Source organism: Aeromonas sp. 2692-1, from assembly GCF_013085505.1.
Taxonomy (GTDB): Bacteria; Pseudomonadota; Gammaproteobacteria; order Enterobacterales; family Aeromonadaceae; genus Aeromonas; species Aeromonas hydrophila.
In genome coordinates this window covers 552,501-608,116 of sequence record NZ_CP038513.1, presented here as the reverse complement: position 1 = coordinate 608,116, position 55,616 = coordinate 552,501, and the positions used below count along the sequence as shown (strand labels likewise).

The window sequence follows — 55,616 nt, the reverse complement described above, 5'->3', positions numbered from 1 at the left end:
TTCCCGCACCTGGGATGTGCTCAACGTAGCGGGCAACGTCGCCAAGTAACGCACGGCATGACGGCGTGGCTGATGTGCGCCATCTCCCCCCATGCCGCCAGCACGGTAAAGGGGAATGTCGTTCATGAACGGCGCCCATAAAAAAACCGGAGCCAGTGGCTCCGGTTTTTCATTGCGTTGCTGCGAGTCAGCCGCGGCCGAGACGATTGTCCGGGTAGTTCTTGGCCAGCACTTCGCGGGCATGCTGGGCCAGGGTCGGCATCTTCAGGCTGTCGTAGGAGTTGATCATGATCTCCAGCGCCTTCTCGGTTTCGGCCGTGTCGGGATAGGTCTCGACGATCAGCTTGGCGCGGTTGGCGGCGGCGATCAGCGCATCGCGCTTCACATAGTACTCGGCCACGCTCAGGTCGTAACGGGCAAGCCGGTTCTTCAGACCGATCATGCGGGCACGAGCATCGGCGGCATAGACGCTGTTGGGATAGTTCTGCAACAGGGTCTTGAAATCCTGGAAGGCCTGCCGGGCATAGGAGGGGTCTTTGTCGTCCCGATTGATGCCCAGGAAGTCCTGGAAGAAGTTGTAATCGCCGGCCATGTTGGTCAGACCGCGCATGTAGAATACGTAGTCGATATTTTTATGCGCCGGATTGAGGCGGATAAAACGGTCGATATTGGCGATCGCCTGGGCAGTATCATCCTGCTTGTAGTAGGCGTAAATGAGGTCGAGCTGAACCTGGTTGGAGTAGGCGCCGAAAGGATAGCGCGAGTCCAAAGCTTCCAGTAACTCGATAGCATTCAGGTAGTTACCGGCATCCAGCTTGAGGCGTGCTTTCTGGTACAGGGTCTCCGGCGGTTCGTCCGGTACCTTGGGTTTGGTGCTGGAACAGCCTGTGATCAAGGTAGCGACCAAGGCGAGCGACATCAGCAGGTGAGACTTCTTTCCCATCAACAACATCCGGTCCATTTCCACGAAATTGGCAAAGTATCCGTTATGCTTGGCTAAAAGAAAAGCTAGAATACCCGGATTATTTCGAATTGATACCCCCCGCTCAAGAGACCATACATGAGCCAGCATATTGAACTGACAGGCGAATTCCAGGATCACCAATTCGGGCAGCGACTCGACCAGGCCCTGGCCGAATTGTTTCCAGACTACTCCCGCACCCGCATCAAGGAGTGGATTTTACAGGACAGAGTGACCCTGGATGGTCAGGTTGCCAATACCCCGCGCGAGAAAGTGCTGGCCGGGCAGAAGGTACATGTGGATGTCGAGCTGGCGGATGATACCCGTTGGGATGCCCAGAACATCGAGCTCAACATCGTCTATGAAGATGAACACATTCTGGTGATCGACAAGCCGGCCGGTCTGGTGGTCCACCCGGGCGCCGGCACGCCGGATGGCACCATTCTCAACGCCCTGTTGCACCGCTATCCCGCCATCGCCGAGGTGCCCCGCGCCGGTATCGTGCACCGTCTGGATAAAGACACCACGGGTCTGATGGTGGTCGCCAAGACCATTCCGGCCCAGACCCACCTGGTGGAAGCGCTGCAAGCGCGCCAGATCACCCGTGAGTACGAAGCCATTGCCATCGGTCACATGACCGCCGGCGGTACCGTCGATGCCCCCATCGGCCGTCACCCGACCCAGCGTACCCACATGGCCGTGGTGCCCAATGGGCGCGAGTCCGTCACCCACTACCGGGTGCACGAGAAGTTCCGTGGCCACACCCGTCTGCGACTGCGACTGGAAACCGGTCGTACCCACCAGATCCGTGTCCACATGGCCCACATCAAGCACCCGCTGGTGGGGGATCCCGCTTACGGTGGCCGTCTGCGTCTGCTGCGCAACGCCACCCCCGAGCTGACCGAGGCCCTGCGTGGCTTCCATCGTCAGGCTCTGCACGCCACCATGCTTAAGCTGGCGCACCCCATCACGGGTGAAGTGATGGAATGGCACTCCCCCACGCCGCAGGACATGCTGGACCTGATGGAAGTGCTGCGAGCTGATACCCTGGCCAATCCAGACGATCTGGTTTGGAACTGATGAAGAGGGCGGCTCTGCGACGATTCCTGCCGTAACCCGCCCTGCATGACCTGATATGGGGCCCCTTGACTGGTTGCAGCCAAGGGGCCCCGTTTTATATGAAGGAAAGGAGCCACAGATGAAATGGATCGAACCCGACTGGCCGGCACCGGCCAAGGTCAGCGCCCTGTCGACCACCCGTGACGGCGGGATCAGCGAGGGGGTCTTTGCCGGCCTCAACCTGGGGGCCCACGTGGGGGACGAGCCGGTACGGGTCGAGGCCAACCGGACCCGGCTGCAGCAGGCGGCGGGGATCCCCGGCACTCTCAACTGGCTCAATCAGGTGCACGGTACCGCGGTGCATCCCGTCAGCCGCGACTACGGCTGTGCGCCGGATGCGGATGCCGCCTGCGCCCGTGAGGCGGGTCAGGCCTGCATCGTGATGACTGCCGACTGCCTGCCGGTGCTGTTCTGTGATCGTGCCGGCACCGTGGTGGCAGCGGCTCACGCCGGCTGGCGCGGGCTGCAGGGAGGGGTATTGGAGGCGAGTATCGCCGCTATGGGCTGCGAGCCTGGTGAGATCCTGGCCTGGCTGGGCCCGGCCATCGGCCCCACTGCGTTTGAAGTGGGTGGCGAGGTGCGCGAGGCCTTTATGGCCGAGCAGGCCGAGGCTGCGGCTGCGTTCGTCCCTTCGCCCAACGAAGGGAAATGGCTGGCGGATATCTACCAGCTGGCCCGGCTGCGCCTAGCACGCGCCGGTGTCACCGCCGTCTATGGCGGCGAACATTGCACCTTCAGCGACAGCGAACAGTTCTACTCTTATCGTCGCAACGGCCAGACCGGTCGCATGGCCTCGATTATCTGGCTGGCGTCCTGACGACGCTCCCCGCCCAGCATCTTGCCGGGCGGGGATCCTGCCTGCTTCCCGCTTTGAAGAAAAAATAACCAGCCTCGCCCCTTGAAATAGTCCGTACGGGCCTCATCTTTCATCTCAGAAAGTTATGTTGTTTGCCGCGCAAGCGGCGTCTGTCTTGAAAGGGGGAGTGCAATGCGCCTCGATCGCCTGACCAGCAAATTCCAGATTGCTATTTCCGATGCCCAGTCTTTGGCACTGGGTCGTGACCACCAATTCATCGAACCCGTTCACCTGATGACCGCCCTGGTCAATCAGGATGGCGGCTCCATCCGTCCGCTGCTCACCCTGACCGGGATGGACATCAATTCTCTGCGCTCGCGCCTCGGCGAGGAGCTGGATCGCCTGCCGCGCGTCAGCGGCGTGGAAGGGGACGTGCAGCTCTCCAACGGCCTCGGCCGGCTGCTCAACGTCTGCGACAAGCTGGCTCAGCAGCGCAAGGATCAGTTCATCTCATCCGAACTGTTCGTGCTGGCGGCCCTCGACGAGAAGGGGACGCTGGGCGAGCTGCTGCGTGCCCAGGGGCTGACCAAGGAGAAACTCGAAGCGGCCATCGACAAGGTGCGTGGCGGCAAGAAGGTGGAAGATGCCAACGCCGAGGAGAATCGCCAGGCGCTGGAGAAATACACCATCGATCTGACCGAGCGGGCCGAGATCGGCAAGCTCGACCCGGTGATCGGCCGGGATGACGAGATCCGCCGCACCATCCAGGTGCTGCAACGCCGTACCAAGAACAACCCTGTGCTGATCGGTGCCCCCGGCGTCGGCAAGACCGCCATCGTCGAAGGGCTGGCCCAGCGCATCATCAATGGCGAGGTGCCGGAGGGGCTCAAGAACAAACGGGTGCTGTCGCTCGACATGGGGGCGCTGGTGGCCGGTGCCAAGTATCGCGGCGAGTTCGAGGAGCGGCTCAAGGCCGTGCTCAACGATCTGGCCAAGGAGGAGGGCAACGTCATCCTCTTCATCGACGAGCTGCACACCATGGTTGGCGCCGGCAAGGGTGAAGGCGCCATGGATGCGGGCAACATGCTCAAACCGGCGCTGGCCCGTGGCGACCTGCACTGCGTCGGTGCCACCACCCTGGACGAGTACCGCCAGTACATCGAAAAGGATGCCGCGCTGGAGCGCCGCTTCCAGAAGGTGCTGGTGGAGGAGCCGAGCGTGGAGGACACCATCGCGATCCTGCGCGGCCTGAAGGAGCGTTACGAACTGCACCACCACGTGCAGATCACCGACCCCGCCATCGTGGCGGCGGCTCAGCTGTCGCACCGCTACATCGCGGATCGCCAGCTGCCGGACAAGGCCATTGACCTCATCGACGAGGCGGCGGCCAGCATCCGGCTGCAGATCGACTCCAAGCCCGAGTCCCTCGACCGGCTCGAGCGGCGCATCATCCAGCTCAAGCTGGAGCAGCAGGCGCTGATGAAGGAGGACGATGACGCCAGTCGCAAGCGGCTCGAGCTGATCAATCAGGAAATCAGCGAAAAAGATCGCGAATACAACGAGCTGGATGAGGTGTGGAAGGCCGAGAAGGCCGCCCTCGCCGGCACCCAGCACATCAAGGCGGCCCTCGAGCAGGCCCGTCAGGATCTTGACGTGGCGCGCCGCGCAGGCGACCTGGGCCGGATGTCCGAGCTGCAATACGGCCGCATTCCAGAGCTGGAGAAACAGCTGGATCTCGCCACCCAGGCCGAGATGCAGGAGACCAGCCTGCTGCGCAACCGGGTCACCGACGTGGAGATCGCCGACGTCTTGGCCCGCTGGACCGGCATTCCTGTGGCCCGCATGCTGGAAGGGGAGCGCGACAAGCTGCTGCGGATGGAAGATCAGCTGCACAGCCGGGTGATTGGCCAGGAGGAGGCGGTCGAGGCGGTTTCCAACGCCATTCGCCGCTCCCGCGCCGGGCTGTCCGATCCGAACCGCCCCATCGGCTCCTTCCTGTTCCTGGGGCCCACCGGGGTGGGCAAGACCGAGCTGTGCAAGGCGCTGGCCGAGTTCCTGTTCGATACCCAGGACGCCATGGTGCGGATCGATATGTCGGAGTTCATGGAGAAACACAGCGTGGCCCGTCTGGTGGGGGCGCCTCCCGGATACGTGGGTTACGAGGAGGGCGGTTATCTGACCGAGGCGGTACGCCGTCGCCCCTACTCGGTGATCCTGCTGGATGAAGTGGAGAAGGCACACCCGGATGTGTTCAACATCCTGCTGCAGGTGCTGGATGATGGCCGCCTGACCGATGGTCAGGGTCGTACCGTCGATTTTCGCAACTCGGTGGTGATCATGACCTCCAACCTCGGGTCGGATCTCATTCAGGAGCACCACTCCGAGAAGGATTACGACGAGATGAAGGGCATGCTGATGGAGGTGCTGACCCGCAGCTTCCGGCCGGAGTTCATCAACCGGATCGACGAGACCGTGGTGTTCCACCCGCTCGGCGAGGAGCACATCAAGTCCATCGCCCGCATCCAGCTCAAGAGCCTGATGGGTCGTCTCGAGGCCCAGGGTTACGAGGTGGAGGTGAGCGAGGCGCTGCTCGAGAAGCTGGTGCACGCCGGGTTCGATCCCGTCTACGGGGCGCGTCCCCTCAAGCGGGCGATCCAGCACAAGGTGGAGAACCCACTGGCGCAAGCGTTGCTTTCCGGCCGTATCGTGCCAGGCAAAAAGCTGGTGCTGGGGGCCGACAGCAATGGCCTCACCATGACCCAGTAACGGGATTGTCGATGAAAAACGCAGGCCTCGTGCCTGCGTTTTGTTTTCTGAGGGATTGAGATGCTGAAGTTTTCCGTGCTGGTGGATGACGACGTTCATCTGCCTGGCTGTCTGCCCGAGCGAGGGTTGGCGTTGCTGCTGGAGTGTGACGGCCTCAGGGTGCTGTTCGACAGCGGCCGTGGCCGGGCGCTGTGCCACAACGCCGCCGTGATGGGGATCGATCTCGCCTCGCTCACCCATGTGGTGCTCTCCCACGGTCATTATGACCATGTGGGCGGGGTCGGCTCGCTGCCCGTCTATCCAAGACCCATCCCGCTCATCGCCTGTCCGGACGTGTTCTGCGAGCGGGGCTACTTCCTGTCGCTACCCTTCTGGCGGCGCAACCTCTATCGCCTGTCGGGGTCGCTGGCTCGGGAGTTGCTGTCGGCCAAGGGTTTGCTCCCCCACTGCTCGGCCGAGCCGGTATGGCTATCGGATCGTCTGGTGTTCCTCGGCAGCATTGTGCGGCGCGACCGGGCTGCGCCTTCGCTGCTCGGCTACATAGTGCGGGGTGGGCGGGTGGAGAAAGACCTCATCAGCGACGACTCGGCGCTGACCTACAAGAGCGAGCAGGGGCTGATTGTCTTTATCGGCTGCGGCCACGCCGGGGTCGAGAACATCATAGCGCGGGCCAAGGAGGTGTGTGGTGACGAGCGGATCCACGCCGTCATCGGCGGCCTGCATCTTAAGTTTTCCGGCCCACAGCGGGCGGTGGCGCTCGCTGCCTATCTGCAGGAAGAGGCGGTAGAGCAGTTGTTTGCCTGCCACTGCACCGGCAGCAGAAAGGCGGGGTTGCCGCGCCAGCGCCAGATCGGGGCGGGTTTTGAGCACAGTTTTTCGGCATAAAAAAAACGGCAATCCGAAGATTGCCGGGAGGAATGTAGTGAAGCGACCTGACGTGGGTTGAGCGGGTCGCAGGGGCAAGCCCCCGATTGCGAAGCGCGGCCACTGCTGGCCTCGCGTCTTACAGCCTGCCGGGGATGCGCTCGCTCAACCCCGACGGCCACCTGCCTGTTGTCCTGCCGGCGCGATGACGCCGGCATGGCCTTCATTCGTTACAGCATGCCTTGCACGGCGGCTTTCATCTCGGCCGGCCAGACGCCGACCTGGACCTGGCCGATGTGCTCTTTTTGCAGCAGCAACATGGCCAGACGGGATTGGCCGATGCCGCCGCCGATGGTTTGCGGCATCCGTGCGGCCAGCAGATCCTGGTGCCAGTCGTACTGCAGGCGATCTTCGTCGCCGGTGATGGCCAGCTGGCGGCGCAGCGCCTCGGCGTCGACCCGGATCCCCATGGAGGAGATCTCGAAACTGTCCTGCAGCACCGGGTTCCACACCAGGATGTCACCGTTCAGACCGGCCAGTCCCAGCTCGCTGTGGCTGCTCCAGTCGTCGTAGTCCGGGGCACGCACGTCGTGGCGCTCGCCGTGGGAGAGGGCACCGCCGATACCGATCAGGAACACGGCCCCCAGCTCCTTGGCGATGGCCCGCTCGCGCCCCTTGGCATCGAGGTCCGGGTAGCGGGTCAGCAGCTCTTCGCTGTGCAGGAACTGGATCTCGGCCGGCAGGAAGGGGGTCAGTTCATGCTCGGCACAGACCGCGCGCTCGGTGGCCTTGATGGCAGCCCAGATACCGCGCACGGTTTCCTGCAGGTAGGCCAGGTCACGGCGCTCGCTCGGCATCACCTTCTCCCAGTCCCACTGATCCACGTAGACGGAGTGGATGGGGGTGAGGCGATCCTCGTCCGGACGCAGCGCCTTCATGTGGGTGTAGATGCCTTCGCCCGGGCCGAAACCGAAGCGACCCAGGGTCTGGCGCTTCCATTTGGCCAGTGAGTGCACCACTTCGTAGCTGTGCTCAGGCAGGGTCTTCACCTTGACCTGCACTGCATTCTCGTGGCCAGAGAGGTTGTCTTGAGTGCCATCACCGACCCGGCTCAGGATGGGGGCTTGCACCTCCATCAGACCCAGCTGCTGGGCGAGTTGGCGGGAGAACATCTCTTTGACGAAGCTGATCTGTTGCTGGCTGCGAATGTAGTGCTGTTTCATGCTGAATACCTGTCTTGAACCCGTTGGATGTGAGGATTCTTCAACAGATCGCCAACCAAATTCAATATTCGATAATATAAATAGGCTTTGTGTATTTTTTTCTTCAAAATACGCCGGTAATTAATGATGAATCATCAAAGGGAGTGCAAAAAAGTGCCGGAAAATTATCGGATCGATAATCTCGATCAGGCCATCCTCACCGCCCTGATGGAGAATGCGCGCATTCCCTATGCCGAGCTTGCCAAACAACTGCTGGTCAGCCCGGGCACCATCCATGTGCGGGTAGAGAAGATGAAGCAGGCGGGCATCATCGAGGGAACGCGGGTGCAAGTGAACCCCAAGAAGCTGGGCTACGACGTCTGCTGCTTCATCGGCATCAACCTCAAGAGTGCCAAGGATTACCCCTCGGCGCTGGCCAAGCTGCAGGCGCTGGACGAAGTGGTGGAGGCCTACTACACCACCGGCCACTACAGCATCTTCATGAAGGTGATGACCCGCTCCATTGACGAGTTGCAGACGGTGCTTATCCACAAGATCCAGACCATCGACGAGATCCAGTCCACCGAGACGTTAATCTCGCTGCAAAACCCGATCTTGCGGGATGTGAAGCCTTAAGGGCTGAGGGACGCGGGAGTTCCATTTCACAGGCGAAACCCTGATTTCACTGCAGAGCCCGATCTTGCGAGACGTGCAGCCCCGACGGTCGGGATCAGGGTTCGATATAGGGGATGCCGTAGTGGTCGTAGATGGCCTTGAGCCGGCCGTCGCGCTTCATTCGCAGCAGTTCGGCGTCGTAGGCCGCCATCAGGGCCGGGGTAGTGGCATCGGCCCTGGCCTTGGTCCAGATGGTGTAGTAAGGGCTGGCCTTGAGCGGTTTGGGCAGGTAATCGAGTTTGCCCTCCAGCCCCTCCTCCTTGATCTGGGCGAAGGCGGTGACCAGCGGCATGGGCACCACGTCGATGCGCCCGGCGATCAGCTTGCGCAGTTGCAGCTGGTTGATGGGGATCTCCTGGAAGTGATAGGCCGGGTCGGCGAGGGCGGCGGTCAGCTCCGGGGTATAGGAGAAATCCTTGGTGATGCCGATGCGCCAGGGTTTGAGGTCCGCCAGCGTGTCGTAGCGGATCTTCAGCAGGTCGGCCTTGCGCACGAAAAAGTGCCAGCTGTGGCGCAGGTGGGCCTGCTGGGGGTAGAGCAGATAGCGCTCCCGCTCCGGCTTGTAGGAGTGGGTCATCACCAGGTCGTAGACCCCGGTTTCGGCGTTGCGGGTCAGCCGGGCGCCGGAGTCGGTCAGCTCGATGCGGATGGGAATGCGCAGCTTGCCGAAGATGGTGCTGACCACGTCCACGTCCAGACCATGGGGAACACCCTGTGCATCCAGAAACTTCAGCGGCGGCTCCAGGGTGCCACCGATGATCAACTCTTTGGCCTGCAGCCAGAGGGGGAACAACAGGCAGAGCAGAATGAATCTTCGCAAACCACATCTCCTGCACGGAATAGGGAATCGCTCGCGGGCATAATTCAAGTATATTGGCCCCTACCTGCAACAGAGGCGACCGCCGATGGCAAACCCTGAAATAGAAAGCGAGCTGGACGGCATCGACAGAGTGTCGGTCTGCCTCTATCGCCTTGGCTTGAGTCTGGCAGCCTTGCTGCTGCTGTGTCGAGGGGCAAGCCTGCTGCTCGGGCAGGATTTTTTGGCGCCGGCGAGCTGGCTGGTGGCGCTGGCCGTGGCCAGCGGGGTATGCGGGTTATGCTTGCATGTCTATGACAAGCGCATTCGCTTTGTGCTGCAGGGGCTGGGCTGGGGCGCCCTGCTGCTCAGTGCGAGCGGGGCGCCGGATGTGCTGGTGCTGGGGGCGGCGTTGGCCACGTTGGCGGGGCTGGCCTTCAAGGAGCAGTTCTGCTTCGCCATTCCGGGGATCAGGGCGGTCCCTCTGTTGCTGCCCCTGTTGTGGCTGCTGGAGCTGGCCGGTATCGGCTGGGCCGCCGCCCTGGTGGCGCTGGTGTGCGGGTTGCTGCTCTGCCTGCTCTCCCTGGCCAAGTGGCGCATGCCGCTGCACTTCGATATCGGCGACAAGGGGCGCTACCAGATTTAGGTGGGCAGGCAGCCCTTCATCTGGGTGTTGAGAGCCTGCATGACCTGCCGGCGGCTGATGATGCCGACAACCCGGTTTCCCTCCAGCACCGGATAGACCTTGGGTCTGGCCTCGGTCATCTGGCGGGCCAGATCCAGTATGCTGTCATCCGGGCTGACCGAGAGCGGTGTCCGGCTCATCAGATCCTCGACCCGGGTGCGGGTATCGCAGTGATAGCTGCCGGTGAGCAGGCTCGGGATGCAATCCTGCTCGGAGAGAAAACCGATCAGCCGCTGCTGCGGGTCCAGCACCGGCAGGCCGCTGAGACCTGAGTCATGCAGCCGGTCCAGCGCCTCGGCCAGGCCGAGCTGCGGGGTGAGGGAGTGGGTCGAACGGCTCATGTGATCGCGGATCTGTAACATGGAAGTGGCTCCGTAAGGTGGCAATGGCGCCACTATGCCCGCCGGGTGGCGGCAACGGCCAATGGCTTGTGCCGTGGGGATCGATAGGTATTCCCCGGCCGGACAATCAAGGAGAGGGTATGCGTGCATTGGTGACGGGGTGTGGCCGCCGGCTTGGTTTCTATCTGTGCGAACAGTTGGTGGCGGCGGGTTGGGAGGTGACGGGCAGCTATCGCAGCGAGCGACCCGAGCTGGCGCGGCTGCGAGCGCTGGGGGTCGAGCTGGTGCAGGCGGATTTCGCGCGCGAGGAGGAGGTCGGCAAGCTGATCGAGGCGCTGGCCGTCCATCAGGATCTGGCGCTGGTGATCCACAACGCCTCGGCGTTTGAGCCGCAGGCGGCGGATCCGGCGGCGCAACTGGCCCAGTTTGATCAGTTCTACCGGGTGCACATGGCGGCCCCCTTCCAGCTAAACCGCGCGCTGGCGTCCCAGCTGGCGCGCAACGCCAATGCCGGCATCATCCATATCACCGACATCTACATCCACGCGCCGGCACCCCAGTTTGCCAGCTATGTGGCCACCAAGGCGGGGGCCCACTCGCTGGCCATGAGCTTTGCCCGCGAGCTGGCACCGGCCGTCCGGGTCAATACCATAGAGCCGGGCCCCATCCTGTTTCTCGACGAGCATGGCGAGGCATGGCGCCAGCAGGTGCTGGCGAAGACGCCGCTGGCGCGGGAAGGGGGGCTGGAGCCCATCTGGCAGGCGGTTCAGCTGTTGATGCAGAACGACTACATGACCGGGGCCAGCATCCGGGTGGATGGCGGCCGCGGTCTGGCCGTCATCTAGGGGTCAGCGCAGGAGTGCGGCCGGGGTCGCCATCTCCTGCTGCAGGGCGATGGGTGCGAGGCCGACCTGGCGCTCCTCGATCACCTTGCCCGCCATCAAGCGGGTGTGCAGCGGCAGGGTCACCTTGCGATCATGCACCTGGCCACGGCCATAGAGCTCCGCCAGCAGCTCGTCGAGATAGGCATCGACCCGGGCGGTGGAGAAGTCATCGCTCTGGCTGCTGGCCAGGATGTCGATGTCCAGCGGCCGGTCCAGCACCTTGCAGCGCGGATCGCTGCGATCCCGGCCGTGGGCCAGCTCCATGGCGACGAAGTGTGCCTTGAGCTGGTGCGGTGCCAGCTCGCTCGCGGCGACGAACAGGCAGTTGAGGAAATCATGGCTGGAGTGCATCCCGACCGGCTTGGTCTGGATCACCGAGCTCAGCTGCAGGCGGCCAAAGTGAACGAGCAGCTCGCCGACCGCCTGACTGACGTGCTGATGGGGGTCAAGATTCGATCCAATGCTACACAGATAGAACATGTCACCGGTCCTTGGATGGGGCTCATCTGAAATTCATACACAGCTCACGGTTATCGGGTTAACTATGCATTAACATCGGTTTGTCTGTTGTGATCAGGCTCTATCATCTTGGCAAGAAAGGAGGTTTGCATGAGCGTGGAACTGAAATGGGCACTGCTGACCGCATCTGGCGCGTTGGCCATGATCCTGATTATCTGTGTGGCATCCGTCGGTCTGGCGTGATGCCCACGCTGCAGCATGAACCGGCCCCCTGGCCGGTTTTGCTTTTTGGGGGAGTGCAGATATGCTGACCCACCCCTGCTGAATTGAGATAGTCCAAGATGACCAAGGTACGCCCACGCTCCCTGCTGCAAGTGGTATTGATGGGGTTCGTTCTGGTGTTGATGCCTCTGGGCGGCATGATCTGGCACGACAGCCAGTCCCTCGAACACCTCAGCCAGTTGACCAGCGACGAGCTGGAACGGGCGGTGCGCGACACCCGTCGAGCGACGCTACTGACTACCCAAGCCATTGATCTTGAACGTACTCTTCGTCGCTATGCGGTGCTGGGGGATGAGCGCATCCTGGCCAGTTATCAGCAGCAGCTGGCGAGTTATCGCAGCCTGCTGGCCGCTCACCAGAGTTCCATCCCGGATGCCGAGGCTTACACGGGGCTCGAGCAGGCGCTCGCCTGGCTCGACAGCCTGCAGGATCTCGCCCGCGCCAAGGCCGAGTCAAACAGCCCCAAATTTGATGAATTTAATCAGGTTAATCAGCAGCTTGAGATTATCACTCGCAGTCAGGTAGACGAGCATGTCAGCCGGGTGCGGGCGACCATTGCCGCCCTGATGACGGAGATCTGGTGGGTCAGCGGTTTCGTGGCGGTGCTCAGCCTGCTGCTGGTGCTGCTGTTTACCTATCTGATCATCCACCCGGTGCGTCAGATTGAGTCGCGGATCTTGAGTCTGGGTGCCGGAGTGGAACCGGACAAACGCCCGGTGGACGGGCCGGCCGAACTGGTATTGCTGGGGGAGCGGATCGTCTGGTTGCACGATAAATTGAAGGAGCTGGAGCAGCAGAAATACCAGTTCCTGCGCCATGTTTCCCACGAGCTGAAGACCCCGCTGGCGGTGCTGCGGGAAGGGGCGGATCTGCTCTCCGAGCAGCTTGTAGGGCCGCTCACCCCGGATCAGCAGGAGATCTGCCAGATGTTGGAGGAGAACAGCCGCCGGCTGCAGACCCTGATCGAACGGCTGCTCGACTTCAACCGGCTCAGCCAGCAGGAGGTGTTCACCCTGACCCCGGTGGCGCTGGCGCCCTTGCTGTCAGAATTGTCTGCAGAGTACCGGCTGGCGCTGGAATCCAAACAAATCAGTGTACACTTGCCGACCGATCCGATCACCCTGCAGGCCGAGCCATATCGCTTGCGGCTGATCCTCGATAATCTGTTCTCCAATGCGGTCAGCTACGGCGCCAGCGGCGGGCAGATCTGGATCCGCGCCGGGCAGGATGGCAACGGCAGCTGGCTGGAGGTGGCCAACGAAGGGCCCGCGATTCCGCTGGCCGAGCGGGAGCGGATCTTCGAGCCCTTCGAACAGGGCAGTATTGTGCGCCAGGGGCTGCTGAAAGGCTCAGGCATGGGGCTCTCCATCGCCAGGGAATCGGCGATGAGCCTTGGCGGCGAGTTGGTATTGGTTGAAGATGAACAGGCGGATGTCTGTTTCCGGTTGACGTTGAAGTGAAGCCCAAGATGAAACAATGTGTTGTTCCGGTATTGATGATGAGCCTGCTCACAGGCTGTTCCCTGCTGCCAGCGCGTGACCCGGCGGCGTCGCCGGATCTCGCCCTCGCCAAACGGATGGAGTTTGCCAACAAGGAAATGCAGGTGCGCCTGCAATACTCGGACTGGCTGCTGGCCAGCCATGCCCAGCAGCGGGCCCAGGAGCGTCAGCGTCTCAAGGGGGCGACCGATATCGAGAGCCGGGTCAGCCTGGCCATGGTCAACACCCACCCGTCCGAGTCGGTGGCCAGCCGGCGGGCCGGGCTGGACAAGCTCAAGAGCCTGCTGCCGGAGCTGGGGCTGGACGCCCAGGCCTTCCTGCGCAGCTGGATAGCCCTCGGCGAGGAGCTGCTGGCCCGCGACAGCCGGCGCGACGATCAGAGTCAGGAGGTGCAGCGTCTGCGCCGCCAGATCGAGCAACTCTCCGCCATCGATGAGCAACTCAATCAGCGCAAGCTGAACGGCAATGGCGAGGCGCTGAAATGAGTCGCATCCTGCTGGTCGATGACGATGCCAGCCTGCTCAAGCTGATGAGCATGCGCCTGCGCAGCCAGGGCTATGAGGTGGATACCGCCGACAGTGCCGAAGGGGCGCTGGACCGGCTGCGCCAGCAACGGGCCGATCTGGTGCTGAGCGATCTGCGCATGGCCGGCATGGATGGGCTGGCGCTGTTCGAGCGGATCCAGTCCCAGTGGCTGGGGCTGCCGGTCATCATCATGACCGCCCACGGCACCATTCCCGATGCCATTCAGGCCACCCGCTCCGGGGTGTTCAGCTTTCTCACCAAGCCCATCGACAAGGATGAGCTGTTCGCCACCATAGAGCACGCGTTGAGCCTGACGCGCCCAAAGCAGCGACAGGATTGGCAGTCGCTGATCCTGACCCGCAACCCGCAGATGGAGCAGTTGCTGATCCAGGCTGGCAGCATCGCCGCCATGGAGGTGCCCGTGCTGATCATGGGTCCTTCCGGTTCCGGCAAGGGCGTCATGACCCAGGCGCTGCACCAGGCCAGCAGCCGGCGTGACAAGCCACTGCACGTCATCAACTGTGCCGCGCTGCCGTGGGCGGCGCTGGATCTGCAGCTGTTCGGCGAGGATGGCCAGTCCGGCCTGTTTGAGCAGGCCAAGGGAGCGACCCTGTTTCTCGACGAGATAGGGGACCTGTCGGAATCGCTGCAGGCCAAGCTGCTGCAGGTGCTGCAGGAGTACGGCCAGGGCACGCCCGAGGTGCGGGTCATCAGCTCCAGCCATCAGGATCTGGTGGCGGCGATGGAGGAGGGGCGCTTTCGGGAGGATCTCTTCTATCGGCTCAACGTGGCCAACATCACCTTGCCCCCCCTCAGCGCCCGCAGCGAAGACATTCCGCTGCTGGCCAGGCAGGCGCTGGATGACTATCGCAGCCGTCACGGCGACTGCGCCGCCCTCGGCTTCTCGCCGGAGGCGCTGGCCCTGCTGGCGGCGGCGGGTTGGCCCGGCAACGTGCGCCAGCTCTGCAGCGTGGTGGAGCAGCTGGCCAGCCTCTGCTGCAGCCCGGTGATCGGCGCCGCCATGGTGGAGTCGGCGCTGAGCGGCGGCAGTGGCGGCATCCCTTCGTTCAACGAGGCGCGGGCCGAGTTCGAAAAGGAGTATCTGATCCGGCTGCTGCGTACCACCGAGGGCAATGTGACCCTGGCGGCCAACATGGCGGGCAGAAACCGCACCGATTTCTACAAGCTGTTGAATCGGCACGGCATCGAAGCCGCGAACTTCAAGTCGAAGGGATAAATGACAGAGGGGCGGCCCGTCGATGACGGACCGCCCCTCTTGTTTCAGACCGGCTCGGTCACATCGCCAGGATCAGGCCGGGTCGGTGACGCCAGCGGTGGCCTGGGTTTTCTGGGTTTTGTGGGAGAGCCAGAGGCCGCTCGCCTTCATCAGGTAGCCAAACAGCGCACCAATCACCAGCGACGGCAGGATCAGCCGCCACTCCCCCGCCGCACCGAAGGTGGCGCAGCAACCGGCGAAGGTGCCGGGAATGTAGCCGAGCCACTGCTGCTTGGCCTGCACGCACATCAGGGTGGCCACCACCCCGGTCATCAGGTAGCCCGCCACGCCGGCGCCCCACCAGGCGTCGCCATGGATCAGCAGCAGGGCCCACAGCATGCCGCTGGCATTGCACAGCAGGGTCTGCAGCAGCGCCTTGTAGCCGCCGCTGGAGGCAAAATAGCTGGTGCAGCCGAGGAAGCCGACCCAGGAGATGAGGCCGAGGGTAACGGCGACCCAGCCCCAGACGGCGGAGAGGATCCCGGTCGTGATGGCGATGGCGATCAATGGGCTCATGGCGTGACTCTTCAGTAGTGAAATTCGGAAAAAAGGGAGCCTACCCCGCGCAAGAGGGGCGGCAAGCAGGGGCGGGATTGTGTGTGATCTGCATCACTCATTTCAACTCAGGAATACGCTTGCGCTCGCGAAAATATTTCATGGTGAGGCGCTGGCCCCTGCTCCATAGTTAGAGGCCCTGTCCTGCTCATGGAGTGAGTCTGATGGTGCCAAATGTGATCGTTCCCCTGCTGGTGTTCGTAGTGCTGTTTCTGGTCGGAACCATGGCCAAGGCACTGCCCCTCTATCAATTCATGTAATTTTCCGTGAAATAAAACTCGGCCGGGGCGGGTCTTATGATTGTTACCCTCATCGCCCCGGGAGTTTTTCCATGTTGCTCAAGCGCCGCTCTGCCCACCACCTCACCGAACAGGATGTCACGCCGGAAGCCGTCTATCAGGATCGCCGCCTGATCCTGAAAGGGCTGGGGCTCGGCGCCGCCACCCTGGCGTTTCCGACCCAGGCCGGGGTGCTCAATCTCTTCTCTGGCGACAAGCCGGTGCCGGTCGCCACCCGGGCGCTCAACATCCACGCCGCCGCCCGGCCGGAGGGGCTGATCCTCACGCCGGAGGAGAAGGCCACCACCCACAACAACTTCTACGAGCTCGGCACCGACAAGGGGGATCCGGCCCGCAACGGCCACTACCTCAAGCCCGAGCCCTGGACCCTGAAGGTGGAAGGGGAGGTGGCCAAGCCGTTTACCCTGGACGTGTGGGATCTCATCAACTCCACGACTCTGGAGGAGCGCATCTACCGGCTGCGCTGCGTGGAGGCCTGGTCCATGGTGCTGCCCTGGAGCGGCATCGCGCTGGCGGATCTGATCCGCCGGGCCGAGCCCACCAGCCGCGCCAAGTTCGTGGCGTTCGAGACTCTCTATGATCCGGAACAGCTGCCGGGACAGGCGTCGCGTTCCCTCGGTGGCGGCATCGACTACCCCTATGTCGAGGGGCTGCGCATCGACGAGGCGATGCACCCGCTCTCCTTCCTGGCGATGGGGCTCTACGGCAAGGCGCTGCCGGCCCAGAACGGTGCGCCGATCCGGCTGGTGGTGCCCTGGAAGTACGGCTTCAAGAGCATCAAGAGCATCGTCTCCATCCGGCTGGTGGAGGAGATGCCGCCCACCACCTGGAACCTGCTGGCCCCCAACGAATACGGCTTCTACGCCAACGTCAATCCGGCGGTGGATCACCCGCGCTGGAGTCAGGCCAGCGAGCGTTTCATCGCTGAGGGGGGCATCTTCGGGGCCAAGCGCCAGCCGACCCTGCCATTCAATGGCTATGCCGACGAGGTGGCGTCCCTCTATCAGGGCATGGATCTGCGCAAGTGGTATTGAGACGAGAGGAGCTGACACCATGACTCTGCGACTGACGGCGCGTCACATCACCCTGCTGCGGGCGCTGGTACACCTCGCCTCGCTGGGGTTTCTGCTCTGGCTGCTGGTGGCCGTGCCCGGCGGCCTGCTGGGAGGGGATCCGGTGCAGGGGCTGACTCACTATCTGGGCAAGGGAGCGCTCAACCTGCTGCTGCTCACCCTGCTGGTATCGCCGCTGGCCAAACGCTGGCGGCAGGGGCAGCTCATCAAGCTGCGCCGCCCGCTCGGGCTCTGGTGCGCCGCCTGGGCCGGTCTGCACTTTATGGTCTGGCTGGGGCTGGATCTGCAGTTCGACTGGGGGCTGATTGGCGGCGAGCTGGTCAAGCGCAGCTACATAGTGGTGGGGATGGTGGCGCTGCTGTTGCTGCTGGCGCTCAGCCTCACCTCGATCCCGGCCCTGCTGCGGCGCATGGGGCCGGCCTGGCAGCAGCTGCACAACTGGATCTACGCGGTGGCCCTGTTGGTACCGGTGCACTACTGGTGGTCGCTCAAGAGCGGCTGGCTGGAGCCGCTCATCTATCTGCTGCTGGCCTGCGCCCTGCTGGTGCCGCGCCGCGACAAGCTGCTGCGTCCCTGGCGCCGGCTTCGGCCGCAGAAACTGAGGGAGGCATGAGGCCGGCAGTGCGCCGCCCCGACAACCCGCAATAAAAAAGAGGCCTAGTCGGCCTCTTTTTTGATGTCACCCGTATGGGCGTCCACCAGGAGTCGTACCCGTTGCCCCTGGGCATCCAGGGTTTCCACCTCGAATTTGTCCCCTTCCAGCTCCACTTCCCGAATGTCGTGATACCCTTGGGCCACCAGCAGTTTGACCAGCCCGGCCATGTCGAGACGGCTCTCGGCCGCCCAGCCGAGGGTGGAGAAGAGGCAAAGGATCAGCAGGAAACTGCGTCGGATCATATTCATTCCGGATTCATGGCTGGCAGACTATAAACGGCATTATGTTAGGTTTTGGGAGATGAATCATCCATGAATAGAGCCCTGTCTCTGCTTGGGTTGCTGCTGCCGGCACTGGCACAGGCGGCCACGCCGAACGAGGCCTTGCTGCAGCAGGCGGTCAGCGAGGGACGGGTGCGCCCCTTTCATGAGGTGATGGAGGTGGCTTCCCGCCTGCCGGTACGGGTGCTGCGGGTCGATCTGGGGGAGGAGGACGGCATCTGGCTGTACGAACTCAAGCTGATCGACAGCGAGAACAGCGTCATCAAGGTGGGCTACCGGGCCGACAACCTGGAGATGGTGTGGCTCAAGGGCCATCATCTGGAGCGGCTGTTCGAACCGCGTCCGCCCCCAGAAGAGGAGTGATGGAGTGAGTCCGCGAACGCGCCGCCACCCGGTTCGTTCCCCAACCGCCGCCGGTACCGGCACAACCCTGCTTTGGATACCCATTTATGCGAATTCTGATAGTTGAAGATGAGAAGACCCTGGCGGGCCAGCTGGCGGAACAGCTGCGCCTGTCCGGTTTCGTGACCGACCTCTGCCACGACGGCAACGAGGCCGGCTTTCTCGGCGAGACCGAGCCCTACGACGCCATCATTCTGGATCTCGGTCTGCCGGGCCGCGACGGCCTGAGCGTGCTGAAGGAGTGGCGCAGCAAGGGGATCGACACCCCGGTACTGGTGCTGACCGCCCGTGGCCAGCTGCACGAGAAGATCGAGGGGCTCAACGCCGGGGCCGACGACTACCTCACCAAGCCGTTTCAGGTGGCCGAGCTGGTGGCCCGGGTCCATGCCCTGGTGCGGCGGGCGGCGGGCAACGCCAGCTCGATCCTGGAGATCGGCGGGGTGCGGCTCGACATGGCGGCGTCCCAGGTGTGGTACGAAGGCACCCCCATCAAGCTGACCGCCCACGAGTTCCGGGTGCTCGGCTATCTGATGCAGCACAGGGGCAAGGTGGTGTCGCGCAGCGAGCTGATCGACCACATCTACGCCCAGGATTTCGACCGCGACTCCAACACGGTGGAGGTATTCATCGGCCGGATCCGCAAGAAGACCCACTCCGATCTCATCGAGACGGTGCGCGGCCTTGGCTATCGGATCAACGAATGAGCCGGCACTTGATGCCCTCTTGTGCCGGAGCGGCTGAATGAGGCTGGTGCGCACCCTGCGCGGGCGGCTGGTGGTCATCGCCATGGTCTGGTGTGGCCTGTTCCTGTTCGCCACCGGCTTCAGCCTGCAGACCATGATGCGCAACTACTGGCAGGAGGCGGAGGCCGACGGCCTGCGCCTGCAGCTCTACGATCTGCTCTCCCGCCTCGAGATCCAGCCGGATGGCCTGCCGGTGGTCACCGAACCCATGGCCGACCCCCGCTTTCGCCAGCCCTACTCCGGTTACTACTGGCAGCTGGAGCTGGGGGAGAGCGTGGTCAGCCGCTCCCGCTCCCTGTGGGATGTGCACCTCGACGTGCACGGCCTGAAGTCGGCCTTCGGCGATCCGGATCTCTTCGTCGGCAAGGGGCCCAACAAGGAGCCGCTGCTGATCATGACCCGCACCGTGCTACTGCCTGGGTCGGATCGGGTGTTCACCCTGGTGATGGCCAAAGACAGCAGCGCCCTGACTCAGACCCTGAAGAAGACCCGCATCAGCCTGTTCCTCGGCCTCGGCTTTGCCGCGACCGGGCTGGTGCTCGGCTTCATGTTCCAGATCGTCTACGGCCTGCGGCCGCTGCACCTGTTGCGCCGCGAGCTGAGCCGGGTCCATCAGGGCCATCAGGAGGGGTTCCGGCTGCGCTACCCGCTGGAGATCCAGCCGCTGGTGGAGGACATCAACCGGCTGCTGCACCACTACGGCGAGCTGCTGCAGCGGGCCCGCTCCCACACCGGCAACCTGGCCCACGCCCTCAAGACGCCGCTCAGCATCATGCGCAACCAGGTGGCCCAGCTGCCGCCGGAAGATCAGGCCGCTCTCGGCGAGCAGCTCGATCAGATCCAGCGCCACATCGACTACCACCTCGGCAAGGCGCGAGTGACCGGCGCCGCCAAGATCCTCGGGGTGTCGACCCCGGTGCGGGCGCGGGTGGAGTACATCTGCCGCGCCTTTTCCCGCCTCTATCCGGGCCGGGAAGTGGACCTGCAGGTGCCGGCCACCCTGGCGGTCGGGGTGGAGGAGCAGGACTTCGACGAAATGGTGGGCAACCTGCTGGAGAACGCCTTCAAGTGGTCGGCCGGCCGGCTGCGCATCTCCAGCGCCGAGCTGGGGGGCTGGATCACCCTGCGCATCGAGGATGACGGTCCCGGCATGAGCGAGGATCAGATCGCCAAGGCGGTGCTGCGCGGGGTGCGGCTCGACGAGAAGGTGCCGGGCTCGGGGCTGGGTCTCAACATCGTCTCCGATCTGGCGGAAGCCTACCGCGGCAGCCTCATCATGGGACGCGCCGAGCTGGGCGGGCTGGCGGCTTCTCTCTCGCTGCCCAAGGTGGCAAGAGTGGAGAGCTAGGCATAAGATATGGCACCTGTTTTAGCCTGAGGAAGAGAACCATGACCGATGATCCATGGGCACTGTGTCACCTCGACGATTCGTTCGATGCCTCCGTGCTGGGCACCAAGGGGGCCCAGATCCAGTGGTTTGAGGATCGCGACAGCCTGATTGCCTTCCTGCTGGAAGATTTCGTCGACCTGCTGGCCGACGTGGGCGAGCTGGATGAGGATCAGACCGAGCGGGCGCGCGAGCGCTTCACCCTGCTGGTGGAGCAGAGCTTCGACGATCGCGGCCTGATGGACGCCATCAACGATCTCGCCTCCGGCCTGCGCCGCATCGCCTGGCTGGGGCCGCTCTCCGAGCTGGCCGAGCTGAGCGATGACTTCGCCTCCGGTCTGCGCCGCTACTTCTGGAGCCAGTACGACGGGGATGAAGATGACCCGGATGCCTGGGTGCCGGAAGAACTCTGGCCTCAGCTGGTGGAGTGTGCGGAAGAGTATATGGTTGAGGGTGACTTCTGAGTCACACCCCAAACCGAGATAAGAAAACGGCGCCTTGATGGCGCCGTTTTTGTTGCTCAGTCCTCTGCTCAGGCGTTGGCCGGCACCGCGTGAGCGGTGTTGACCGGGGCCGGGCCCTGGTACTTCTCGATCTGCAACTGGGCCATGTGACCGCAGTTGCCCTGCGCCAGGCTGGAGGTGCCTTCGTCGAAGGTGAGGCAGTTGACGTTGCCGTTCTTGCACAGGCTCCCCGCCTCGCCCGGTTTGGCCGGATCGAACCAGGCCCCTTCACAGACCCGCACCACCCCGGGGCGGATGTCGGTCGAGAGCAGGGCCCCCACCAGGATCTGGCCGCGGTCGTTGAAGGCGCGCACCAGATCGCCATCCTGGATGCCGCGCGACTTGGCGTCGTCCGGGTGGATCAGGATCGCCTCGCGATCGGCGACGGCAAACTTGTCCCTCAGCGGGGTGTTGTCGAGCTGGGAGTGCAGCCGCTGGGTCGGGTGGGAGGTGTTGAGCGACAGCGGATAGCGGGTCGCCTCCTTGCTCTTGATCCACTCCTTGGGCTCATACCACTTGGGATGGCCGGCGCAGTCGGCATAGCCCATGCCGGCCACCGTGCTGGAGAAGATCTCGATCTTGCCGGACGGGGTACCGAGCGGGTTGAGCAGCGGGTTCTCGCGAAAATCGGCATGACGGATCCACTGGCGGTTCGCCTCGGGCACCGGGAAGCGGATGTAGTTGTTGGACTCCCAGAACATGTTGAACGGCGGCAGCGCCACCCGGGCGCCGCGGGCCTGGGCGGCCATGCCGTCATACATCTGCTTGAGCCACAGCATCTCGTCCTTGCCTTCGGTGTACTGCTCCTGCAGGCCCAGCTTGGCGGCCACGTCGCGGAAGATGTCGAAGTCATTGCGCGCCTCGAACTGGGGCGGCACGCACTGGTGCATCGGGAAGACGTAGCGCTGGGAGTAGTCGCCGCCCATTTCCAGATCATTGCGCTCGTAGCTGGTGGTAGCCGGCAGGACGATGTCGGCGTGCTTGGCGGTGGCGGTCCAGTAGGGCTCGTGCACGATCACGGTCTGCGGTTTGCGCCAGGCCTTGACCAGGTTGTTGGTGTCCTGGTGGTGGTGGAAGGGGTTGCCGCCCGCCACGTAGACCAGTTTGATGTCCGGGTAGGTCACCTTGCGGCCGTTGAAGTCGATGGTCTTGCCGGGGTTGGCCAGACAGTCGGCGATGCGGGCCACCGGGATCGGCGCCGGCCCGTTCTTCGGCGCATTGCCGGCGGAGATGCCCGCCAGGATGCCGCCCTTGGCGGTGGGGCTGCCACCGGAAGAGTAGTGGTAGCTGAAGCCGTAACCGCCACCCGGCAGGCCGATCTGGCCCAGCATGGCGGCCAGGGTGACCAGCATCCAGTTGGGCTGCTCACCGTGCTGCTGACGCTGCATGCCCCAGCCCGCCATGATCATGGTGCGCTTGGACGCCATGTCGAGGGCCAGCTGGCGGATCACGGCGGCATCGACGCCGCAGATGGTGCTCGCCCACTCGGCGCTCTTCGGCTGGCCGTCTTCCTGGCCGAGCAGATAAGCGAGGAACTTGTCGAAGCCGGTGGTGTAGCGGTCGAGGAAGGCCTGATCGTGCTTCTGCTCGCTGTAGAGGGTGTGGGCCACCCCCAGCATCATGGCCACGTCGGTGTAGGCGTTCGGCGCAATCCACTCGGCCCCGGCCAGTTTGGCGGTTTCGTTGTAGACAGGGTCGATGCTGATGATGCGGGTACCCTTCTCCTTGAGCGCCTTGAAACCGGCCTGACCTTCGTGATCCGGCATGTTCCAGCTGTTTTTCAGGGTGACCTGGGCGTTGACCCCCCACAGCACCACCAGTTCGGCGTGCTCGATGACGTTGGGCCAGGCGGTCTGCTGCTCATACACCTCGATGGAACCCATCACGTGGGACATGATCACCTGGGCGGCGCCGGCGGAGTAGTCGCCGGCATAACCGGTGAAGCCGCCCGCCAGGTTCATCAGGCGGTGCAGCAGGGTGCGGCTGTTGTGGAACATGCCGACGCTCTTCCAGCCGTAGGAACCGGCGTGGATCGCCTGCGGGCCGAAGTCGCTCTGCACCCGGCCTATCTCGCCGGCCACCAGGGCGATGGCCTTCTCCCAGCTAACTCGCACCCATTCGTCGGCACCGCGCAGTTCGGGCTTGGCCCCCGGGCCCTGTTCCAGCCAGCTCTTGCGCACCATGGGGTACTTGATGCGGTTCTTGGCGTGGACCTGGAACGGCGCCATGTCGATGAGATCGTTGGGGGCCGGATCATCGGCCACCGGCTGGACCCGTACCATGCGGCCCTCTTCGACGATGGCCTCGAAAGCCCCCCAGTGGGCGCCGGTCAGGATGCCTTTCTGGGCCGGCACCAGGGTCGGGAATTGCTCAAGCGCCGTGCTGATGGCCTGGGCCAGCGCGCTCTTCGGGAAGACGCCGGCCAGCAGCGGCAGGGCGGCGCAGGCGCCCAGCCCCTTGAGCAGGTTGCGGCGGGAGAGATTGGTTTGCTTATCGGTAAAAAAAGTCATGACGATTTCCTCTGTGCCAGCCTTAGTGCGCCGCGTTCATGTCACTGGCATGTTTCTGGACGTATTGGGTCAACATGCGTGCCTGTTCCGGGGTCAGGGAGGTGCGTGATTCCATCCCCTTGATGACGCCGATCCACTGGTTGGCGTTGAAGTGATCCAGTGCGGTGAGGCCGTGGCAGCCGGTACAGTTGTTGGACATCAGGGTGGAGGCGTACTGCCACAGCTTGCCCTGATCGCCGATGAGCTGGCTCTGATCCACCCAGGCGGTCAGACTGACCTGATGCCAGGTGAGGTTGGTGGCGCTGTCGGTTTCGCTCTTGCCGGTGGTGAGCTGCCCCTTGGCCTTGTCGCCGAGCAGGGTGCTCAGGATGCGCTTGCCGGGAGCGGCGTAGAACACCTCGCTCACACCGTCCTGCTGCCAGCCGTCGATGCGCACCTGGGCGCGGCCGTTGTCGTTGGCCAGCACTTCCACCTGGGTGGAGGGCATCAGGGTGCCTTCGTCGGTCTTGGCGCCGGCATCCAGATAGAGCGGGGTGGTGGCGATGGCGTAACGGGTGGTGACGCTGGCCGGGGTCTGGGCGGCGGCTTGCGCCAGCTCGCTGGCACCGGCGGCGGCCAGGCCGCTCATGTCGGGCATGATGTGGGCGACGCCGCGGTGACAGTCGATGCAGGTCTGGCCCTCCTTGATGGCGACTGGGTGCTCGGCGCGGGCGTTGGGGCGCTGGGCCAGGATGTCCATCGCCGCGTAGCTGTGGCAGCTGCGGCAGGTGGCGGAGTCGTTGGCCTTCAGCTCGTCCCACACCGACTGTGCCATGCGCAGCTTGTGAGCCTCGTATTTCTCAGGGGTGTCGAGGGTGCCGATCGCCTCGTGATAGATATCCTTCACGGCGCGGATCTTGGTCCACAGATAGGAGGTGGGATCACCCGGAATGTGGCAGTCTGCGCACTCGGCGCGGATGCCCTTCACGTTCTGGAAGTGGACGCTGCCCTGATACTCGGCCAGCGGGGTCTGCATGGAGTGACAGGAGACGCAGAACTCGGTGGAGCTGGTCTTGTGCATGACGGTCACCGTGACCCCCAGCGCTGCAACGCCCAAGAGGGCTCCGAGCAGCAGTAGCCAGAACCAGGTTTTTCTCAACAATTTTCCAAGCATGACGGCGTTTTCCTACGATCAAATATTACCAATATAGTAGTATCCATGGAGAGGTAGTTGATTGACCTCTATCATGATTTATATTCTGTATTGTTATTTTAAATGCATTTATTATTTTGTAATTTATCATTTAATTGAATTTAATTTAACTTCCTGCGATTTTTTCATCTTTTTTGTCCTCGTTTGAGGCATGGTCAGCTTGGGCCTGCCATCCACGACCTAGCGGTGCTGTGCACCCGCCCGCCACCCCCTCTCAATCGCTCCTGCTTCGGCTATGGCCTGTCGCCTCGCGCCCGCGGAGGGCTTGGGCTTTGCCCGGGGCCCGTTATATACTGTTCACATATACAGTGTTCAGGTGTTTGCCATGCGACTCTTCATCGCCGAGAAGCCCAGTCTGGGACGTGCCATTGCCGACGTGCTGCCCAAGCCCCACAAGAAGGGGGACGGTTTTATCGAAACCGCGCAGGGGGATGTGGTGACCTGGTGCATCGGCCATTTGCTGGAGCAGGCCGAGCCCGATGCCTATGACGCCGCCTACAAGCAGTGGCGCATGGAGTCGCTGCCTATCGTCCCGGCTCAGTGGCAGCTGGTGGCCAAGCCGAAGACCAAGACCCAGCTCACCGTCATCAAGCGGCTGATCAAACAAGCCGACTGCGTGGTCAACGCCGGTGACCCGGACCGGGAGGGGCAACTGCTGGTGGACGAGGTGATCGATTTCCTCGGCTATGGCAAAACCAGGCCGGTGCTGCGTTGTCTCATCAGTGATCTCAACCCGCCGGCGGTGCGGCGTGCCCTCGACAAGCTCAGGGACAACAAGGAGTTCGTGCCGCTGGCGGTGTCGGCGCTGGCCCGCAGCCGGGCCGACTGGCTCTACGGCATCAACATGACCCGCGCCTATACCCTGCTTGGCCGCAAGGGGGGTTGCAGCGAGCTGCTGTCGGTCGGCCGGGTACAGACGCCGCTGCTGGGGCTGGTGGTACGGCGGGATCTCGAGATAGAAGCCTTCGTGCCCAAGCCCTTCTTCGAGGTGCTGGCCCATCTACAGACCGAAGGCAACGAGCGTTTCAGCGCCAAGTGGCTGCCTTCCGAGGCCTGTCTGCCCTGGCAGGACGAGGAGGGACGAGTGCTAAACCGGGCGCTGGCCGCCAAGGTGGTGGAGCGGATCCAGGGTCAACCCGCTCTGGTGGAAGAGGTGGAGGAGCAGGCCCGCAAGCAGGCGGCGCCGCTGCCCTACAACCTCTCCAGCCTGCAGATCGATGCCGCCAAGCGGTTCGGCATGGACGCCAAGCGGGTGCTGGACGTCTGTCAGGGGCTCTACGAGCGCCACAAGCTGATTACCTACCCGCGATCCGACAGCCGTCATCTGCCGAGCGATCACTTCAACCGGGCCGGCCAGGTGCGGGAGGCCATCGCCAGCACGGCGCCGGCACTGGCCAAGGCGGTGAGCGAGGCGGACGGCAAGATCCGCAGCAAGGCGTGGAACGACGGCAAGGTGGATGCCCACCACGCCATCATCCCCACCGAGAAGCAGGGCAACCCGGCCACGCTGGGGGCTGACGAGGCGAAGCTTTACGGCCTGATTGCCCGTCAGTACCTGCTGCAGTTTTACCTGCCGTTCGAGTACAACGACAGCAAGGTGCTGCTGCGCATCGCCGGCGGCCTGTTCCAGGCCAAGGCGCGGCGGATCCTCAAGGCGGGCTGGAAGGCGTTGCTCGGGGTGGAGGAAGATGACGAGGAGGAGGCGGGGACCCTGCCGGCCCTGCGCAAGGGCGAGCAGCTGCTGTGCGAGCGGGGGGAGCTGCAGGAGAAGATGACCCAGCCGCCCAAGTCGTTCACCGATGCCACTCTGCTGGCCGCCATGACCGGCATCGCCCGCTACGTGCAGGATCCCGAGATCCGCAAGACCCTGCGCGAGACCGACGGCCTCGGCACCGAGGCGACCCGGGCGGGCATCATCGATCTGCTGTTCAAGCGGCGTTTTCTGGTGCGCCAGGGCAAGAGCATCAAGGCGACTCCGACCGGGCGAGCTCTCATTCAGGCGTTGCCTGCCACGGCGACCACCCCTGACATGACGGCGCTGTGGGAGCAGCACCTCGGCCGGATTGCCGAGCGGCAGACGAGCTATCAGCAATTCATGGGGCCGCTGACCGAGCAGTTGAACGGCCTGATCGACGGCGCCAGACAGGATTCGGGGGCCAGCTTCAGCGCCCTGCCCAAGGCGGCGCCCGGGGCCGACAAGCGCCGCTTCACCAAGCGCAAGCGCAGCACGGCGGCTGGTGGCATGAGCGGGACAGCCAAGCGGGGGAGCAAGCGGTCGGTCAAGGCTGCCTGATAAAAAGCGCCCCTGGCGGGGCGCAAAAAGGCATTGTCGTCAGGCGTCGGCCAGTCTGGCGCGACTCAAATTCAGGTAGTGCCAGGCAACGCCGAGCAGTACCAGATCCTTGAAGATGAAGAACTCGGTGACCGGCACTCCGTCGACCAGCTTCCAGACGCCCGGCAGGGTCAGCAGAAAGCTGAGGGTCACGAGGAAGGTCAGGATGGCCCCCAGGCTGCTCCAGTAGCCCAGACGTGGTCGCCACAGGCCGGCAATCAGACCGCCGGCGATCAGGATCTCGACCAGTCCGATCAGATTGGAGACGGCTTGCTCCGAGAGCACGGCATAGAGCCAGCTCATTAGCGAATGGCTTGCCACCAGCGGCCGGATGGCCGCCGCCTCGGTCGGTGTGAACTTGAACACGCCGATCCAGAGCAGGGTCAGTACCACCCCGGCGAGGGCGATCAGAAAACCTCGGTCATGGCGTTCCATTCATGCTCCTTTGTCAGGGGGTGAGAGTGACCGGCGGGAAGTCGATGTCGGTTGCCGCCAGATGATTGCCGTAGTTGGTCAGGGTATTGATGACCACCTGTCCCAGTACCTCCATTGCCAGCTCATCATCCACGCCCGCGGCACGGGCTGCGGCCAGTTGTTGATCGCTGATGACACCGCGCTGGGTAACCAGGGCGACCGCCAGCTGCAGCAGGGCGTGATCGAGTGGATCCGCCGCCTGGGCCAGACGGGCAGCCCGGATGGCGTCGTCATCGAAACCGGCCCGGCCAGCCAGCAGGGTGTGGGCCGACAGGCAGTATTGGCAGGCGTTGGCCTGGCCGATGGCCAGTGCCAGCAGCTCCCGCTGGCGGGCACTGAGTCGCCCTTTGCCCAGCGCATCTGCAAAACCGAGCAGGCCGTTGAGCACCGCGGGTGAATGGGCCAGGGTGGCGTAGAGGTTGGGAACCTTGCCAAGGCTGCTTTTGAGGGCGGCGAAGGTGGGGGCGGCAGCCGGTTTGGGCTGGCTCACGGGGTGAATGCGACTCATGGTGTGCTCCTGTTTGGGTTGGGTACGGGAGACACTATGCCGGTTTTAATGGTACGGTTTGTCACCCATAGTCCACTATTGGCGACTTATCGTCTCAAACATGGATCCACTCTCGATACTGCTGGCCCATGCCGCGCCCCGGGCCAACCTCTTCTTTGCCGGCAATCTGTGCCAGCACTCCCACAGCCATGACTATCCGGCGGGTGGCCACCTGCACTTGCTGCGCCGTGGCGAACTGCTGCTGCGCGAGGAGGGGGGAGAGCCCCTGCTGCTGACCGAACCGACCCTGATCCTGTTTCCCCGTGGGCGGGGACACAGGCTCGAACCGCGTCAGCTGGCAGGCTGCGACCTGGTGTGTGCCAGCGTGTCGTTCGGACCGACGGGTGACTCACCATTGCAGCTGGCGCTGCCGGATACCCTGGTACTGCCGCTGCAGGCGATTCCGGCCATGGCGCCGGTGCTGACCCTGCTGTTCGAGGAGGCCTTCGCCGACCGCTACGGCCAGCCACCGATCCTCTCCCGTCTGCTGGAGGTACTGCTGATCCTGCTGCTGCGCCATCTGGTGGAACAGGGGCACTGCCGGCAGGGGATGCTGGCTGCGCTTTCCGACCCGCGTCTGGCGCGGGCCGTCACGGCCATGCATCAGCGGGGAGACGAGCCCTGGACGGTCGAGACGCTGGCACGGGAGGCGGGCATGTCGCGCGCCCGCTTCGCCGCCCATTTCCAGGCGCTGACCGGGCAGACGCCACTGGGCTATCTGACGCGCTGGCGCATGATGCTGGCCAGTCAGCAACTGCTGGCAGGGGAGTCCATCACTCAGGTGGCGCTGGGGGCGGGGTACAGCGGCGGAACTGCCTTTGGGCGGGCGTTTGAACGGGAGTTCGGTATGAGCCCGGGACGCTGGCTCAAGACGCGGCAGCGCGAATGACCGGGGCCGCGGCGGGCCCCGGTGTCATCAGCCGGTGTAGACGGCTTCTTCCGGATACTTGATGCGGGTCTCGCTCGGGCGGGCCAGCATGAAGGCCAGGGTCAGCGGGCCGAGACGGCCGCAGATCATCACCAGCACCAGTATCAGCTTGCCCGGTTCACTCAGACCGGCGGTGATGCCGGTGGAGAGCCCCACGGTGGCAAACGCCGAGATGGTCTCGAACATGATCTTGTCGAAGGACTGCTGCTCGGTGAGCATCAGCAGGAACATGGCCAGCATCAGCACCATGGTGCTGACGATGATGATGGCCAGCGATCGGGTCACTATCTGGGGTGACAGGGTGCGGCCGAAGGCGGTGACATGGGGGCGCTTGGTCAGAAACGCCTTGGTCGCCAGCAGCACTACCGCGAAGGTGGTCACCTTGATACCGCCACCGGTGGAGGTGGCGCCGGCCCCGACAAACATCAGCATCATCATGAACAACAGGGAGGCGGGCACCATCTGGCCGATGTCGATGGAGTTGAAGCCGGCGGTACGGGCGCTGGTGGACTGGAAGAAGGCCGCCAGCCACTGACCGCCGAAGGAGGCCTTGCCGAGGGTGCCCGGGTTGTTGTGCTCCAGCAGCCAGAACATCAGGGTACCCAGCAGCAGCAGGCCCGGGGTCATGATCAGCATCAGCTTGCTGTGCAGCTTGAGCTTGCGCCAGCGGCGGTTGCGCACCAGGTCGACGATGACGGTGAAACCGATCCCCCCCAGAATGATCAGCGCGGCTATGGTCAGGCTGATGATGGGGTCATCCCGGTAGTCCATCAAGTTGTTGGCGAACAGCGAGAAGCCGGCGTTGTTGAAGGCCGAGACCGCGTGGAAGAAGCTGACATAGAGGCCGCGCTCCCAGCCGAGCTCGGGCACCCAGCGGATGGCCATCAGGCCGGTGCCGATCAGCTGGGCGATGAAGGCGAACAGCACGATCCGCTTCACCAGCTGGATGATGTTGACCGACCCCTCCTGGCCCAGCGCCTCCTTGGCCAGCACCTGCTGGCGCAGGCCGACCCGCTTGCTGAACATGGCGATCAGCAGCAGGGTCATGGTCATCTGGCCGAGGCCGCCAATCTCCATCAGCATCAGCAAAAAAATCTGCCCCTGCAGGGTGAAGGCGGTGCCGGTATCCACCACCCCGAGCCCGGTCACGCTGATGGCCGAGGTGGCGGTGAACAGGGCGTTGATGAAGCTCACTTCGCCGTTGTGGCTGGAGGGCTGCACCAGAAACAGGGTGCCGACCAGCAGGATGATCAGGAAGCTGCCGAGGATCAGCTTGGCTTCGCTCCAGCGCGACTCGTCGTCCCGGTGCAGGGCGAAGGCGTAGTTGCTACGCCAGCGGGTCATAGGGTTTCCAGCCAGTGGTCGATGGCGTGCTTGTTGCCCGCCAGGATCAGGATGTCACCCAGTTGCAGCTCCATCTTGCCGGTCAGCACGTTGTGCAGCACCTGGCCGCGCTTGATGGCCAGCAGTTGCAGTTCGGTCTGTTGCAGCAGATGCAGATCGGCGAGGGTGCGGCCATTTTGCGGCAAACCGATGACGAACTCGGTCAGCACCATGTCGTGGCCCAGCTCCAGATAGTCGAACAGCCGGTTGTCCAGCATGCTCTGGGCGACCCGGCGGCCCATGTCCCACTCCGGATTGATCACCTTGTCGGCCCCCACCTTCTGCAGGATCTTGGCGTGGAACTTGTCGCGCGCCTTGACCCACACCTTCTTCACGCCGGCCTCCTTGAGGACGAGGGTGGTGAGGATGCTGGTCTCGAGGTTGTCACCGATGGCGACGAAGACGATGTCGAAGTCGGCCAGCCCCAGCTCGGCCACCGTGGCCTCGTCGGTGGCATCGGCGACGATGACGTGGTTGCAGAGGGTGGCTATCTGACGGGTCTTGCTCTCGTCGATGTCTATCGCCAGCACCTCGGCATCCTGCCGTTGCAGCTCTTCACACAGGGCGCTGCCAAACAGTCCCAGGCCGATGACGGCAAATTGGTTGTTCATGAGTACTTCCTCAAGCATCGGAGCCGGATACTCTACTCCTGCGGCATGAGTCCGAAAAGGGGGGCGGATTTTTCGTCCGGCGGCAATATAAGGTAGACTGCCCGCTTGCCATTGTCGGGACACGCAGATGAAACTCACCCCTTACGCCTCCTTGTTGACGCTCAACACCCTCGCCCTCGATGCCCATTGCCGCTGGCTGGCCGAAGTGGAACGGATCGACGATCTGCCGCAACTGGTAGCCAACCCCGAGCTGACCGGCCTGCCGAGGCTGGTGCTGGGCGGTGGCAGCAACGTGCTGTTTTGCGATGACTTCGCCGGTGTCGTAGTGCTCAACCGTCTCAAGGGGATAACGCTGCACGACGAGGGGGATCACTGGTTGCTGCACGTGGCGGCCGGCGAGAACTGGCATGAGCTGGTGTGCCATAGCCTGCAGCAGGGTTGGTTCGGGCTCGAGAACCTGGCGTTGATCCCGGGCACGGTCGGGGCCGCCCCGGTGCAGAATATCGGTGCCTACGGGGTCGAGCTGGCCAGCGTCTGCGCCTATGTGGAGGCGTTCAACTGGCAGAGTGGTCAGCTGGAGCGCATCGAGGCGGCCGCCTGCGGATTCGGCTATCGCGACAGCATCTTCAAGCACGCCTGTCAGGACAGCCACTTCATCACCGCCGTCGGGCTGCGCCTCGCCAAGGCCTGGCAGCCGGTGGCGGGTTATGGCCCGCTGGCCGCGCTCGGTGAGCAGCCCACGGCGCAGGCCATCTTCGACACCGTCTGCGCCACCCGCATGGCCAAGCTGCCGGATCCGGCCGTGCTCGGCAATGCCGGCAGCTTCTTCAAGAACCCCGTGGTGACGGCGGCGCAGGCCGACCGGCTCAAGCAGCAATTCCCGCACATGCCCTGCTACCCGGCCGCTGACGGGCAGGCCAAGCTGGCCGCGGGCTGGCTCATCGATCAGTGCGGCCTCAAGGGGTTTGCCATCGGCCGCGCCGCCGTGCATCAGGAGCAGGCCCTGGTGCTGGTCAACCTGGGCGGTGCCAGCGCCGTGGAGCTGATCGCCCTGGCGGCTCACGTACGCGACAGCGTGGAGCAGAAGTTCGGCGTGCTGCTGGAACACGAGGTGCGCTTCATGGGGCGCAGCGGTGAAACTTGGCTCGACGAGGTGCTCTCATGACCCTGACCCCCATCAGACAGACCCTGATCACCCTGCTCAGCGACGGCCAGTTTCACTCCGGTGAACAGCTGGGTGAGCAGCTTGGCATCAGCCGGGCGGCGGTCAGCAAGCACATGGCCGCGCTCAAGGAGCTGGGGCTGGACTTGTTCAGCCTGACCGGCAAGGGCTATCGGCTGGCGGTGCCGATGGCGCTCTATGACGAGGCGCAGCTGCAGGCGTTGGCGCCCATGGCGCCGGTACACTGCTTCCCGGTCATCGACTCCACCAACCAGTATCTGCTGGAGCGGGTCAACCAGCTGAGCTCCGGCGAGAGCTGCCTGGCCGAGTGTCAGACCGCCGGTCGTGGCCGCCGCGGCAAGCCCTGGGTCTCCCCCTTCGGTTGCCAGCTGATCCTCAGCATGTACTGGCGGCTCGAGCAGGGCATGGCGGCCGCCATGGGACTGAGCCTGGCGGTCGGCGTGGCCGTGGTGCAGGCGCTGGAATCCCTCGGTTATCCGGGGGTGGAGCTGAAATGGCCCAATGACCTCTACTATCAGGGCCGCAAACTGGCGGGCATTCTGGTGGAGATGAGCGGCAGTGCAGGTGCCAGCTGCCATCTGGTGATCGGGGTCGGCCTCAATCTGGCGATGCCGAGCCGGGAGGGGGAGCGGATCGATCAGGCCTGGTCCGAACTGCGCCACATCCAGCCGGAACTGGTGGATCGCAATCTGCTGGCCGGCAGGGTGCTCGATCACCTGCAGCAGGCCATGCTCACCTTCGAACAGAGTGGCCTCGCCAGCTTCGTGGCGGACTGGAACCGGCTCGATCACTTCGCCGGCCGGCCGGTGCGGCTGCTGATGGGCGAGCAGGAGATCCGCGGCGTGGCGCGCGGCATCGATGATCGCGGCGCCCTGCGGCTGGAGACCGCAGAGGGGATCAAGTTCTACCTAGGCGGCGAGATCTCCCTGCGCCGGGGCGACTGAAGGCGGTGGCGATCGTCATGAATAGAAGAGGGGGCCTGCGGGCCCCCTCTTCATGTTGATTCGTGTTGGTAGCCGCTATTTGCGCAGCTTGATCTGCTCGATGGCGTGCTCGTTGCCCTTGGTCAGGATCAGGTTGGCCCGCTCCCGGGTCGGCAGTATGTTCTCTTTCAAATTCAGATAGTTGATATCTTGCCAGATGTTGTTGGCGATCTTGGTTGCTTCGCTCTCCGCCAGCTTGGCGTAGTGGTGGAAGTAGGAGTCGGGATCCGAGAAGGCACCGCTGCGAAACTTGAGGAAGCGTTCGATATACCAGGTGCGCAGCAGCTCGGCCTCGGCATCCACATAGATGGAGAAGTCGACGAAATCGGAGACGAAGACCCGGTGAGGCTCTTGCGGATAATCCATGCCGCTCTGCAGTACATTGAGTCCTTCGAGGATCAGGATGTCCGGCTGCTCCACCACCTTCTTCTCATCAGGGATGATGTCGTAGATAAGGTGGGAGTAGACGGGCGCTTCGACCTTTTCGTGGCCAGCGCGGATGTTGGCGACAAATTCCACCAGATGACGGATGTCGTAGGACTCCGGGAAGCCCTTGCGGCGCATCAGGCCGCGCTCTTCCAGCACCTTGTTTGGATAGAGAAAGCCGTCGGTGGTGACCAGCTCCACCCGCGGGTGTTCCGGCCAGCGCTCCAGCAATGCCTGCATGATGCGCGCCGTGGTGCTCTTGCCGCCCGCCACGCTGCCGGCGATGCTGATGATGTAGGTACCCTTGCCGCGGGACTGACCGAGAAACTGTTCCAGTACCCGGCTGCGGCGCTGTTTGGCCTTGACGTAGAGATTGAGCAGGCGGGAGAGGGGCAGGTAGATCTCTTCCACCTCCTGCAATGACACCTTTTCATTGATCCCGCGCAGGGTCTGCAGATCGTGCTCGGTCAGGGTCAAAGGGACCGAGTCGCGCAATAACGCCCATTGTTCGCGGGTGAATTGCAGATAGGGGTTATGCTCTGTCGTCATGGTGTCATCACTGTTTCTTGGGCAGGGCGACCATACACCAAGGGGTGGGGAGCGACAAGAGAAGCGACGGTTTCGAGCGGAGAGTGAGTCCTTTTTTGCCTGGTTCCCGGCAATAATGCACATTTTGCAAGGCGCAATGGTTGCATCCCCAAAATGCTTACCATAAAATGCGCGACGCTTAGATGTCTGTCGTCTATTTGCTCGGCAAAAGCGATAAAACAACGGGTGCAAGCAGAATTACCGTTGTGGCATTTATGTAGCGGAGGGGTTCCCGAGCGGCCAAAGGGATCAGACTGTAAATCTGACGGCTCAGCCTTCGAAGGTTCGAATCCTTCTCCCTCCACCATATTTCTCTGCGGTTTGAGTTCTTTGGGTTAGAGAAATGCGGGCATCGTATAATGGCTATTACCTCAGCCTTCCAAGCTGATGATGCGGGTTCGATTCCCGCTGCCCGCTCCAAGATGCTGATACGGCTCAGGCGATAGCAGAGCCACACCTTAGGGTGAGTTCGGCAATCGAACCTGCCTGTCAGCACCAGCCTCTCTTCCCCACCAGATTCAAATCCATCATATAAACTGTTCTGTGGTTAGCTTGCCACCGCGTACTCAGCGTTAGTTTAGAGGGACGATCATGTCTAAAGAAAAATTTGAGCGTAATAAACCGCACGTTAACGTGGGTACCATCGGCCACGTTGACCACGGTAAAACCACCCTGACTGCCGCTATCACCAACGTGCTGGCCAAGCACTTCGGTGGTAAGGCTTTCGCCTTCGACCAGATCGACAAGGCACCGGAAGAGCGTGAGCGTGGTATCACCATCAACACCTCCCACGTAGAATACGACACCGCTACCCGTCACTACGCCCACGTAGACTGCCCGGGTCACGCCGACTACGTTAAAAACATGATCACCGGTGCTGCCCAGATGGACGGCGCGATCCTGGTAGTAGCAGCGACTGACGGCCCGATGCCGCAGACTCGTGAGCACATCCTGCTGGGTCGTCAGGTAGGCGTTCCGTACATCATCGTGTTCATGAACAAGTGTGACATGGTAGATGACGAAGAGCTGCTGGAACTGGTCGAGATGGAAGTTCGCGAACTGCTGTCCGAGTACGACTTCCCGGGTGATGACCTGCCGGTAGTCCGTGGTTCCGCACTGAAAGCGCTGGAAGGCGAAGCTCAGTGGGAAGAGAAGATCCTGGAACTGGCTGGCCATCTGGACACCTACATTCCGGAACCGGAGCGTGCCATCGACCTGCCGTTCCTGATGCCTATCGAAGACGTATTCTCCATCGCTGGCCGTGGTACCGTAGTAACCGGTCGTGTCGAGCGCGGTATCGTCAAAGTTGGTGAAGAAGTGGAAATCGTGGGTATCAAAGATACCACCAAGACCACCTGTACCGGCGTTGAAATGTTCCGCAAACTGCTGGACGAAGGTCGTGCAGGCGAGAACATCGGTGCACTGCTGCGTGGCGTGAAGCGTGAAGACGTAGAGCGTGGTCAGGTACTGGCCAAGCCGGGCACCATCAAGCCGCACACCAAGTTTGAATCTGAAGTGTACGTGCTGTCCAAAGAAGAAGGTGGTCGTCATACCCCGTTCTTCAAAGGCTACCGTCCGCAGTTCTACTTCCGTACTACCGACGTGACCGGTACCATCGAACTGCCGGAAGGCGTAGAGATGGTAATGCCGGGCGACAACATCAAGATGGTTGTTACCCTGATTGCGCCGATCGCGATGGACGACGGCCTGCGTTTCGCCATCCGTGAAGGTGGCCGTACCGTAGGTGCCGGTGTTGTAGCTAAAGTTATCGCTTAATCTTTGGCTTACATAAATAAAGCAAAGCCCCTATAATAGGGGCTTTCTTATGCAGGGGCGTAGTTCGAATTGGTAGAACAGCGGTCTCCAAAACCGATGGTTGCGGGTTCGAGTCCTGCCGCCCCTGCCATATACCTCGTCTCGTACGGGGCTTTTGTGTCTTTGGTTACGTCAGATACAGGTGGGTTGTATGAGTGTTAGTTCTGAGAGCCAGGGCGGAAGCAAGGATACCCTGCTTTGGGGCCTGGTTTTCATTATCCTGGCGGCCGCTGTAGTGGGTAATTACCTGCTCAACGATGTCGTCGCTGCCGTCCGCGCCCTGGGTGTGGTCGTTGTCATTGCTGCTGCCGGTGCAGTAGCCCTGCAAACCACCAAGGGAAAGGCGACACTGGCATTTGCCCGTGAGTCTCGCCTGGAAGTCCGCAAGGTCGTATGGCCGACCCGTCAGGAAGCCATTCAGACAACCCTGATTGTGCTGGCGGTGACTGCCGTGATGGGGCTGTTGCTGTTCATTCTGGACGGTGCCTTGGTCTGGTTGGTCAACCTGATTACCGGTGTGTAAGGATAAGCCATGACTGAACAACGTGAACAACGTATGAGATGGTATGTGGTGCAGGCGTTTTCCGGCTATGAAGGCCGTGTTGCCAAATCCCTGCGTGAACATATCAAGATGCATGGCATGGAAGACATGTTCGGTGAAGTGCTGGTCCCGACCGAAGAAGTGGTCGAGATGCGCGCTGGCCAGAAGCGCAAGAGTGAGCGCAAGTTTTTCCCGGGATACGTCCTGGTTCAGATGATCATGGATGAGACCACATGGCACCTGGTACGCAACGTACCGCGCGTCATGGGTTTCATTGGTGGCACCTCTGATCGTCCTGCTCCTATCTCTGATAAAGAAGCGGATGCCATCCTCAATCGTCTGCAAGATGCCCACGACAAGCCGCGTCCGAAAACCCTGTTTGAACCGGGTGAAATGGTGCGGGTTGCCGATGGTCCGTTCGCCGACTTCAACGGTACCGTTGAAGAGGTGGACTACGAAAAGAGCCGCGTGAAGGTCTCCGTTTTGATCTTCGGTCGTTCTACACCGGTAGAGCTGGATTTTGGTCAGGTCGAAAAGGGCTGATTAAACTCTGTTCGTTAACGGTTGTCAGGGGCAGCGAATGTCATTATAATTCGCTGCCCCTTTATTAGTTGGGGAGCCGTTTGCAGGAGCATGTCTCCGAGGCGTTAGAACCCATTTCTGAGGTATTTTTGTAATGGCTAAGAAAGTCACAGCTTATATCAAGCTGCAAGTTAAGGCTGGCAGTGCTAACCCCAGCCCTCCCGTTGGTCCTGCTCTGGGTCAGCACGGTGTGAACATCATGGAATTCTGTAAGGCGTTCAACGCCCGTACAGAAAAGCTGGAAAAAGGCTCACCGACTCCGGTCGTGATCACCGTTTACAGCGACCGTTCCTTCACCTTCGAAACCAAGACTCCGCCCGCTGCCTTCCTGCTGAAGAAAGCTGCTGGTATCCAGTCTGGTTCTGCCAAGCCGAACAAAGACAAGGTTGGTAAGGTGACTGTGGCTCAGCTGCAAGAAATCGCCAAGACCAAAGAGCCGGATATGACCGGTGCCGATCTGGATGCAAAAGTACGTTGCATCGCCGGCTCCGCTCGTTCCATGGGCCTGGTAGTGGAGGATTAAGACAATGGCAAAACTTTCCAAGCGTATGCGCGTTATTCGCGAAAAAGTTGACGGTACCAAAGAGTACTCCATCAACGAAGCCATTGCCCTGCTGAAAGAACTGGCTACTGCCAAGTTCGTTGAAAGCGTTGACGTTGCCGTTAACCTGGGTATCGATGCTCGTAAATCCGACCAAAACGTACGTGGTGCAACTGTACTGCCGCACGGTACCGGTCGCGAAGTGCGCGTAGCCGTATTCACCCAAGGTGCCAACGCCGAAGCTGCCAAAGCTGCCGGTGCTGAACTGGTTGGTATGGACGATCTGGCCGATCTGGTCAAGAAAGGCGAGATGAACTTCGACGTAGTTATCGCATCCCCGGATGCCATGCGCGTTGTTGGTCAGCTGGGTCAAATCCTGGGCCCGCGCGGTCTGATGCCGAACCCGAAAGTTGGTACTGTAACTCCTAACGTTGCCGAAGCCGTCAAGAACGCCAAGGCTGGTCAGGTTCGTTACCGTAATGACAAGAACGGTATCATTCACACCACCCTGGGCAAGGTTTCTTTCAATGAAGTTCAGCTGAAAGAAAACTTGGAAGCTCTGCTGGTTGCCCTGAAAAAGGCCAAGCCGTCTTCCGCCAAGGGTGTATTCATCAAAAAAGTCAGCATCTCCACCACCATGGGTGCCGGTGTTGCCGTAGACCAAGCTTCTCTGGAAGCTCAGGCCTAATTGATGGATTTTACAAGGCGCAAAATTTAATCTATAATTTTGCGCCTTGATTGGTTGGGGGCTTCGACCTCCGTCCAAGACCGCAGGAGGCTGTAAGGCCTTAATACTTCCTGCGTAGACGGTGCCGGAAACCCAGCGAGAAAGATTCTTTCTCTTCTGGAATCCTGCTACCGCATCGTTCCCCTCTGTTGTAAAGGTAGGGGGGATGTGTCAGTACTGGGTCATTTGACCCGGATTCAATCCAGGAGTTAAGCCAATGGCATTGGGACTCGAAGACAAAAAGGCAATTGTTGCTGAAGTCAACGAAGCTGCCAAAGGCGCTCTTTCTGCAGTAATTGCCGATTCTCGCGGCGTGACTGTAGACAAGATGACCGTCCTGCGTAAAACCGCTCGTGAAGCCGGTGTGTACATGCGCGTTGTGCGTAACACCCTGCTGCGTCGCGCGGTAGAAGGTACCGAATACGAGTGCCTGAACAACGCATTTACCGGTCCTACCTTGATTGCTTTCTCTAACGAACACCCGGGCGCTGCCGCTCGTCTGTTCAAAGAGTTTGCCAAAGCGAACCAAAAGTTCGAAATCAAGGCTGGCGCTTTTAACGGTGAGTTTATCGCCGCAGCACAAATTGATCGTCTGGCCACGCTGCCGACTTACGAAGAAGCAATTGCGAAGTTGATGGCTACCATGAAGGAAGCCTCTGCTGGCAAGCTGGTTCGTACTATCGCTGCTGTTCGCGACCAGAAACAAGCTGCTGCTTGATTCTCGCCTATCTAGGCTGTTTGAGTTTATTCAACATCAGGAATTTTTGTCATGTCTATCACTAAAGACCAAATCATCGAAGCCGTTGCTTCCATGTCCGTAATGGAAGTTGTTGAGCTGATCGAAGCTATGGAAGAGAAGTTCGGTGTTTCTGCCGCTGCTGCCGTAATGGCCGGCCCGGCTGCTGCTGAAGCAGTAGAAGAGAAGACCGAGTTCGACGTAGTTCTGACTGCTGCCGGTGCCAACAAAGTTGCCGTCATCAAAGCCGTTCGTGGCGCCACCGGTCTGGGCCTGAAAGAAGCCAAAGACCTGGTAGAAGCTGCTCCGGCTAACCTGAAAGAAGCCGTCTCCAAAGACGAAGCTGAAGCTCTGAAGAAAGAGCTGGAAGCTGCCGGTGCTTCTGTTGAGATCAAATAATCTGCATTTATGTAGATTAGCCTGATAAAACAGGCTAGGGCTGGTGAATTTTTGTTCACCAGCCTTTTTGCGCTGTAGACTGAGAGCATTTCACACCGTTTACGACTCTCGGTGCACCAGCAATCCGGACTGTTTTCATTCGTCCGGGCCAACACAAAACGGTGTTGAGACAGAGCTGTCCCGTGGGACAGAGTGGGTCACTTATCAGCGAGCTGAGGAACCCTATGGTTTACTCTTATACCGAAAAAAAACGCATTCGTAAGGACTTCGGTAAGCGAGACCAGGTACTGGACACGCCTTATCTGTTGTCCATTCAGCTGGACTCCTTCAAGCAGTTCATCGAGGCTGACCCGGAAGGTGAATATGGCCTAGAGGCCGCTTTCCGTAGCGTTTTCCCGATCACCAGTTACTCCGGTAGTGCTGAGCTTCAGTATGTCAGCTATCGCCTGGGTGAGCCGGTATTTGACGTAAAAGAATGCCAGATCCGTGGAGTGACCTACTCCGCGCCGCTGCGTGTCAAGCTTCGTATGGTTCTGTACGACCGTGAAGCAGCTGCCGGCACCGTCAAAGACATCAAGGAACAAGAAGTATACATGGGCGAAATTCCGCTCATGACCGAGAACGGCACCTTTGTTATCAATGGTACCGAGCGGGTAATCGTCTCCCAGCTGCATCGTAGCCCGGGCGTCTTCTTCGACCACGATAAAGGCAAAACACATTCATCCGGTAAGGTGCTGTATAACGCGCGCGTTATTCCCTACCGTGGCTCCTGGCTGGACTTCGAGTTCGATGCGAAAGACAACCTGTTTGTCCGTATCGACCGTCGTCGTAAACTGCCGGCATCCATTATTCTGCGTGCCCTGGATTTCAGTTCCGAACAGATTCTGGCCACCTTCTTCGAGACCATCGGTTTCGAAGTCAAAGATGGCAAGTTGATGATGGATCTGGTGCCGGAGCGCCTGCGTGGTGAAACTGCGACCTTTGACATCGTGGCCAATGGCGCCGTGGTGGTTGAGACCGGTCGTCGAGTGACTGCGCGTCACATCCGTCAGTTGGAAAAAGATTCCGTTACCCAGATTGAGGTGCCGGTTGAGTATGTTGTTGGCAAAGTTGCTGCCAAGGACTACGCACATCCGCAAACTGGCGAGATGGTAGTGACTGCCAACCAGGCGCTGAGCCTGGAAGCGGTAGCCAACCTCTCCCAAGCCGGCTTCAAGCACTTCGAGGTTCTGTTCACCAATGAACTGGATCACGGTGCCTACATGTCCGAGACCCTGCGTATCGACTCCAGCTCCAGCCGCCTGGAAGCTCTGGTCGAAATCTATCGCATGATGCGTCCGGGTGAGCCGCCGACTCGCGAAGCCGCAGAACAGCTGTTCGAGAACCTGTTCTTCTCTTCCGAGCGTTACGACCTGTCTACCGTAGGTCGGATGAAGTTCAACCGCCGTCTGGCTCGTGAAGACGAGACCGGCGTGGGTACTCTGACCAAAGACGACATCGTCGATGTGATGAAGCGCCTGATCGACATCCGTAACGGCAATGACGAGGTGGACGATATCGACCATCTGGGCAACCGTCGTATCCGTTCTGTCGGTGAAATGGCTGAAAACCAGTTCCGCGTCGGTCTGGTGCGTGTCGAGCGTGCGGTCAAGGAGCGTCTCTCCCTGGGCGACCTGGACACCCTGATGCCGCAGGATCTGATCAACGCCAAGCCGATCTCCGCCGCAGTCAAAGAGTTCTTTGGTTCCAGCCAGCTGTCCCAGTTCATGGACCAGAACAACCCGCTGTCCGAAGTGACCCACAAGCGCCGTATCTCTGCGCTGGGCCCGGGCGGTTTGACTCGTGAGCGTGCCGGCTTTGAAGTTCGAGACGTACACCCGACCCACTACGGTCGTCTGTGCCCCATCGAAACGCCTGAAGGTCCGAACATCGGTCTGATCAACTCTCTGTCCGTGTACTCTCGTACCAACGAGTACGGTTTCCTCGAGACCCCGTACCGCAAGGTCATTGACGGTGTGATCACCGACGAAGTGGACTATCTGTCTGCTATTGAAGAAGGCAAGTACGTGATCGCACAGGCTAACGCCGCGACCACCGAAGATGGCCGTCTGAAAGATGAATTGATCCCGTGCCGTCACAAAGGTGAATCCACCTTTATGAACGCCGACCAGATCCAGTATATGGACGTGAGCCCGCAGCAGATCGTATCTGTGGCAGCGGCCCTGATCCCGTTCCTGGAACACGATGACGCGAACCGCGCATTGATGGGGTCAAACATGCAACGTCAGGCTGTACCGACTCTGCGCGCCGACAAGCCGCTGGTTGGTACCGGTATGGAACGCGCTGTGGCCGTTGACTCCGGTGTTACCGTAGTGGCCAAGCGTGGCGGCATGATCGACTACGTCGATGCCTCCCGTATCGTTATCAAGGTCAACGAAGATGAGCTGCTGCCTGGCGAAGCCGGCATCGACATCTACAGCCTGACCAAATACACCCGTTCCAACCAGAACACCTGTATCAACCAGCGTCCGTGCGTGATGTTGGGCGAGCCCGTGATGGCGGGCGACGTGCTGGCTGACGGCCCGTCCACCGACCTGGGTGAACTGGCGCTGGGTCAGAACCTGCGCGTCGCGTTCATGCCGTGGAACGGTTACAACTTCGAAGACTCGATCCTGGTGAACGAGCGTGTTGTTCAGGAAGATCGCCTGACCACCATTCACATCCAGGAACTGGCCTGTATCTCCCGTGACACCAAGCTGGGTCCGGAAGAGATCACTGCTGACATCCCGAACGTGGGTGAAGCCGCTCTGTCCAAGCTGGACGAGTCCGGTATCGTCTACGTGGGTGCCGAAGTGAAGGGCGGCGACATTCTGGTCGGTAAGGTAACGCCGAAAGGTGAAACCCAGCTGACGCCGGAAGAGAAGCTGCTGCGCGCCATCTTCGGTGAGAAGGCGTCCGACGTGAAGGACTCTTCTCTGCGTGTGCCGAACGGTGTGTACGGTACCGTGGTTGACGTGCAGGTCTTTACCCGCGATGGCGTGGAAAAAGACAAGCGCGCCAAAGAAATCGAAGAGATGCAGCTGAAGGAAGCGAAGAAGGACTTGACCGAAGAGTTCAAGATCCTGGAAGACGGCATTTTCGGCCGCTCCCGCAACCTGCTGCTGGCCGCCGGTTACAGCGAAGACCGCCTGAACAAGCTCGATCGCTCCAAGTGGTTTGAACTGGCCATCGAAGATGAAGCCAAGCAAATCGAGCTGGAACAGATCGCTGAACAGCACGTTGAGCTGAAGGCCGAGTTCGACAAGAAATTCGAGAACAAGCGTCGCAAGATCATCCAGGGCGATGACCTGGCGCCGGGCGTACTGAAGATCGTCAAGGTCTATCTGGCCGTCAAGCGTCGCATCCAGCCGGGTGACAAGATGGCGGGTCGTCACGGTAACAAGGGTGTTATCTCCAAGATCTGTCCGGTCGAGGATATGCCCCATGACGAGTACGGCCGTCCGGTCGACATCGTTCTGAACCCGTTGGGCGTACCGTCCCGTATGAACATCGGTCAGATCCTCGAAGTGCACTTGGGCCTCGCGGCCAAGGGTATCGGCGAGAAGATCGATCGCATGGTCAAGGAACAGCGCGAACTGCACGAGATGCGTGACTTCCTGCAACAGGTCTATGACCTGGGCGAGAAAGACACCCAGCAAGTGAACGTGGCCGAGCTGTCCGACGATGACGTACGTACCCTGGTCGGTAACCTGCGCAAGGGTCTGCCGGTCGCTACGCCAGTCTTTGATGGCGCCAAAGAGCGTGAAATCAAGGCCCTGCTGAAGCTGGCCGACCTGCCGGAATCCGGTCAGATCGCCCTGTTCGACGGTCGTACCGGTAACGCCTTCGAGCGTAAGGTCACCGTGGGTTACATGTACATGCTGAAGCTGAACCACCTGGTAGACGACAAGATGCACGCGCGTTCTACCGGTTCTTACAGCCTGGTTACCCAGCAGCCGCTGGGTGGTAAGGCACAGTTCGGTGGTCAGCGTTTCGGTGAGATGGAAGTGTGGGCCCTGGAGGCTTACGGTGCGGCATATACCCTGCAGGAGATGCTGACCGTCAAGTCTGACGATGTGAATGGCCGTACCAAGATGTACAAGAACATCGTGGATGGCGACCACCGTATGGAGCCGGGCATGCCCGAATCCTTCAACGTATTGCTGAAGGAAATCCGCTCTCTGGGTATCAACATCGAGCTGGACGAAGAGTAAGAGCTCGCTCTTATTGTTCGAGAATTGACGTGGGCGCCCCGAAAGGGGCGCCGAGGTTAGACTCCTGACAGGGGAAACACGTGAAAGACTTACTCAAGTTTTTGAAGGCTCAGACCAAGACCGAAGAGTTTGACAGTATCAAGATCGGTCTGGCCTCTCCTGACATGATCCGCTCCTGGTCATTCGGTGAGGTCAAAAAGCCTGAGACCATCAACTACCGGACTTTCAAGCCGGAACGTGATGGTCTGTTCTGCGCCCGTATCTTCGGACCGGTGAAGGACTACGAGTGTCTGTGCGGCAAGTACAAGCGCCTGAAACACCGTGGTGTGATCTGTGAGAAGTGCGGCGTAGAAGTGACCCAGACCAAGGTCCGTCGTGAGCGTATGGGCCACATTGAGCTGGCCAGCCCGACTGCCCACATCTGGTTCCTGAAGTCCCTGCCGTCCCGTATCGGTCTGCTGCTGGACATGACCCTGCGTGACATCGAGCGCGTGCTGTATTTCGAATCCTATGTAGTGATCGAACCCGGCATGACCAACCTCGAGCGCAGCCAGATGCTGTCCGAAGAGCAGTACCTGGACGCACTGGAAGAGTGGGGCGACGAATTCGACGCCAAGATGGGTGCCGAAGCAATCCTGGCATTGCTGCGCGCCATCGATCTGGAAGGCGAAGTGCGCACCATGCGCGAAGAGCTGGATCAGACCAACTCCGAGACCAAGCGCAAGAAGACCACCAAGCGCCTGAAGCTGATGGAAGCCTTCCTGCAGTCCGGCAACAAGCCGGAGTGGATGATCATGACAGTGCTGCCCGTGCTGCCGCCGGACCTGCGTCCGCTGGTACCGCTGGACGGCGGCCGTTTCGCGACCTCCGATCTGAACGATCTGTACCGCCGCGTGATCAACCGTAACAACCGCTTGAAGCGCCTGCTGGACCTGGCTGCTCCGGACATCATCGTGCGCAACGAAAAGCGCATGCTGCAAGAGTCCGTCGATGCCCTGCTGGACAACGGCCGTCGTGGTCGTGCCATCACCGGCTCCAACAAGCGCCCGCTGAAATCCTTGGCCGACATGATCAAGGGTAAGCAAGGTCGTTTCCGTCAGAACCTGCTCGGTAAGCGTGTCGACTACTCCGGTCGTTCCGTTATCACCGTAGGTCCGACTCTGCGTCTGCATCAGTGCGGTCTGCCGAAGAAGATGGCGCTGGAGCTGTTCAAGCCGTTCATCTATGGCAAGCTGGAATCCCGCGGTCTGGCGACCACCATCAAGGCCGCCAAGAAGATGGTGGAGCGCGAAGAAGCTGTCGTTTGGGACATCCTGGACGAAGTGATCCGCGAACACCCGGTTCTGCTGAACCGTGCACCGACCCTACACCGTCTGGGTATCCAGGCGTTTGAGCCGACCCTGATCGAAGGCAAGGCCATCCAGCTGCACCCGCTCGTCTGTGCCGCCTATAACGCGGACTTCGATGGTGACCAGATGGCGGTCCACGTACCGCTGACCCTGGAAGCCCAGCTGGAAGCGCGTGCGCTGATGATGTCCACCAACAACATCCTGTCGCCTGCTTCCGGTGAGCCGATCATCGTTCCGTCTCAGGACGTGGTCTTGGGTCTGTACTACATGACCCGTGCCCGTATCAACGCCAAGGGCGAAGGTATGGTGCTGTCCGGCCCGAAAGAAGCCGAGAAGGTATACCGCGCCGGTCTGGCCGATCTGCATGCTCGCGTGAAAGTTCGCATCACCGAATACCTGCGTCAGGAAGACGGTTCGCTGCGTGCTCACACCGAGATGAAGAACACCACCGTTGGTCGTGCGATCCTGAGCCTGATCCTGCCGAAAGGCATGGAATACGCGCTGATCGACGAGCCGAAGGTGCTGACTGCTGCAGAGCAGGCTGACCTGGATGCCAACCCGCAGAACTGGATCAAATCCGTATCCAACAAGGCGCTGGGCAAAAAGCTCATCTCCCGTCTGCTGAACACCTGCTATCGCAAGCAGGGCCTGAAGGACACCGTCATCTTCGCTGACCAGCTGATGTATACCGGTTTCCACTATGCGGCCCTGTCCGGTGCTTCCGTTGGTATCGATGACATGGTCATCCCGGATGCCAAGAAAGACATCATCGCTGCTGCAGAAGCCGAAGTTGCCGAGATCCAGGACCAGTTCCTGTCCGGTCTGGTGACCGCAGGCGAACGCTACAACAAGGTTATCGATATCTGGGCCAGCGCCAACGAGCGCGTCTCCAAGGCCATGATGGAGAACTTGTCCAAAGAGCGTAACGTCAACTCGCTGGGTGAAGAAGAAGAGCAAGCCTCGTTCAACAGCATCTTCATGATGGCCGACTCTGGTGCGCGGGGTTCCGCAGCCCAGATCCGTCAGCTGGCCGGTATGCGTGGCCTGATGGCCAAGCCGGATGGCTCCATCATCGAGACCCCGATCGTCGCGAACTTCCGCGAAGGTCTGAACGTATTGCAGTACTTCATCTCCACTCACGGTGCTCGTAAGGGTCTGGCGGATACCGCACTGAAGACTGCGAACTCCGGTTACCTGACTCGTCGTCTGGTTGACGTGGCACAGGACATGGTGATCACCGAGGACGATTGCGGCACTACCGAAGGTCTGTGGATGACTCCGCTGATCGAAGGTGGCGACGTGGTCGAACCGCTGCGTGAGCGCGTGCTGGGCCGTGTGGTTGCCGATGACGTGATCAAGCCGGGTACTGAAGACGAAGTGCTGGTAGCACGCAACACCCTGCTCGACGAGCAGCTGTGTGACCTGCTGGAGCGCAACTCCGTTGACCGCGTGAAGGTTCGTTCTGCCATCACCTGTGAGACCGACTTCGGTAACTGTGCTCACTGCTACGGCCGTGATCTGGCCCGTGGTCACCTGGTTAACAAGGGTGAGGCTGTCGGTGTTATCGCCGCCCAGTCCATCGGTGAGCCGGGTACCCAGCTGACGATGCGTACCTTCCACATCGGTGGTGCCGCATCCCGTGCCGCTGCCGAGAGCAGCATCCAGGTCAAGAACACCGGTAGCATCAAGCTGCAGAACGCCAAGTTCGTTCACAACAGCGATGACAAACTGGTTATCACCTCCCGTTCTACCGAACTGACCATCATGGACGAGATGGGCCGTACCAAGGAAAGCCACAAGCTGCCTTACGGTTCCGTGCTGGAAGTGAAAGATGGCCAGGCCGTGAACGCCGGTGAAACCGTCGCCAACTGGGATCCGCACACTCACCCGATCATCACCGAAGTAGCGGGTCGCCTGCACTTCGAACACATGATCGATGGCGTGACCATTACTCGTCAGACCGACGAGCTGACCGGTCTCTCCTCCATCGTCGTGCTGGATGTCAACGAGCGTCCGAGCGCCGGTAAAGAGATGCGTCCGACCGTTAAACTGGTCGACCTGAACGGCAAGGACGTGATGATCCCGGGTACCGATGTCGCCGCCCAGTACTTCCTGCCGGGCAAGGCGATCGTGAACCTGGAAGATGGTGCCAACGTGGGCGTGGGTGACGCGGTAGCGCGTATCCCGCAAGAGTCCGGCGGTACCAAGGACATCACCGGTGGTCTGCCGCGCGTTGCGGATCTGTTCGAAGCACGTCAACCGAAGGAACCGGCAATTCTGGCCGAGATCTCCGGTACCATCTCCTTCGGGAAAGAGACCAAGGGCAAACGCCGTCTGGTCATCACCCCGACCGATGGTGGCGATGTCTACGAGGAGATGATTCCGAAGTGGCGTAACCTGAACGTGTTCGAAGGTGAAAAAGTTGAGAAGGGTGAAGTGCTGGCGGACGGTCCTGAGTCTGCTCACGACATTCTGCGTCTGCGCGGTATCAGCCCGGTCGCCAACTACATCGCCAACGAAGTGCAGGACGTTTACCGTCTGCAAGGCGTTAAGATCAACGACAAGCACATCGAAGTCATCGTGCGTCAGATGCTGCGCAAGTGCGAGATCCTGAGCGCCGGCGACACCGACCTGATCGAAGGCGAACAGGTTGAAGTGGCTCGCGTGAAGATTGCCAACCGTAAGTTGGTTGCTGAGGGCAAGACCCCGGCCACCTTCCGTCACATCCTGATGGGTATTACCAAGGCATCTCTGAGCACCGAGTCCTTCATCTCCGCGGCTTCCTTCCAGGAAACCACCCGTGTTCTGACCGAGGCGGCCGTTGGCGGCAAGCGTGACGAACTGCGTGGCCTGAAAGAGAACGTGATCGTGGGTCGTCTGATCCCGGCTGGTACCGGCTTTGCCTACCACCACGGCCGGATCAACCAGCGTGCCGCCGCAGCCCGTGCTGTTGGTGTGCCGCAGGTGACTGCCGATGAAGCTCAGCAAAACCTGGCGGATCTGCTCAACGCAGCCGGCAGTTTTGACGAAGAGTAATCTTCCGCTGTAGCGAATGAAAAGGGCCCCTTCATGGGGCCCTTTTTTATTGTCGATTTTCTCGTCAAAGCCAGACGCCACGCGGATATTCGGATGATCCAGAGCAAGGTTGCAGAGTAAAAAATCAAAAAAAGTTGACATTGACCCCTCGCAACTGAAAACTCGGGAAAGTTGAATGGGTATTACAGGGGTAGAACATGACTGTCGGTATCGAGGAAGTGATGCTTCCCGAAGAGCAACTGATCGGTCGCACTTTTACAGACGAAGACAGGGAATTGTTGCGCTCATACGATGGGCTGATCGATGGCTTGGCCGAGTTGTTCGGCAAGCACTGTGAAGTGGTGCTTCACTCCCTGGAAAATCTGCACGAGTCCGTGATCAAGATTGCCAACGGGTTCAATACGGGACGGAATGAGGGGGCCCCCATTACCGATCTCGCGCTGCGTATGCTCAAGGACATCGAGAATACCGGCCAGGATTACACCCAGAGCTATTTTGCTCGCAGCCGTACCGGTGCCCTGATGAAGTCGAGTACCATCGCCATCAGGAACAGCGACAAGCAGGTGATCGGTCTCATCTGTATCAACCTGCACATCAACGCGCCTTTTCACGAGTTCGTCGCCGAATTTTTCCCGACGCCGCAACAAGTCGAGCGTCAGTCGCCGGAGACCTTTGCCAACAGTGTGGAAGAGCTGGTTGCCCAGACGGTGGACAACACCATCGACGAGATCAACCGCGATCCGACCGTTGCCAACAATGCTAAAAACAGGTTTATCGTGACCCAGCTGTTCGAGAAGGGCATATTTGATATCAAGGACTCGATCAACCTGGTCGCCGACAAGCTGAACATTTCCAAACATACCGTTTATCTGTACATCCGACAGCGCAAGCAGGGTGAAGACGAAAACGAGTAAGCGCCATAGAAGGGGATAGACAAGAATGGCTAAAGAAGTTATTGCAACCGACAAGGCTCCTGCCGCAATTGGCCCGTATGTTCAGGCCACCAAACTGGGCGAGCTGGTCTTCACCTCCGGGCAGATCCCGCTCGATCCGGCTACCATGGAGATAGTGGCTGGCGGTATCGAAGCGCAGGCCGAGCAGGTGATGAAGAACCTGGTTGCAGTATTGAAGGAAGCGGGAGCCGATACCGGCAAGGTATTGAAGACCACCTGCTTCCTCAGCGACATGAACAACTTTGTTGCCTTCAACCAGGTTTATGCCCGTTACTTCGGTGAAGCCGCTCCTGCCCGCTCCTGCGTGGAAGTGGCGCGTCTGCCGAAGGATGTGCTGGTTGAAGTCGAAGCCATCGCTTACGTCTGATCCAAGGCTGCACGAAGAGCCCCTCCCAGGAGGGGCTTTTTTGTGTTTGGCGTAGAATGGACGAACACATGCGCAGGAGTCCGGATATGAGTCTGAATTTTGCCCTGCTGGTAACGGGGCCCGCCTATGGCACCCAGTCGGCCAGCACCGCCTATCGTTTTGCCTTGAGCCTCATCGAGCAGGGCCATCGCTTGTCTCACCTGTTCTTCTACCAGGATGGGGTCTGCAACGGCAACGGGCTGCATGCTCCCGCCTCCGATGAGAGCAACCTGGTCGCCCTGTGGCGTGAACTGGCCAACCAGCAAGGGATCCGTATCGATGTGTGCGTCGCTGCCGCCATGCGGCGCGGTGTGCTGGATGAGCGGGAAGCCAAGGGGTTGGGCAGGGCACACTTCAACCTGGAGCCGCCATTTTGCCTGAGCGGTCTGGGTCAGCTGGCGGAGGCCAGCCTGACCGCCGATCGATTCGTCCAGTTTTAGGAGGCAGCCATGCACAAGATAGCGTTTATTTGCCGGCGTGGGCCGCACGGTACCGCCGCCGGGCGGGAAGGTCTGGATGCCCTGCTGGCCACTTCGGCCATGACCGAGTCGCTGGCCCTGTTCCTCATCGGGGATGGCGTGCTGCAATTGCTCAGGGAGCAGCAGCCGCAGGCCATCTTGCAGCGTCACTATGCGCCGACTTTCAAGCTGCTTGAGCTCTACGACATCGAGGAGGTCTATGTGTGCACCGACTCGCTGGCAGAGCGTGGCTTGACGGTGGCGGATCTGCTGATCCCCGTGACCGGCTTGTCCCGCACCGACATCCGGCACCAGTGGGATGCTTGTGCGACCCACATCTGCTTTTGAGGTGACCATGATACAGCTGATATTGACCTCTCCCTTCCAGAGTCAGGACCTGGAACAGGCGCTGACCTATCGCCAGCCGGAGGATGTGCTGGTGCTGATGCAGGATGCCGTCGTCGCTGCCACGGCCCCTCAGTGGTGTGCTCGGTTGGCTGGAGTGCCGCTCTATGTCATGCGGGAAGACCTGCAGGCGAGGGGGTTGCAACAACGGATCGGGTTGGATCTGGACATGGCCGGCTTGGTGGCTCTGATCGCGGAAAAAGGCTCGCCGCAGACCTGGGCTGGCTAACTACCAGTTTTGTCTAATTATTTCAGACGGTTACCGATATTTGCCAAGGCATCTTCACTGCCTTTCCTGGCTCGGATTGTATAAATCTTGACTCCCTTGACAACAGGGCATAAAATTTCGCGTCCCCGTATCTGCGGGGAGGATTTTTCACATGTTTATGAAGTCATTATCAGGAGCCTTTTGATGGCAACTATTAACCAGTTGGTTCGCAAGCCACGCATCAAGCTCGTTGTGAAAAGCAACGTGCCGGCGCTGGAAGCGTGCCCTCAGAAGCGTGGCGTGTGCACCCGTGTATACACCACCACCCCTAAGAAGCCTAACTCTGCACTGCGTAAAGTATGCCGTGTACGTCTGACCAACGGCTTCGAAGTCACCTCCTACATCGGCGGTGAAGGTCACAACCTGCAAGAGCACTCTGTTGTTCTGATCCGTGGCGGTCGTGTAAAAGACTTGCCAGGTGTTCGTTATCACACCGTTCGTGGTGCGTTGGACTGTGCCGGTGTTAAAGACCGTAAGCAGGCTCGCTCCAAGTATGGCGTGAAGCGTCCGAAAGCTTAATGGTTCTCCGTTAAGTAAGGCCAAACGTTAATTCGTTTCTAGTTAGATAACTTTCTAGTTTTGGGTAACCCCTGAAGTTACGGAGAATTTGAAATGCCAAGACGTCGTGTTGTTGGTCAGCGTAAAATCCTGCCGGATCCCAAGTTCGGATCAGAGCTGCTGGCTAAATTTGTCAACGTAGTAATGGTTGACGGTAAGAAATCTGTTTCCGAAGCCATCGTATATGGCGCGCTGGACATCATTGCCACCAAGACTGGCAAAGAGCACCTGGCCGTATTCGAAGAAGCCCTGGACAACATTCGTCCGGCCGTCGAGGTTAAATCTCGTCGTGTCGGTGGTGCAACCTATCAGGTACCGGTAGAAGTTCGTCCGGTTCGCCGCAATGCCCTGGCAATGCGCTGGTTGGTTGATGCCGCTCGTAAACGTGGTGAAAAATCAATGGCTCAGCGTTTGGCTGGCGAGCTGCTGGATGCCGCTGACAATAAGGGTTCGTCTGTCAAGAAACGTGAAGACGTACACCGTATGGCTGAAGCGAACAAGGCTTTCGCTCACTTCCGCTGGTAATCCGCTTGCGCAGGGTCTTTTGGCTCTGCGCACCTTTAATTATCTGGGGACAAGTGCCCTAGTAAGAGGATGACAATGGCTCGTACAACCCCCATTGAGCGTTATCGTAATATCGGTATCTCCGCTCACATCGACGCCGGTAAGACTACTACTACCGAGCGCGTTCTGTTTTACACCGGTGTAAGTCACAAGATCGGTGAAGTTCACGATGGCGCCGCCACCATGGACTGGATGGAACAGGAACAAGAGCGTGGTATCACCATCACCTCCGCCGCGACCACCGCTTTCTGGTCCGGTATGGGCAAACAGTTCCAACCGCACCGTATCAACATCATCGATACCCCGGGCCACGTTGACTTTACTATCGAAGTAGAGCGTTCCATGCGTGTTCTGGATGGCGCCGTGATGGTGTACTGTGCCGTAGGTGGCGTACAGCCACAGTCTGAAACCGTATGGCGTCAGGCTAACAAGTACAAGGTTCCCCGTATCGCGTTCGTCAACAAGATGGACCGTACCGGTGCCAACTTCCTGCGCTGCGTTGAGCACATCAAGACCCGTCTGAAAGGTAACCCGGTTCCGCTGCAACTGAACATCGGTTCAGAAGAGAACTTCAAGGGCGTTATCGACCTGGTCAAGATGAAAGCCATCAACTGGAGCGAAGCTGACCAGGGCGTATCCTTCGATTACGAAGACGTCCCGGCTGAGCTGCTGGAAAAAGCGCAAGAAATGCGCATGACCCTGGTTGAAGCCGCTGCTGAAGCGTCTGAAGACCTGATGGAAAAATACCTGGGTGGTGAAGAACTGACCGAGGAAGAGATCAAGAAAGCTCTTCGTCAGCGTGTTCTGAACAACGAAATCATCCTGGTTACCTGTGGCTCCGCGTTCAAGAACAAGGGCGTACAGGCCATGCTGGATGCCGTGGTTGACTATCTGCCGGCTCCGACCGACGTAGCAGCCATCGACGGTCTGAAGCTGGATGGCGAGACCAAAGACGAGCGTCATGCTTCTGATGACGAGCCGTTTGCTGCTCTGGCATTCAAGATTGCTACCGACCCGTTCGTAGGCAACCTGACCTTCTTCCGCGTTTACTCCGGTGTGGTTAACTCCGGTGACTCCGTGCTGAACTCCGTTAAAGAGAAGCGCGAGCGTTTTGGCCGTATCGTTCAGATGCACGCCAACAAGCGTGAAGAGATCAAAGAAGTTCGCGCAGGCGACATCGCTGCCGCCATCGGTCTGAAAGACGTGACCACTGGTGACACCCTGTGTGACGAAAAAGCGCCGATCATCCTCGAGCGTATGGAATTCCCGGAACCGGTAATCTCCATCGCAGTTGAGCCGAAAACCAAGGCTGACCAAGAGAAGATGGGCCTGGCTCTGGGCCGTCTGGCTCAGGAAGACCCGTCCTTCCGCGTATGGACTGACGAAGAGTCTGGCCAAACCATCATCGCCGGTATGGGTGAGCTGCACCTGGACATCATCGTTGACCGTATGCGTCGCGAGTTCAAGGTAGAAGCGAACGTAGGTAAGCCGCAGGTTGCCTACCGTGAAACCATTCGTAACACCGTCAAGGATATCGAAGGTAAGCACGCCAAGCAGTCCGGTGGTCGTGGTCAGTACGGTCACGTTGTGATCGACATGTACCCGCTGGAAGAAGGCAAAGCCTACGAATTCGTCAACGACATCAAGGGCGGCGTCATTCCTGGTGAGTTCATCCCGGGTGTTGACAAGGGTATCCGCGAGCAGCTGAAGTCCGGCCCGCTGGCAGGTTATCCGGTAATGGATCTGGGCGTGCGTCTGCACTTCGGTTCCTACCACGATGTCGACTCTTCCGAACTGGCGTTCAAGATCGCTGCTTCCATGGCCTTTAAGGCTGGCTTCATGAAGGCCAACCCGGTTCTGCTCGAACCGATCATGAAAGTAGAAGTCGAGACTCCCGAAGACTACATGGGCGACGTGATCGGTGACCTGAACCGTCGTCGTGGCCTGATCGAAGGTATGGAAGATGGTCCGTCCGGCAAGATCGTTCGTGCCCTGGTGCCGCTGGCCGAGATGTTCGGTTACGCTACCGCCCTGCGTTCTGCTACCCAGGGTCGTGCTTCCTACGCCATGGAATTCGCCAAGTATCACGATGCCCCGACCAACGTCGCCCAGGCCGTGATCGAAGAGCGCAAATCCAAGTAATTTAAGATTCCCCGCCTACGACGGTAGGCGGGTTTAACCTAGAAGGACTACGTCGTGTCTAAAGAAAAATTTGAGCGTAATAAACCGCACGTAAACGTCGGCACCATCGGCCACGTTGACCACGGTAAAACCACCCTGACTGCCGCTATCACCAACGTGCTGGCCAAGCACTTCGGTGGTAAGGCTTTTGCCTTCGACCAGATCGACAAGGCACCGGAAGAGCGTGAGCGTGGTATCACCATCAACACCTCCCACGTAGAATACGACACCGCTACCCGTCACTACGCCCACGTAGATTGCCCGGGTCACGCCGACTACGTTAAAAACATGATCACCGGTGCTGCCCAGATGGACGGCGCGATCCTGGTAGTAGCAGCGACTGACGGCCCGATGCCGCAGACTCGTGAGCACATCCTGCTGGGTCGTCAGGTAGGCGTTCCGTACATCATCGTGTTCATGAACAAGTGTGACATGGTAGATGACGAAGAGCTGCTGGAACTGGTCGAGATGGAAGTTCGCGAACTGCTGTCCGAGTACGACTTCCCGGGTGATGACCTGCCGGTAGTCCGTGGTTCCGCACTGAAAGCGCTGGAAGGCGAAGCTCAGTGGGAAGAGAAGATCCTGGAACTGGCTGGCCACCTGGACACCTACATTCCGGAGCCGGAGCGTGCCATCGACCTGCCGTTCCTGATGCCTATCGAAGACGTATTCTCCATCGCTGGCCGCGGTACCGTAGTTACCGGTCGTGTAGAGCGCGGTATCGTCAAAGTTGGTGAAGAAGTGGAAATCGTTGGTATCAAAGATACCACCAAGACCACCTGTACCGGCGTTGAAATGTTCCGCAAACTGCTGGACGAAGGTCGTGCAGGCGAGAACATCGGTGCACTGCTGCGTGGCGTGAAGCGTGAAGACGTAGAGCGTGGTCAGGTACTGGCCAAGCCGGGCACCATCAAGCCGCACACCAAGTTCGAATCTGAAGTGTACGTGCTGTCCAAAGAAGAAGGTGGTCGTCATACCCCGTTCTTCAAAGGCTACCGTCCGCAGTTCTACTTCCGTACTACCGACGTGACCGGTACCATCGAACTGCCGGAAGGCGTAGAGATGGTAATGCCGGGCGACAACATCAAGATGGTTGTTACCCTGATTGCCCCGATCGCGATGGACGACGGCCTGCGTTTCGCTATCCGTGAAGGTGGCCGTACCGTAGGTGCTGGTGTTGTAGCTAAAGTTATCGCTTAATCGATACTTTAAATACGCACATGAAAGGGGTGGCTTCGGCCACCCCTTTTACTTTTGGGGCTTTAAATGGCCTGTGAGATACTTTGCGAAATCATTGATAGAGGTCGTTTCTGTGAGCAAACCAGCCATTTTTCTGGATCGTGATGGTGTCATCAACGAAGACACCGGTTATGTCAGCAAGGTAGATGACTTCCACTTTTTGCCCGGGGTCATCGAAGCCCTGCAGCTGATGAAGAAGAAAGGGTATCTGCTGGTCGTTGTCACCAACCAGTCTGGTATCGCCCGCGGTTATTTCAGCGAAGATGATTTCATGAACCTGACCGAGTGGATGGATTGGTCATTGGCCGATCGCGATGTGGACCTCGATGGTATCTACTTCTGCCCGCATCATCCGGAGCATGGTGCTCCCTGTGATTGCCGCAAACCAGAACCGGGAATGCTGCTGCTTGCCAAGCAAGA

General features: G+C 60.6%; 55 protein-coding genes and 3 tRNA genes (2 of these 58 cut by a window edge). 44 read left to right on the top strand and 14 right to left on the bottom strand.

The features are described from left to right. On the top strand, positions 1-49 hold the 3' end of the coding sequence (locus E5E97_RS03115) for a CoA-disulfide reductase (protein WP_171279858.1). Its footprint begins 1,280 nt before the window's first position; only the last 49 of its 1,329 coding nucleotides appear in the window; the start codon falls outside the window, past its left edge; it ends in the stop codon at positions 47-49. Between the two features lie 138 nt (positions 50-187). Here E5E97_RS03115 and E5E97_RS03110 read toward each other — a convergent pair whose 3' ends face one another. After that, a complete protein-coding gene (locus E5E97_RS03110; protein ID WP_017409782.1) occupies positions 188-943 on the bottom strand; it encodes an outer membrane protein assembly factor BamD in 756 nt (251 codons plus the stop codon). 117 nt (positions 944-1,060) lie between these two features. Between E5E97_RS03110 and rluD the strand changes: the two genes are divergently transcribed. The 4 genes from rluD to E5E97_RS03090 all read left to right on the top strand — a co-directional run bounded on the left by rluD (position 1,061) and on the right by E5E97_RS03090 (position 6,527). Further along, a complete protein-coding gene (gene rluD, locus E5E97_RS03105; RefSeq protein ID WP_011707736.1) occupies positions 1,061-2,041 on the top strand; it encodes a 23S rRNA pseudouridine(1911/1915/1917) synthase RluD in 981 nt (326 codons plus the stop codon). A 118-nt stretch (positions 2,042-2,159) separates the two neighbouring features. Beyond that, positions 2,160-2,897, top strand: a complete 738-nt coding sequence (pgeF, locus tag E5E97_RS03100; protein WP_045788834.1) for a peptidoglycan editing factor PgeF — start codon at positions 2,160-2,162, stop codon at positions 2,895-2,897. A gap of 171 nt (positions 2,898-3,068) precedes the next feature. Continuing rightward, the gene (clpB, locus tag E5E97_RS03095) at positions 3,069-5,642 is read left to right on the top strand and encodes an ATP-dependent chaperone ClpB (protein ID WP_024945187.1); all 2,574 of its coding nucleotides are present in this window, start codon (positions 3,069-3,071) and stop codon (positions 5,640-5,642) included. A 60-nt stretch (positions 5,643-5,702) separates the two neighbouring features. Beyond that, the gene (locus E5E97_RS03090) at positions 5,703-6,527 is read left to right on the top strand and encodes an MBL fold metallo-hydrolase (protein WP_171279857.1); all 825 of its coding nucleotides are present in this window, start codon (positions 5,703-5,705) and stop codon (positions 6,525-6,527) included. 209 nt (positions 6,528-6,736) lie between these two features. Here E5E97_RS03090 and asnA read toward each other — a convergent pair whose 3' ends face one another. Next, positions 6,737-7,729 (bottom strand): aspartate--ammonia ligase, encoded by a 993-nt coding sequence (gene asnA, locus E5E97_RS03085; RefSeq protein WP_016352287.1) that lies wholly within the window; start codon positions 7,727-7,729, stop codon positions 6,737-6,739. Between the two features lie 153 nt (positions 7,730-7,882). On the opposite strand from asnA, the gene asnC reads away from it, so the two are divergent. Next, entirely contained in the window at positions 7,883-8,344 is a 462-nt protein-coding gene (gene asnC / locus E5E97_RS03080) for a transcriptional regulator AsnC (protein WP_011707730.1), read from the top strand. A gap of 94 nt (positions 8,345-8,438) precedes the next feature. Here the strand turns inward: asnC and E5E97_RS03075 are convergent, their stop codons facing one another. After that, on the bottom strand, positions 8,439-9,203 hold the full coding sequence (locus E5E97_RS03075) for an ABC transporter substrate-binding protein (RefSeq protein ID WP_171279856.1): 765 nt from the start codon (positions 9,201-9,203) through the stop codon (positions 8,439-8,441). An 85-nt stretch (positions 9,204-9,288) separates the two neighbouring features. On the opposite strand from E5E97_RS03075, the gene E5E97_RS03070 reads away from it, so the two are divergent. Next, the gene (locus E5E97_RS03070) at positions 9,289-9,825 is read left to right on the top strand and encodes a DUF2301 domain-containing membrane protein (RefSeq protein WP_041216795.1); all 537 of its coding nucleotides are present in this window, start codon (positions 9,289-9,291) and stop codon (positions 9,823-9,825) included. Here the strand turns inward: E5E97_RS03070 and E5E97_RS03065 are convergent. Next, complete coding sequence (locus E5E97_RS03065; protein WP_029304913.1) at positions 9,822-10,226, bottom strand: CBS domain-containing protein; 405 nt, start codon at positions 10,224-10,226, stop codon at positions 9,822-9,824. The two genes, E5E97_RS03070 and E5E97_RS03065, sit on opposite strands and share 4 nt — an antisense overlap. A gap of 119 nt (positions 10,227-10,345) precedes the next feature. Between E5E97_RS03065 and E5E97_RS03060 the strand changes: the two genes are divergently transcribed. Then, the gene (locus tag E5E97_RS03060; protein ID WP_171279855.1) at positions 10,346-11,050 is read left to right on the top strand and encodes an SDR family oxidoreductase; all 705 of its coding nucleotides are present in this window, start codon (positions 10,346-10,348) and stop codon (positions 11,048-11,050) included. A 3-nt stretch (positions 11,051-11,053) separates the two neighbouring features. Here E5E97_RS03060 and E5E97_RS03055 read toward each other — a convergent pair whose 3' ends face one another. Next, positions 11,054-11,569 carry a 2-amino-4-hydroxy-6-hydroxymethyldihydropteridine diphosphokinase gene (locus tag E5E97_RS03055; protein ID WP_039212977.1) on the bottom strand — a complete coding sequence of 172 codons (516 nt, stop codon included), beginning with the start codon at positions 11,567-11,569 and terminating at the stop codon, positions 11,054-11,056. Positions 11,570-11,698: 129 nt separating this feature from the next. Between E5E97_RS03055 and E5E97_RS03050 the strand changes: the two genes are divergently transcribed. From E5E97_RS03050 to E5E97_RS03035, 4 genes are all read left to right on the top strand, one after another. Beyond that, complete coding sequence (locus E5E97_RS03050) at positions 11,699-11,791, top strand: YnhF family membrane protein (RefSeq protein WP_017409791.1); 93 nt, start codon at positions 11,699-11,701, stop codon at positions 11,789-11,791. Positions 11,792-11,889: 98 nt separating this feature from the next. Further along, entirely contained in the window at positions 11,890-13,290 is a 1,401-nt protein-coding gene (locus E5E97_RS03045) for a HAMP domain-containing sensor histidine kinase (protein WP_011707724.1), read from the top strand. Positions 13,291-13,298: 8 nt separating this feature from the next. Next, on the top strand, positions 13,299-13,814 hold the full coding sequence (locus tag E5E97_RS03040; protein WP_171279854.1) for a hypothetical protein: 516 nt from the start codon (positions 13,299-13,301) through the stop codon (positions 13,812-13,814). Beyond that, positions 13,811-15,091: a sigma 54-interacting transcriptional regulator gene (locus tag E5E97_RS03035; RefSeq protein WP_011707722.1), complete on the top strand. Its 1,281-nt coding sequence runs from the start codon at positions 13,811-13,813 to the stop codon at positions 15,089-15,091. The genes E5E97_RS03040 and E5E97_RS03035 overlap by 4 nt, the downstream gene beginning before the upstream one ends. A 72-nt stretch (positions 15,092-15,163) precedes the next feature. Here the strand turns inward: E5E97_RS03035 and E5E97_RS03030 are convergent, their stop codons facing one another. Continuing rightward, positions 15,164-15,646 (bottom strand): DUF1097 domain-containing protein, encoded by a 483-nt coding sequence (locus E5E97_RS03030; RefSeq protein WP_011707721.1) that lies wholly within the window; start codon positions 15,644-15,646, stop codon positions 15,164-15,166. A 370-nt stretch (positions 15,647-16,016) separates the two neighbouring features. Here E5E97_RS03030 and msrP point away from each other — a divergent pair, with 370 nt between their 5' ends. Further along, positions 16,017-17,018 carry a protein-methionine-sulfoxide reductase catalytic subunit MsrP gene (msrP, locus tag E5E97_RS03025; protein WP_171279853.1) on the top strand — a complete coding sequence of 334 codons (1,002 nt, stop codon included), beginning with the start codon at positions 16,017-16,019 and terminating at the stop codon, positions 17,016-17,018. Positions 17,019-17,037: 19 nt separating this feature from the next. Next, the gene (msrQ, locus tag E5E97_RS03020; protein WP_118880198.1) at positions 17,038-17,670 is read left to right on the top strand and encodes a protein-methionine-sulfoxide reductase heme-binding subunit MsrQ; all 633 of its coding nucleotides are present in this window, start codon (positions 17,038-17,040) and stop codon (positions 17,668-17,670) included. 44 nt (positions 17,671-17,714) lie between these two features. Here msrQ and E5E97_RS03015 read toward each other — a convergent pair whose 3' ends face one another. After that, the gene (locus E5E97_RS03015) at positions 17,715-17,960 is read right to left on the bottom strand and encodes a PepSY domain-containing protein (protein ID WP_010635834.1); all 246 of its coding nucleotides are present in this window, start codon (positions 17,958-17,960) and stop codon (positions 17,715-17,717) included. 63 nt (positions 17,961-18,023) lie between these two features. Between E5E97_RS03015 and E5E97_RS03010 the strand changes: the two genes are divergently transcribed. From E5E97_RS03010 to E5E97_RS02995, 4 genes are all read left to right on the top strand, one after another. After that, positions 18,024-18,356: a PepSY domain-containing protein gene (locus tag E5E97_RS03010; protein WP_011707718.1), complete on the top strand. Its 333-nt coding sequence runs from the start codon at positions 18,024-18,026 to the stop codon at positions 18,354-18,356. Positions 18,357-18,442: 86 nt separating this feature from the next. Next, the gene (locus E5E97_RS03005; protein ID WP_011707717.1) at positions 18,443-19,099 is read left to right on the top strand and encodes a response regulator transcription factor; all 657 of its coding nucleotides are present in this window, start codon (positions 18,443-18,445) and stop codon (positions 19,097-19,099) included. Between the two features lie 37 nt (positions 19,100-19,136). After that, positions 19,137-20,486: a sensor histidine kinase gene (locus E5E97_RS03000; protein WP_005306363.1), complete on the top strand. Its 1,350-nt coding sequence runs from the start codon at positions 19,137-19,139 to the stop codon at positions 20,484-20,486. A 41-nt stretch (positions 20,487-20,527) separates the two neighbouring features. Beyond that, on the top strand, positions 20,528-20,989 hold the full coding sequence (locus E5E97_RS02995) for a hypothetical protein (RefSeq protein WP_010635837.1): 462 nt from the start codon (positions 20,528-20,530) through the stop codon (positions 20,987-20,989). A 68-nt stretch (positions 20,990-21,057) separates the two neighbouring features. On the opposite strand, the gene torA is transcribed toward E5E97_RS02995, so the two are convergent. Both torA and E5E97_RS02985 read right to left on the bottom strand, forming a co-directional pair. Continuing rightward, the gene (gene torA / locus E5E97_RS02990; RefSeq protein ID WP_171279852.1) at positions 21,058-23,538 is read right to left on the bottom strand and encodes a trimethylamine-N-oxide reductase TorA; all 2,481 of its coding nucleotides are present in this window, start codon (positions 23,536-23,538) and stop codon (positions 21,058-21,060) included. Between the two features lie 22 nt (positions 23,539-23,560). After that, the gene (locus E5E97_RS02985) at positions 23,561-24,691 is read right to left on the bottom strand and encodes a NapC/NirT family cytochrome c (RefSeq protein ID WP_171279851.1); all 1,131 of its coding nucleotides are present in this window, start codon (positions 24,689-24,691) and stop codon (positions 23,561-23,563) included. A 364-nt stretch (positions 24,692-25,055) separates the two neighbouring features. Here E5E97_RS02985 and E5E97_RS02980 point away from each other — a divergent pair, with 364 nt between their 5' ends. Further along, positions 25,056-27,023 carry a DNA topoisomerase III gene (locus E5E97_RS02980; protein ID WP_171279850.1) on the top strand — a complete coding sequence of 656 codons (1,968 nt, stop codon included), beginning with the start codon at positions 25,056-25,058 and terminating at the stop codon, positions 27,021-27,023. 39 nt (positions 27,024-27,062) lie between these two features. Here E5E97_RS02980 and E5E97_RS02975 read toward each other — a convergent pair whose 3' ends face one another. Next, a complete protein-coding gene (locus E5E97_RS02975; protein ID WP_171279849.1) occupies positions 27,063-27,497 on the bottom strand; it encodes a DUF417 family protein in 435 nt (144 codons plus the stop codon). A gap of 13 nt (positions 27,498-27,510) precedes the next feature. Beyond that, positions 27,511-28,044, bottom strand: a complete 534-nt coding sequence (locus E5E97_RS02970) for a carboxymuconolactone decarboxylase family protein (RefSeq protein WP_049045960.1) — start codon at positions 28,042-28,044, stop codon at positions 27,511-27,513. A gap of 100 nt (positions 28,045-28,144) precedes the next feature. Between E5E97_RS02970 and E5E97_RS02965 the strand changes: the two genes are divergently transcribed. After that, positions 28,145-28,972 carry an AraC family transcriptional regulator gene (locus E5E97_RS02965; protein ID WP_113995716.1) on the top strand — a complete coding sequence of 276 codons (828 nt, stop codon included), beginning with the start codon at positions 28,145-28,147 and terminating at the stop codon, positions 28,970-28,972. A 27-nt stretch (positions 28,973-28,999) separates the two neighbouring features. Here E5E97_RS02965 and E5E97_RS02960 read toward each other — a convergent pair whose 3' ends face one another. Next, on the bottom strand, positions 29,000-30,355 hold the full coding sequence (locus tag E5E97_RS02960) for a TrkH family potassium uptake protein (RefSeq protein ID WP_011707710.1): 1,356 nt from the start codon (positions 30,353-30,355) through the stop codon (positions 29,000-29,002). Beyond that, the gene (locus E5E97_RS02955) at positions 30,352-31,005 is read right to left on the bottom strand and encodes a TrkA family potassium uptake protein (RefSeq protein ID WP_011707709.1); all 654 of its coding nucleotides are present in this window, start codon (positions 31,003-31,005) and stop codon (positions 30,352-30,354) included. Before E5E97_RS02955 ends, E5E97_RS02960 begins: the two co-directional genes overlap by 4 nt. Positions 31,006-31,132: 127 nt before the next feature. On the opposite strand from E5E97_RS02955, the gene murB reads away from it, so the two are divergent. Together murB and birA are read left to right on the top strand one after the other, a co-directional pair. Continuing rightward, positions 31,133-32,170, top strand: coding sequence for a UDP-N-acetylmuramate dehydrogenase (gene murB / locus E5E97_RS02950; protein ID WP_118880205.1), 1,038 nt, complete (start codon positions 31,133-31,135; stop codon positions 32,168-32,170). After that, positions 32,167-33,132 (top strand): bifunctional biotin--[acetyl-CoA-carboxylase] ligase/biotin operon repressor BirA, encoded by a 966-nt coding sequence (gene birA / locus E5E97_RS02945; RefSeq protein ID WP_024945204.1) that lies wholly within the window; start codon positions 32,167-32,169, stop codon positions 33,130-33,132. Before murB ends, birA begins: the two co-directional genes overlap by 4 nt. 75 nt (positions 33,133-33,207) lie before the next feature. Here the strand turns inward: birA and coaA are convergent, their stop codons facing one another. After that, a complete protein-coding gene (gene coaA, locus E5E97_RS02940; RefSeq protein ID WP_011707706.1) occupies positions 33,208-34,146 on the bottom strand; it encodes a type I pantothenate kinase in 939 nt (312 codons plus the stop codon). Positions 34,147-34,407: 261 nt separating this feature from the next. On the opposite strand from coaA, the gene E5E97_RS02935 reads away from it, so the two are divergent. From E5E97_RS02935 to gmhB, 22 genes are all read left to right on the top strand, one after another. After that, positions 34,408-34,492 (top strand) — tRNA-Tyr (locus E5E97_RS02935). 38 nt (positions 34,493-34,530) lie between these two features. Continuing rightward, a tRNA-Gly gene (locus E5E97_RS02930) sits at positions 34,531-34,605 on the top strand. A gap of 171 nt (positions 34,606-34,776) precedes the next feature. Next, entirely contained in the window at positions 34,777-35,961 is a 1,185-nt protein-coding gene (gene tuf / locus E5E97_RS02925) for an elongation factor Tu (protein WP_011707694.1), read from the top strand. A gap of 53 nt (positions 35,962-36,014) precedes the next feature. After that, positions 36,015-36,091 (top strand) — tRNA-Trp (locus tag E5E97_RS02920). A gap of 60 nt (positions 36,092-36,151) precedes the next feature. Further along, positions 36,152-36,523 (top strand): preprotein translocase subunit SecE, encoded by a 372-nt coding sequence (gene secE / locus E5E97_RS02915; protein ID WP_011707705.1) that lies wholly within the window; start codon positions 36,152-36,154, stop codon positions 36,521-36,523. Between the two features lie 9 nt (positions 36,524-36,532). Continuing rightward, positions 36,533-37,084 carry a transcription termination/antitermination protein NusG gene (gene nusG, locus E5E97_RS02910; RefSeq protein ID WP_005306318.1) on the top strand — a complete coding sequence of 184 codons (552 nt, stop codon included), beginning with the start codon at positions 36,533-36,535 and terminating at the stop codon, positions 37,082-37,084. A gap of 133 nt (positions 37,085-37,217) precedes the next feature. Then, on the top strand, positions 37,218-37,646 hold the full coding sequence (gene rplK / locus E5E97_RS02905; protein WP_005318556.1) for a 50S ribosomal protein L11: 429 nt from the start codon (positions 37,218-37,220) through the stop codon (positions 37,644-37,646). A 4-nt stretch (positions 37,647-37,650) separates the two neighbouring features. Then, positions 37,651-38,352, top strand: a complete 702-nt coding sequence (rplA, locus tag E5E97_RS02900; protein WP_011707704.1) for a 50S ribosomal protein L1 — start codon at positions 37,651-37,653, stop codon at positions 38,350-38,352. Between the two features lie 256 nt (positions 38,353-38,608). After that, positions 38,609-39,109 (top strand): 50S ribosomal protein L10, encoded by a 501-nt coding sequence (gene rplJ, locus E5E97_RS02895; RefSeq protein ID WP_011707703.1) that lies wholly within the window; start codon positions 38,609-38,611, stop codon positions 39,107-39,109. Positions 39,110-39,160: 51 nt separating this feature from the next. Then, entirely contained in the window at positions 39,161-39,526 is a 366-nt protein-coding gene (rplL, locus tag E5E97_RS02890) for a 50S ribosomal protein L7/L12 (protein WP_011707702.1), read from the top strand. A 224-nt stretch (positions 39,527-39,750) separates the two neighbouring features. Further along, positions 39,751-43,779, top strand: coding sequence for a DNA-directed RNA polymerase subunit beta (rpoB, locus tag E5E97_RS02885; RefSeq protein WP_010635847.1), 4,029 nt, complete (start codon positions 39,751-39,753; stop codon positions 43,777-43,779). Positions 43,780-43,859: 80 nt separating this feature from the next. After that, positions 43,860-48,164: a DNA-directed RNA polymerase subunit beta' gene (gene rpoC, locus E5E97_RS02880; RefSeq protein WP_011707700.1), complete on the top strand. Its 4,305-nt coding sequence runs from the start codon at positions 43,860-43,862 to the stop codon at positions 48,162-48,164. Between the two features lie 197 nt (positions 48,165-48,361). Beyond that, on the top strand, positions 48,362-49,078 hold the full coding sequence (locus E5E97_RS02875; RefSeq protein ID WP_005306294.1) for a transcriptional regulator: 717 nt from the start codon (positions 48,362-48,364) through the stop codon (positions 49,076-49,078). A gap of 25 nt (positions 49,079-49,103) precedes the next feature. Then, on the top strand, positions 49,104-49,484 hold the full coding sequence (locus tag E5E97_RS02870) for a RidA family protein (protein WP_016352264.1): 381 nt from the start codon (positions 49,104-49,106) through the stop codon (positions 49,482-49,484). Between the two features lie 86 nt (positions 49,485-49,570). Continuing rightward, positions 49,571-49,963: a sulfurtransferase complex subunit TusD gene (gene tusD, locus E5E97_RS02865; protein WP_118880206.1), complete on the top strand. Its 393-nt coding sequence runs from the start codon at positions 49,571-49,573 to the stop codon at positions 49,961-49,963. A 9-nt stretch (positions 49,964-49,972) separates the two neighbouring features. After that, entirely contained in the window at positions 49,973-50,329 is a 357-nt protein-coding gene (gene tusC / locus E5E97_RS02860; protein WP_016352262.1) for a sulfurtransferase complex subunit TusC, read from the top strand. Between the two features lie 7 nt (positions 50,330-50,336). Continuing rightward, positions 50,337-50,615 carry a sulfurtransferase complex subunit TusB gene (tusB, locus tag E5E97_RS02855; RefSeq protein WP_024945207.1) on the top strand — a complete coding sequence of 93 codons (279 nt, stop codon included), beginning with the start codon at positions 50,337-50,339 and terminating at the stop codon, positions 50,613-50,615. Between the two features lie 183 nt (positions 50,616-50,798). Beyond that, positions 50,799-51,173 (top strand): 30S ribosomal protein S12, encoded by a 375-nt coding sequence (rpsL, locus tag E5E97_RS02850; protein WP_005306278.1) that lies wholly within the window; start codon positions 50,799-50,801, stop codon positions 51,171-51,173. Between the two features lie 93 nt (positions 51,174-51,266). Further along, positions 51,267-51,737, top strand: a complete 471-nt coding sequence (rpsG, locus tag E5E97_RS02845) for a 30S ribosomal protein S7 (RefSeq protein ID WP_005306266.1) — start codon at positions 51,267-51,269, stop codon at positions 51,735-51,737. A 75-nt stretch (positions 51,738-51,812) separates the two neighbouring features. Next, on the top strand, positions 51,813-53,918 hold the full coding sequence (fusA, locus tag E5E97_RS02840; RefSeq protein WP_011707695.1) for an elongation factor G: 2,106 nt from the start codon (positions 51,813-51,815) through the stop codon (positions 53,916-53,918). A 54-nt stretch (positions 53,919-53,972) separates the two neighbouring features. Then, on the top strand, positions 53,973-55,157 hold the full coding sequence (tuf, locus tag E5E97_RS02835) for an elongation factor Tu (protein WP_011707694.1): 1,185 nt from the start codon (positions 53,973-53,975) through the stop codon (positions 55,155-55,157). A 112-nt stretch (positions 55,158-55,269) separates the two neighbouring features. Continuing rightward, positions 55,270-55,616, top strand: the 5' portion of a protein-coding gene (gene gmhB, locus E5E97_RS02830; protein ID WP_029305306.1) for a D-glycero-beta-D-manno-heptose 1,7-bisphosphate 7-phosphatase. It continues 196 nt past the right edge of the window; 347 of the gene's 543 nt are visible here — the first part of the coding sequence; the start codon lies at positions 55,270-55,272; its stop codon lies beyond the right edge, outside the window.

What these genes read in the sequence shown, in the direction of transcription:
- E5E97_RS02995 (WP_010635837.1), top strand. Translation starts at nt 20,528, where the DNA reads ATGACCGATGATCCATGGGCACTGTGTCACCTCGACGATTCGTTCGAT.
- torA (WP_171279852.1), bottom strand. Translation starts at nt 23,538, where the DNA reads ATGACTTTTTTTACCGATAAGCAAACCAATCTCTCCCGCCGCAACCTG.
- E5E97_RS03060 (WP_171279855.1), top strand. Translation starts at nt 10,346, where the DNA reads ATGCGTGCATTGGTGACGGGGTGTGGCCGCCGGCTTGGTTTCTATCTG.
- tusD (WP_118880206.1), top strand. Translation starts at nt 49,571, where the DNA reads ATGAGTCTGAATTTTGCCCTGCTGGTAACGGGGCCCGCCTATGGCACC.
- E5E97_RS02955 (WP_011707709.1), bottom strand. Translation starts at nt 31,005, where the DNA reads ATGAACAACCAATTTGCCGTCATCGGCCTGGGACTGTTTGGCAGCGCC.
- secE (WP_011707705.1), top strand. Translation starts at nt 36,152, where the DNA reads ATGAGTGTTAGTTCTGAGAGCCAGGGCGGAAGCAAGGATACCCTGCTT.
- coaA (WP_011707706.1), bottom strand. Translation starts at nt 34,146, where the DNA reads ATGACGACAGAGCATAACCCCTATCTGCAATTCACCCGCGAACAATGG.
- E5E97_RS03065 (WP_029304913.1), bottom strand. Translation starts at nt 10,226, where the DNA reads ATGTTACAGATCCGCGATCACATGAGCCGTTCGACCCACTCCCTCACC.
- rplL (WP_011707702.1), top strand. Translation starts at nt 39,161, where the DNA reads ATGTCTATCACTAAAGACCAAATCATCGAAGCCGTTGCTTCCATGTCC.
- E5E97_RS03030 (WP_011707721.1), bottom strand. Translation starts at nt 15,646, where the DNA reads ATGAGCCCATTGATCGCCATCGCCATCACGACCGGGATCCTCTCCGCC.
- E5E97_RS03000 (WP_005306363.1), top strand. Translation starts at nt 19,137, where the DNA reads ATGAGGCTGGTGCGCACCCTGCGCGGGCGGCTGGTGGTCATCGCCATG.
- E5E97_RS02985 (WP_171279851.1), bottom strand. Translation starts at nt 24,691, where the DNA reads ATGCTTGGAAAATTGTTGAGAAAAACCTGGTTCTGGCTACTGCTGCTC.
- rpsG (WP_005306266.1), top strand. Translation starts at nt 51,267, where the DNA reads ATGCCAAGACGTCGTGTTGTTGGTCAGCGTAAAATCCTGCCGGATCCC.
- tusC (WP_016352262.1), top strand. Translation starts at nt 49,973, where the DNA reads ATGCACAAGATAGCGTTTATTTGCCGGCGTGGGCCGCACGGTACCGCC.
- clpB (WP_024945187.1), top strand. Translation starts at nt 3,069, where the DNA reads ATGCGCCTCGATCGCCTGACCAGCAAATTCCAGATTGCTATTTCCGAT.
- E5E97_RS02875 (WP_005306294.1), top strand. Translation starts at nt 48,362, where the DNA reads ATGACTGTCGGTATCGAGGAAGTGATGCTTCCCGAAGAGCAACTGATC.
- E5E97_RS03005 (WP_011707717.1), top strand. Translation starts at nt 18,443, where the DNA reads ATGCGAATTCTGATAGTTGAAGATGAGAAGACCCTGGCGGGCCAGCTG.
- rpsL (WP_005306278.1), top strand. Translation starts at nt 50,799, where the DNA reads ATGGCAACTATTAACCAGTTGGTTCGCAAGCCACGCATCAAGCTCGTT.
- rluD (WP_011707736.1), top strand. Translation starts at nt 1,061, where the DNA reads ATGAGCCAGCATATTGAACTGACAGGCGAATTCCAGGATCACCAATTC.
- rplJ (WP_011707703.1), top strand. Translation starts at nt 38,609, where the DNA reads ATGGCATTGGGACTCGAAGACAAAAAGGCAATTGTTGCTGAAGTCAAC.
- E5E97_RS03090 (WP_171279857.1), top strand. Translation starts at nt 5,703, where the DNA reads ATGCTGAAGTTTTCCGTGCTGGTGGATGACGACGTTCATCTGCCTGGC.
- tusB (WP_024945207.1), top strand. Translation starts at nt 50,337, where the DNA reads ATGATACAGCTGATATTGACCTCTCCCTTCCAGAGTCAGGACCTGGAA.
- E5E97_RS03035 (WP_011707722.1), top strand. Translation starts at nt 13,811, where the DNA reads ATGAGTCGCATCCTGCTGGTCGATGACGATGCCAGCCTGCTCAAGCTG.
- fusA (WP_011707695.1), top strand. Translation starts at nt 51,813, where the DNA reads ATGGCTCGTACAACCCCCATTGAGCGTTATCGTAATATCGGTATCTCC.
- rplK (WP_005318556.1), top strand. Translation starts at nt 37,218, where the DNA reads ATGGCTAAGAAAGTCACAGCTTATATCAAGCTGCAAGTTAAGGCTGGC.
- nusG (WP_005306318.1), top strand. Translation starts at nt 36,533, where the DNA reads ATGACTGAACAACGTGAACAACGTATGAGATGGTATGTGGTGCAGGCG.
- E5E97_RS03110 (WP_017409782.1), bottom strand. Translation starts at nt 943, where the DNA reads ATGGGAAAGAAGTCTCACCTGCTGATGTCGCTCGCCTTGGTCGCTACC.
- msrP (WP_171279853.1), top strand. Translation starts at nt 16,017, where the DNA reads ATGTTGCTCAAGCGCCGCTCTGCCCACCACCTCACCGAACAGGATGTC.
- E5E97_RS03050 (WP_017409791.1), top strand. Translation starts at nt 11,699, where the DNA reads ATGAGCGTGGAACTGAAATGGGCACTGCTGACCGCATCTGGCGCGTTG.
- E5E97_RS03040 (WP_171279854.1), top strand. Translation starts at nt 13,299, where the DNA reads ATGAAACAATGTGTTGTTCCGGTATTGATGATGAGCCTGCTCACAGGC.
- birA (WP_024945204.1), top strand. Translation starts at nt 32,167, where the DNA reads ATGACCCTGACCCCCATCAGACAGACCCTGATCACCCTGCTCAGCGAC.
- E5E97_RS03070 (WP_041216795.1), top strand. Translation starts at nt 9,289, where the DNA reads ATGGCAAACCCTGAAATAGAAAGCGAGCTGGACGGCATCGACAGAGTG.
- rplA (WP_011707704.1), top strand. Translation starts at nt 37,651, where the DNA reads ATGGCAAAACTTTCCAAGCGTATGCGCGTTATTCGCGAAAAAGTTGAC.
- E5E97_RS02965 (WP_113995716.1), top strand. Translation starts at nt 28,145, where the DNA reads ATGGATCCACTCTCGATACTGCTGGCCCATGCCGCGCCCCGGGCCAAC.
- E5E97_RS03010 (WP_011707718.1), top strand. Translation starts at nt 18,024, where the DNA reads ATGAATAGAGCCCTGTCTCTGCTTGGGTTGCTGCTGCCGGCACTGGCA.
- E5E97_RS02980 (WP_171279850.1), top strand. Translation starts at nt 25,056, where the DNA reads ATGCGACTCTTCATCGCCGAGAAGCCCAGTCTGGGACGTGCCATTGCC.
- E5E97_RS03055 (WP_039212977.1), bottom strand. Translation starts at nt 11,569, where the DNA reads ATGTTCTATCTGTGTAGCATTGGATCGAATCTTGACCCCCATCAGCAC.
- E5E97_RS02975 (WP_171279849.1), bottom strand. Translation starts at nt 27,497, where the DNA reads ATGGAACGCCATGACCGAGGTTTTCTGATCGCCCTCGCCGGGGTGGTA.
- murB (WP_118880205.1), top strand. Translation starts at nt 31,133, where the DNA reads ATGAAACTCACCCCTTACGCCTCCTTGTTGACGCTCAACACCCTCGCC.
- E5E97_RS02870 (WP_016352264.1), top strand. Translation starts at nt 49,104, where the DNA reads ATGGCTAAAGAAGTTATTGCAACCGACAAGGCTCCTGCCGCAATTGGC.
- E5E97_RS02960 (WP_011707710.1), bottom strand. Translation starts at nt 30,355, where the DNA reads ATGACCCGCTGGCGTAGCAACTACGCCTTCGCCCTGCACCGGGACGAC.
- E5E97_RS03015 (WP_010635834.1), bottom strand. Translation starts at nt 17,960, where the DNA reads ATGAATATGATCCGACGCAGTTTCCTGCTGATCCTTTGCCTCTTCTCC.
- msrQ (WP_118880198.1), top strand. Translation starts at nt 17,038, where the DNA reads ATGACTCTGCGACTGACGGCGCGTCACATCACCCTGCTGCGGGCGCTG.
- rpoB (WP_010635847.1), top strand. Translation starts at nt 39,751, where the DNA reads ATGGTTTACTCTTATACCGAAAAAAAACGCATTCGTAAGGACTTCGGT.
- tuf (WP_011707694.1), top strand. Translation starts at nt 34,777, where the DNA reads ATGTCTAAAGAAAAATTTGAGCGTAATAAACCGCACGTTAACGTGGGT.
- asnA (WP_016352287.1), bottom strand. Translation starts at nt 7,729, where the DNA reads ATGAAACAGCACTACATTCGCAGCCAGCAACAGATCAGCTTCGTCAAA.
- E5E97_RS03045 (WP_011707724.1), top strand. Translation starts at nt 11,890, where the DNA reads ATGACCAAGGTACGCCCACGCTCCCTGCTGCAAGTGGTATTGATGGGG.
- pgeF (WP_045788834.1), top strand. Translation starts at nt 2,160, where the DNA reads ATGAAATGGATCGAACCCGACTGGCCGGCACCGGCCAAGGTCAGCGCC.
- E5E97_RS02970 (WP_049045960.1), bottom strand. Translation starts at nt 28,044, where the DNA reads ATGAGTCGCATTCACCCCGTGAGCCAGCCCAAACCGGCTGCCGCCCCC.